The sequence below is a fragment of the Ruegeria sp. HKCCD7251 genome, from assembly GCF_013031165.1.
GTDB lineage: Bacteria > Pseudomonadota > Alphaproteobacteria > Rhodobacterales > Rhodobacteraceae > Ruegeria.
Map to the genome: position 1 here is coordinate 55,880 of NZ_WPZC01000003.1, position 57,030 is coordinate 112,909.

At 58.5% G+C, this 57,030-nt stretch carries 57 protein-coding genes (2 of these 57 only partly in view); 30 read left to right on the top strand and 27 right to left on the bottom strand.

All coding sequences use genetic code 11. From position 1 onward, the window contains the following. Positions 1–1,159: the 3' portion of a 2-isopropylmalate synthase gene (locus tag GOX75_RS09460; RefSeq protein ID WP_171122468.1), read on the top strand. The gene continues 410 nt to the left of window position 1, outside the view; 1,159 of the gene's 1,569 nt are visible here — the last part of the coding sequence; its start codon lies off the left edge, out of view; its stop codon occupies positions 1,157–1,159. A 42-nt stretch (positions 1,160–1,201) separates the two neighbouring features. Here the strand turns inward: GOX75_RS09460 and GOX75_RS09465 are convergent, their stop codons facing one another. Together GOX75_RS09465 and rlmJ are read right to left on the bottom strand one after the other, a co-directional pair. Continuing rightward, a complete protein-coding gene (locus GOX75_RS09465; protein WP_171122470.1) occupies positions 1,202–2,935 on the bottom strand; it encodes an adenylate/guanylate cyclase domain-containing protein in 1,734 nt (577 codons plus the stop codon). Positions 2,936–3,056: 121 nt separating this feature from the next. Further along, on the bottom strand, positions 3,057–3,842 hold the full coding sequence (rlmJ, locus tag GOX75_RS09470) for a 23S rRNA (adenine(2030)-N(6))-methyltransferase RlmJ (RefSeq protein ID WP_171122472.1): 786 nt from the start codon (positions 3,840–3,842) through the stop codon (positions 3,057–3,059). A 155-nt stretch (positions 3,843–3,997) separates the two neighbouring features. Between rlmJ and GOX75_RS09475 the strand changes: the two genes are divergently transcribed. Genes GOX75_RS09475 through GOX75_RS09500 form a run of 6 tightly spaced genes read left to right on the top strand, consistent with a single transcriptional unit; the run spans position 3,998 to position 10,562 of the window. After that, positions 3,998–5,044 (top strand): rod shape-determining protein, encoded by a 1,047-nt coding sequence (locus GOX75_RS09475; protein ID WP_039523195.1) that lies wholly within the window; start codon positions 3,998–4,000, stop codon positions 5,042–5,044. Between the two features lie 56 nt (positions 5,045–5,100). Beyond that, the gene (mreC, locus tag GOX75_RS09480) at positions 5,101–6,003 is read left to right on the top strand and encodes a rod shape-determining protein MreC (protein ID WP_171122474.1); all 903 of its coding nucleotides are present in this window, start codon (positions 5,101–5,103) and stop codon (positions 6,001–6,003) included. Next, positions 5,996–6,532, top strand: a complete 537-nt coding sequence (locus GOX75_RS09485) for a rod shape-determining protein MreD (RefSeq protein WP_171122476.1) — start codon at positions 5,996–5,998, stop codon at positions 6,530–6,532. Before mreC ends, GOX75_RS09485 begins: the two co-directional genes overlap by 8 nt. Then, positions 6,529–8,478, top strand: a complete 1,950-nt coding sequence (mrdA, locus tag GOX75_RS09490; RefSeq protein ID WP_171122478.1) for a penicillin-binding protein 2 — start codon at positions 6,529–6,531, stop codon at positions 8,476–8,478. Before GOX75_RS09485 ends, mrdA begins: the two co-directional genes overlap by 4 nt. Beyond that, a complete protein-coding gene (gene rodA / locus GOX75_RS09495) occupies positions 8,475–9,614 on the top strand; it encodes a rod shape-determining protein RodA (protein ID WP_171122480.1) in 1,140 nt (379 codons plus the stop codon). The genes mrdA and rodA overlap by 4 nt, the downstream gene beginning before the upstream one ends. A 15-nt stretch (positions 9,615–9,629) precedes the next feature. Then, on the top strand, positions 9,630–10,562 hold the full coding sequence (locus tag GOX75_RS09500) for a glyoxylate/hydroxypyruvate reductase A (protein ID WP_171122482.1): 933 nt from the start codon (positions 9,630–9,632) through the stop codon (positions 10,560–10,562). On the opposite strand, the gene GOX75_RS09505 is transcribed toward GOX75_RS09500, so the two are convergent. The 6 genes from GOX75_RS09505 to GOX75_RS09530 form a co-directional block, all read right to left on the bottom strand. Further along, positions 10,563–12,578, bottom strand: a complete 2,016-nt coding sequence (locus GOX75_RS09505; protein ID WP_171122484.1) for a M3 family metallopeptidase — start codon at positions 12,576–12,578, stop codon at positions 10,563–10,565. Between the two features lie 58 nt (positions 12,579–12,636). After that, positions 12,637–13,674: a molybdopterin-synthase adenylyltransferase MoeB gene (locus GOX75_RS09510; RefSeq protein ID WP_171122486.1), complete on the bottom strand. Its 1,038-nt coding sequence runs from the start codon at positions 13,672–13,674 to the stop codon at positions 12,637–12,639. After that, positions 13,674–14,129: a dUTP diphosphatase gene (dut, locus tag GOX75_RS09515; protein ID WP_171122488.1), complete on the bottom strand. Its 456-nt coding sequence runs from the start codon at positions 14,127–14,129 to the stop codon at positions 13,674–13,676. The genes GOX75_RS09510 and dut overlap by 1 nt, the downstream gene beginning before the upstream one ends. A gap of 15 nt (positions 14,130–14,144) precedes the next feature. Continuing rightward, positions 14,145–15,341 (bottom strand): bifunctional phosphopantothenoylcysteine decarboxylase/phosphopantothenate--cysteine ligase CoaBC, encoded by a 1,197-nt coding sequence (gene coaBC / locus GOX75_RS09520; RefSeq protein ID WP_171122490.1) that lies wholly within the window; start codon positions 15,339–15,341, stop codon positions 14,145–14,147. A 63-nt stretch (positions 15,342–15,404) separates the two neighbouring features. Beyond that, positions 15,405–16,220, bottom strand: a complete 816-nt coding sequence (locus GOX75_RS09525; protein ID WP_171122492.1) for a ChaN family lipoprotein — start codon at positions 16,218–16,220, stop codon at positions 15,405–15,407. Beyond that, the gene (locus GOX75_RS09530; RefSeq protein ID WP_171122494.1) at positions 16,217–17,095 is read right to left on the bottom strand and encodes an RNA polymerase factor sigma-32; all 879 of its coding nucleotides are present in this window, start codon (positions 17,093–17,095) and stop codon (positions 16,217–16,219) included. The genes GOX75_RS09525 and GOX75_RS09530 overlap by 4 nt, the downstream gene beginning before the upstream one ends. A 100-nt stretch (positions 17,096–17,195) precedes the next feature. Here GOX75_RS09530 and cobU point away from each other — a divergent pair, with 100 nt between their 5' ends. From cobU to GOX75_RS09550, 4 genes are read left to right on the top strand one after another with little or no spacing between them, the layout of a single operon-like run. Continuing rightward, positions 17,196–17,717, top strand: a complete 522-nt coding sequence (gene cobU, locus GOX75_RS09535; protein ID WP_371808148.1) for a bifunctional adenosylcobinamide kinase/adenosylcobinamide-phosphate guanylyltransferase — start codon at positions 17,196–17,198, stop codon at positions 17,715–17,717. Beyond that, positions 17,714–18,292: a histidine phosphatase family protein gene (locus GOX75_RS09540; RefSeq protein WP_171122496.1), complete on the top strand. Its 579-nt coding sequence runs from the start codon at positions 17,714–17,716 to the stop codon at positions 18,290–18,292. The genes cobU and GOX75_RS09540 overlap by 4 nt, the downstream gene beginning before the upstream one ends. 58 nt (positions 18,293–18,350) lie before the next feature. Further along, the gene (locus tag GOX75_RS09545) at positions 18,351–19,235 is read left to right on the top strand and encodes a glutathione S-transferase (protein WP_171122498.1); all 885 of its coding nucleotides are present in this window, start codon (positions 18,351–18,353) and stop codon (positions 19,233–19,235) included. A gap of 45 nt (positions 19,236–19,280) precedes the next feature. Further along, the gene (locus GOX75_RS09550) at positions 19,281–20,792 is read left to right on the top strand and encodes a YifB family Mg chelatase-like AAA ATPase (RefSeq protein WP_171122501.1); all 1,512 of its coding nucleotides are present in this window, start codon (positions 19,281–19,283) and stop codon (positions 20,790–20,792) included. Here GOX75_RS09550 and gshB read toward each other — a convergent pair. The 3 genes from gshB to rsmI all read right to left on the bottom strand — a co-directional run bounded on the left by gshB (position 20,789) and on the right by rsmI (position 23,013). Further along, on the bottom strand, positions 20,789–21,721 hold the full coding sequence (gene gshB, locus GOX75_RS09555; RefSeq protein WP_171122503.1) for a glutathione synthase: 933 nt from the start codon (positions 21,719–21,721) through the stop codon (positions 20,789–20,791). The genes GOX75_RS09550 and gshB overlap by 4 nt on opposite strands. Before the next feature lie 61 nt (positions 21,722–21,782). Next, positions 21,783–22,154 carry a YraN family protein gene (locus GOX75_RS09560; RefSeq protein WP_171122505.1) on the bottom strand — a complete coding sequence of 124 codons (372 nt, stop codon included), beginning with the start codon at positions 22,152–22,154 and terminating at the stop codon, positions 21,783–21,785. Between the two features lies 1 nt (position 22,155). Further along, on the bottom strand, positions 22,156–23,013 hold the full coding sequence (gene rsmI, locus GOX75_RS09565) for a 16S rRNA (cytidine(1402)-2'-O)-methyltransferase (RefSeq protein WP_171122506.1): 858 nt from the start codon (positions 23,011–23,013) through the stop codon (positions 22,156–22,158). Between the two features lie 88 nt (positions 23,014–23,101). Here rsmI and GOX75_RS09570 point away from each other — a divergent pair, with 88 nt between their 5' ends. The 3 genes from GOX75_RS09570 to murJ are packed head-to-tail and all read left to right on the top strand — an operon-like array spanning position 23,102 to position 28,591. Continuing rightward, complete coding sequence (locus GOX75_RS09570; RefSeq protein ID WP_171122508.1) at positions 23,102–24,274, top strand: penicillin-binding protein activator; 1,173 nt, start codon at positions 23,102–23,104, stop codon at positions 24,272–24,274. Then, positions 24,234–27,053 carry a [protein-PII] uridylyltransferase gene (locus tag GOX75_RS09575; protein WP_171122510.1) on the top strand — a complete coding sequence of 940 codons (2,820 nt, stop codon included), beginning with the start codon at positions 24,234–24,236 and terminating at the stop codon, positions 27,051–27,053. Before GOX75_RS09570 ends, GOX75_RS09575 begins: the two co-directional genes overlap by 41 nt. Further along, on the top strand, positions 27,050–28,591 hold the full coding sequence (murJ, locus tag GOX75_RS09580) for a murein biosynthesis integral membrane protein MurJ (RefSeq protein WP_171122512.1): 1,542 nt from the start codon (positions 27,050–27,052) through the stop codon (positions 28,589–28,591). Before GOX75_RS09575 ends, murJ begins: the two co-directional genes overlap by 4 nt. Here the strand turns inward: murJ and GOX75_RS09585 are convergent, their stop codons facing one another. Then, on the bottom strand, positions 28,592–29,278 hold the full coding sequence (locus GOX75_RS09585) for a rhomboid family intramembrane serine protease (protein ID WP_171122513.1): 687 nt from the start codon (positions 29,276–29,278) through the stop codon (positions 28,592–28,594). Between the two features lie 86 nt (positions 29,279–29,364). Between GOX75_RS09585 and trpS the strand changes: the two genes are divergently transcribed. The 13 genes from trpS (at position 29,365) to GOX75_RS09650 (ending at position 40,923) form a co-directional block, all read left to right on the top strand. Beyond that, positions 29,365–30,393: a tryptophan--tRNA ligase gene (gene trpS / locus GOX75_RS09590; protein ID WP_171122514.1), complete on the top strand. Its 1,029-nt coding sequence runs from the start codon at positions 29,365–29,367 to the stop codon at positions 30,391–30,393. A gap of 59 nt (positions 30,394–30,452) precedes the next feature. Further along, the gene (locus GOX75_RS09595; protein WP_171122515.1) at positions 30,453–31,316 is read left to right on the top strand and encodes a branched-chain amino acid aminotransferase; all 864 of its coding nucleotides are present in this window, start codon (positions 30,453–30,455) and stop codon (positions 31,314–31,316) included. Positions 31,317–31,376: 60 nt separating this feature from the next. Next, the gene (locus GOX75_RS09600) at positions 31,377–31,832 is read left to right on the top strand and encodes a universal stress protein (RefSeq protein WP_171122517.1); all 456 of its coding nucleotides are present in this window, start codon (positions 31,377–31,379) and stop codon (positions 31,830–31,832) included. 9 nt (positions 31,833–31,841) lie between these two features. Beyond that, positions 31,842–32,435 (top strand): 2-hydroxychromene-2-carboxylate isomerase, encoded by a 594-nt coding sequence (locus GOX75_RS09605; RefSeq protein WP_171122519.1) that lies wholly within the window; start codon positions 31,842–31,844, stop codon positions 32,433–32,435. Positions 32,436–32,504: 69 nt separating this feature from the next. Beyond that, positions 32,505–33,068, top strand: coding sequence for a NifU family protein (locus GOX75_RS09610; RefSeq protein ID WP_171122521.1), 564 nt, complete (start codon positions 32,505–32,507; stop codon positions 33,066–33,068). Continuing rightward, positions 33,058–33,645, top strand: a complete 588-nt coding sequence (gene tsaB, locus GOX75_RS09615; protein ID WP_171122523.1) for a tRNA (adenosine(37)-N6)-threonylcarbamoyltransferase complex dimerization subunit type 1 TsaB — start codon at positions 33,058–33,060, stop codon at positions 33,643–33,645. Before GOX75_RS09610 ends, tsaB begins: the two co-directional genes overlap by 11 nt. Then, positions 33,642–34,055: a GNAT family N-acetyltransferase gene (locus tag GOX75_RS09620; RefSeq protein WP_171122525.1), complete on the top strand. Its 414-nt coding sequence runs from the start codon at positions 33,642–33,644 to the stop codon at positions 34,053–34,055. The genes tsaB and GOX75_RS09620 overlap by 4 nt, the downstream gene beginning before the upstream one ends. A gap of 159 nt (positions 34,056–34,214) precedes the next feature. Continuing rightward, positions 34,215–35,213 (top strand): BMP family protein, encoded by a 999-nt coding sequence (locus GOX75_RS09625; RefSeq protein ID WP_171122527.1) that lies wholly within the window; start codon positions 34,215–34,217, stop codon positions 35,211–35,213. An 87-nt stretch (positions 35,214–35,300) separates the two neighbouring features. Next, positions 35,301–36,830, top strand: a complete 1,530-nt coding sequence (locus tag GOX75_RS09630) for an ABC transporter ATP-binding protein (protein ID WP_171122529.1) — start codon at positions 35,301–35,303, stop codon at positions 36,828–36,830. Between the two features lies 1 nt (position 36,831). After that, on the top strand, positions 36,832–37,926 hold the full coding sequence (locus GOX75_RS09635; protein ID WP_171122531.1) for an ABC transporter permease: 1,095 nt from the start codon (positions 36,832–36,834) through the stop codon (positions 37,924–37,926). After that, positions 37,926–38,894: an ABC transporter permease gene (locus GOX75_RS09640; RefSeq protein ID WP_171122533.1), complete on the top strand. Its 969-nt coding sequence runs from the start codon at positions 37,926–37,928 to the stop codon at positions 38,892–38,894. Before GOX75_RS09635 ends, GOX75_RS09640 begins: the two co-directional genes overlap by 1 nt. Positions 38,895–39,232: 338 nt before the next feature. After that, positions 39,233–40,153, top strand: coding sequence for a sulfite exporter TauE/SafE family protein (locus GOX75_RS09645; protein WP_171122534.1), 921 nt, complete (start codon positions 39,233–39,235; stop codon positions 40,151–40,153). A gap of 2 nt (positions 40,154–40,155) precedes the next feature. Further along, positions 40,156–40,923, top strand: a complete 768-nt coding sequence (locus tag GOX75_RS09650) for a TIGR02186 family protein (protein ID WP_171122536.1) — start codon at positions 40,156–40,158, stop codon at positions 40,921–40,923. A 3-nt stretch (positions 40,924–40,926) separates the two neighbouring features. On the opposite strand, the gene GOX75_RS09655 is transcribed toward GOX75_RS09650, so the two are convergent. The 7 genes from GOX75_RS09655 to GOX75_RS09685 all read right to left on the bottom strand — a co-directional run bounded on the left by GOX75_RS09655 (position 40,927) and on the right by GOX75_RS09685 (position 47,838). Then, a complete protein-coding gene (locus GOX75_RS09655) occupies positions 40,927–41,655 on the bottom strand; it encodes an SDR family oxidoreductase (RefSeq protein ID WP_171122538.1) in 729 nt (242 codons plus the stop codon). Next, complete coding sequence (locus GOX75_RS09660) at positions 41,652–43,184, bottom strand: ATP-dependent RecD-like DNA helicase (RefSeq protein ID WP_171122540.1); 1,533 nt, start codon at positions 43,182–43,184, stop codon at positions 41,652–41,654. The genes GOX75_RS09655 and GOX75_RS09660 overlap by 4 nt, the downstream gene beginning before the upstream one ends. Before the next feature lie 61 nt (positions 43,185–43,245). Continuing rightward, complete coding sequence (locus GOX75_RS09665) at positions 43,246–43,884, bottom strand: acyl-homoserine-lactone synthase (RefSeq protein ID WP_171122542.1); 639 nt, start codon at positions 43,882–43,884, stop codon at positions 43,246–43,248. An 83-nt stretch (positions 43,885–43,967) separates the two neighbouring features. Further along, positions 43,968–44,687, bottom strand: a complete 720-nt coding sequence (locus tag GOX75_RS09670) for a LuxR family transcriptional regulator (RefSeq protein ID WP_171122544.1) — start codon at positions 44,685–44,687, stop codon at positions 43,968–43,970. Then, complete coding sequence (locus tag GOX75_RS09675) at positions 44,626–44,844, bottom strand: hypothetical protein (RefSeq protein ID WP_171122368.1); 219 nt, start codon at positions 44,842–44,844, stop codon at positions 44,626–44,628. The genes GOX75_RS09670 and GOX75_RS09675 overlap by 62 nt, the downstream gene beginning before the upstream one ends. 206 nt (positions 44,845–45,050) lie before the next feature. Continuing rightward, positions 45,051–46,337 carry a crotonyl-CoA carboxylase/reductase gene (ccrA, locus tag GOX75_RS09680; protein ID WP_171122546.1) on the bottom strand — a complete coding sequence of 429 codons (1,287 nt, stop codon included), beginning with the start codon at positions 46,335–46,337 and terminating at the stop codon, positions 45,051–45,053. Positions 46,338–46,473: 136 nt separating this feature from the next. Next, positions 46,474–47,838, bottom strand: coding sequence for a 1-acyl-sn-glycerol-3-phosphate acyltransferase (locus GOX75_RS09685; protein WP_171122548.1), 1,365 nt, complete (start codon positions 47,836–47,838; stop codon positions 46,474–46,476). Between the two features lie 143 nt (positions 47,839–47,981). Between GOX75_RS09685 and GOX75_RS09690 the strand changes: the two genes are divergently transcribed. The 3 genes from GOX75_RS09690 (at position 47,982) to deoD (ending at position 51,125) form a co-directional block, all read left to right on the top strand. Next, positions 47,982–49,949 carry a protein meaA gene (locus GOX75_RS09690; protein ID WP_171122550.1) on the top strand — a complete coding sequence of 656 codons (1,968 nt, stop codon included), beginning with the start codon at positions 47,982–47,984 and terminating at the stop codon, positions 49,947–49,949. 128 nt (positions 49,950–50,077) lie between these two features. Continuing rightward, positions 50,078–50,395: an H-NS family nucleoid-associated regulatory protein gene (locus GOX75_RS09695; protein ID WP_171122552.1), complete on the top strand. Its 318-nt coding sequence runs from the start codon at positions 50,078–50,080 to the stop codon at positions 50,393–50,395. Between the two features lie 16 nt (positions 50,396–50,411). After that, a complete protein-coding gene (gene deoD / locus GOX75_RS09700) occupies positions 50,412–51,125 on the top strand; it encodes a purine-nucleoside phosphorylase (protein ID WP_171122554.1) in 714 nt (237 codons plus the stop codon). Positions 51,126–51,374: 249 nt separating this feature from the next. Here the strand turns inward: deoD and GOX75_RS09705 are convergent, their stop codons facing one another. The 8 genes from GOX75_RS09705 to GOX75_RS09740 form a co-directional block, all read right to left on the bottom strand. Next, the gene (locus GOX75_RS09705) at positions 51,375–51,512 is read right to left on the bottom strand and encodes a hypothetical protein (RefSeq protein WP_171122556.1); all 138 of its coding nucleotides are present in this window, start codon (positions 51,510–51,512) and stop codon (positions 51,375–51,377) included. Between the two features lie 137 nt (positions 51,513–51,649). After that, a complete protein-coding gene (locus tag GOX75_RS09710) occupies positions 51,650–52,429 on the bottom strand; it encodes a succinate dehydrogenase iron-sulfur subunit (protein WP_170414955.1) in 780 nt (259 codons plus the stop codon). A 12-nt stretch (positions 52,430–52,441) separates the two neighbouring features. After that, positions 52,442–54,250, bottom strand: coding sequence for a succinate dehydrogenase flavoprotein subunit (sdhA, locus tag GOX75_RS09715; RefSeq protein WP_171122558.1), 1,809 nt, complete (start codon positions 54,248–54,250; stop codon positions 52,442–52,444). Between the two features lie 22 nt (positions 54,251–54,272). Continuing rightward, the gene (gene sdhD / locus GOX75_RS09720; protein ID WP_171122560.1) at positions 54,273–54,644 is read right to left on the bottom strand and encodes a succinate dehydrogenase, hydrophobic membrane anchor protein; all 372 of its coding nucleotides are present in this window, start codon (positions 54,642–54,644) and stop codon (positions 54,273–54,275) included. Between the two features lie 10 nt (positions 54,645–54,654). Further along, complete coding sequence (gene sdhC, locus GOX75_RS09725) at positions 54,655–55,038, bottom strand: succinate dehydrogenase, cytochrome b556 subunit (RefSeq protein ID WP_171122562.1); 384 nt, start codon at positions 55,036–55,038, stop codon at positions 54,655–54,657. 203 nt (positions 55,039–55,241) lie between these two features. Continuing rightward, on the bottom strand, positions 55,242–55,904 hold the full coding sequence (locus tag GOX75_RS09730) for a DUF1194 domain-containing protein (protein WP_171122565.1): 663 nt from the start codon (positions 55,902–55,904) through the stop codon (positions 55,242–55,244). 57 nt (positions 55,905–55,961) lie between these two features. Further along, complete coding sequence (locus GOX75_RS09735) at positions 55,962–56,990, bottom strand: MaoC family dehydratase (RefSeq protein ID WP_171122567.1); 1,029 nt, start codon at positions 56,988–56,990, stop codon at positions 55,962–55,964. Then, positions 56,990–57,030, bottom strand: partial view of a DUF1737 domain-containing protein gene (locus tag GOX75_RS09740; protein ID WP_171122569.1) — the 3' end only. It continues 166 nt past the right edge of the window; only the last 41 of its 207 coding nucleotides appear in the window; its start codon lies off the right edge, out of view; its stop codon occupies positions 56,990–56,992. The genes GOX75_RS09735 and GOX75_RS09740 overlap by 1 nt, the downstream gene beginning before the upstream one ends.

Here is a 57,030-nt window from a genome sequence, read left to right on the forward strand (position 1 = left end):
CGAAAATGTGCAATGGTCGCCGATGGACGCGACGCGGACGGAATGGGATTACCTCTGCCGCGTGATTGAAATTGCGATCAAGGCCGGGGCCACCACGATCAACATCCCTGATACCGTGGGCTATACTGCTCCGGTCGAAAGCGCGGATCTGATCAAGCGCCTGATTGATACGGTTCCGGGCGCGGACGAGGTAGTTTTTGCCACCCACTGCCACAATGACCTTGGCATGGCGACCGCGAACTCGCTGGCCGCTGTCGCAGGCGGGGCGCGTCAGATCGAATGTACCATCAACGGTTTGGGTGAACGCGCGGGCAACACCGCGCTTGAAGAGGTCGTGATGGCCCTGCGGACCCGCAATGACATCATGCCTTGGACCACGGGCATCGACACCACCAAGATCATGCATATCTCGCGCCGGGTGGCGACTGTGGCGGGCTTCCCGGTGCAGTTTAACAAAGCCATCGTCGGCAAGAATGCCTTTGCCCATGAAAGTGGCATCCATCAGGACGGGATGCTGAAGAACCGCGAAAACTTCGAAATCATGCGCCCCGAAGATATCGGCCTGTCCGGAACATCCCTGCCGTTGGGCAAGCATTCAGGCCGCGCCGCATTGCGCGACAAGCTGGAAACGCTGGGCTATGAGGTTGGCGACAACCAGTTGCGCGACATTTTCGTGCGTTTCAAAGACTTGGCCGACCGCAAGAAAGAGGTGTTCGACGACGACCTCATTGCCCTGATGACGCTGGACGATGCCGACGACTACCTCCAACTGGTGTCCATGAAAGTCACATGTGGCACCGGGGGTCAGGCGGAATCGACGGTCGAGCTGGAAATGGACGGCAAGGACATCATCGCGACGGAACATGGGGACGGACCGGTGGACGCGACCTTCAAGGCGATCCGGTCGATCTATCCCAACAAGGCGCATTTGCAACTGTACCAGGTTCACGCGGTAACCGAAGGCACCGACGCGCAGGCCACTGTGTCCGTGCGGCTGGAAGAAGACGGCATGATCGCAACGGGGCAATCGGCGAATACCGACACAGTCGTTGCATCTGCCAAGGCGTATATCCACGCACTGAACCGGTTGATCATGCGACGTGAAAAGGCAGGCCCCGGCGCGGACGCCCGCGAGATCAGCTACAAGGATCTGACATAAACCGGACGGCCCGCACAAGCGGGCCGTTTTTCGTTTGGCGCGTCAGGCCAAACCGGCTTTTTCCAAGCCCCGAACGAAATGGTGCAGATCGTCTTCCTTGGAATAGTGCAGGGTTGCGACGATATCCTCGATGCTGATGTCTGGTTGCGCGGCCTCGACTGCCTCGGCATGTTCGCGCGCTTCGGCATCATTTCCAAGCCAGGCATGACAAGCCGCAACATAGGCGTTTTGGACCATGTCCAAGGACGGCAAACGTCCGAAATCATCTAGCGCCTGATGATAGTTTTTGGCGCAGAACCGCGCCTTTCCCAGATGGCTCCAGAACCGGGCGGGGTGATGCGGGTTCAGGCGCATGGCTTTCTGTATCCATTCCGCCCCCTCGTCGGGTCGGCCTGACCAGGTCAACAACTCTCCCATCTGGACAACGACAAGATCGTAATTGGGATTCAGAGACAACGCTCTTTCCTGATGGTACCGCGCGCGCCCAAGATTGTTTCGCAAGATCTCGACCGCCGCCATCAGGCGATGCACGTCAGCGTCGTTGTCATCCAGCGATGCTGCCTTAAGTATGGCCTCTTCGCATTCGGCCAGCATCGCTTCGCGGTCGTCACACCAGCCGTACCCCCAGGCCTGTCCACGGATACAACCGCTCCAGGCATGGGCATGCGCATAATCCGGATCCAGTTTGATTGCCCGGTCGATCATTTCGGTCGCTTCGACATTCGCTTGGCGCGTGCTGCGATGGTGCAGCACCTTGGCCGCCAAGACGCATTCATACGCTGCGAAACTGGAGGGTGTCTTGCGCGTCAGACCCTCTTGCTGCGATGCTTCGATCCGCCCCGGCAAGGTGGCGACCACAGCGGAAATCACTTCGTCCTGAATCGCAAATATGTCGTCCAGATCGCGGTCGTATTTCTCGGCCCAGACGTGCCCGTCATTATCGCTGTCGATAAGCTGAACGGTGACCCGCACCCGGTTTCCGGCCTTTCGCACACTGCCCTCGACAATGTACTGCGCCCCCAGTTTTTCACCGACCTCCCGCACATTCACGGCCTGTCCCTTATAGACAAAACTGGAATTTCGAGAGATTACGAACAACTCGTGCCTTCGGCTAAGTTCGGTCAGCAGGTCCTCGGTCAGACCATCTGCAAAGAACTCCTGCTCGGTGTCGCCGCTCATGTTGGCGAAAGGCAAAACCGCAATCGAAGGCTTTACGACCTTGGTGTCCGCTTCTTCTATCGGCTCGACGTCGTCAGAAGGTCTATCCAACTCGACGCGATAAGCATGGACGGGTTGAGACAGGTTCTTTAGTTCGAGATTGCCCAAGTCCTGATATTGAAATTCAAGTCGACCAGACACCTGATCATGCACTGTGCCTGAAATCACCACACCTCCGGCATGGGCTGACTGCTCCAACCGGGCGGCAATGTTTACGCCGCTGCCAAAGATATCGCCGTCTTCGAAAATGATCTCATCAAGATTGATGCCAATCCGGAACTGTATGCGTTGATCCCTTGGGACATCTGCATTCCGCCGCAGCATCCGGTTCTGAACCTCGACCGCGCAGGTAACCGCATCGCTGGCGCTGGAAAACTCGACCAGCATCCCGTCGCCGGTGGTCTTGATGATCGTGCCCCTGTTCTTGTCGATGGCCGGATCAATCAGTTCTATTCGGTGCGTGCGCAACCGCGCCAGCGTGCCTTGTTCATCGTTCTCCATCAAACGGCTGTACCCGACCATGTCGGCAGCCAGAACCGTAGCAAGTCGGCGATCCATGGCACCCCTCCTCGCCCGAATTCTAGGGCCGAAAACCCCATTGTCATAAGGAATTTTCAAAAAACACCCTGTGCGTGTATAGGGTGGAGGTCAATGCGACCGACGCATGTATTCAGGCGTCTTAAAGCCCGGCAAAGAGTGAATCCAGCCGACGGGTTTCCTCATTGAACCCAAACGGGGCGCTCACAACGAACATTCCGGAACCGATCATGCGGTGCCCTTCGCGCGCGGCCGGAAACCGGACTTCATGACATTCGGCTTTCGGCAGGTTCTGTTTTACCAGCGCCTCAACCATCGCTTTGTGCCGCCCGTCGGACAGGATCGGATACCACAACGCAATCACCCCAACGTTCCACTTGCGGTGCAGCTTGGAAATGATCCCAGGCAAGCGATCGTACTCCGATTTCACCTCATAGCTTGGGTCGATCAACAGCAGCCCTCGGCGTGGTGTCGGTGGCAGCAACGACTGCGCCAGTTCGTAGCCATCCTGCTGGTAGATCTTTGCCCCGTAGGCAGACATCGTCATAGACAGTGCCGCGTATTCCTGCGGGTGCAACTCGGCAAAGTGCAAACTGTCCTGTTCGCGCAGCAGGCTGGCAGCGATCAGGGGCGAACCGGCATAGCTGTTCTCACCATGACGCGCCCGAACAATACTTAGCGCCATTGACAAGGGATGATCCGCGCTGAACCACCCTTCGCGCCGCGCCCGTTCGATTCCAGCGGCGGCCTCGCCCGTCCGCACGGCCTCGGCTGCATCCAACTGATACAAGCCACGGCCCGAATGCGTCTCGAGATAGGTCAGAGGCTTGTCCTTGCGGGTCAGATATTTCAGCATCCATGCCAACAAAGCGTGCTTTTGCACATCAGCCAGATTTCCAGCGTGGTAAATATGTTGATATGAGAGCATGTTGCCTTCTAAAGTCCCTCTCAATAAGGCGGAAAGGTGCTGATTGACGCGGAATCAGCCCTTTTACCGGGCGAGATGGCACCCTATAAGACATCCGTCCCGGAACCGTCGAGTCGCGGGCAGTAGAAATTCTGACGAACGGGATCAGTGAACACATGGGAATCTTTGGCAATCTGGGCGGCTTGTTCACAGCGGACATGGCCATTGACCTTGGGACAGCGAACACGCTGGTTTATGTCAAAGGGCGCGGTGTGATCCTGTCGGAACCCTCAGTGGTTGCCTATCACGTCAAGGACGGTGTCAAAAAGGTTCTGGCCGTGGGTGAGGACGCCAAGCTGATGCTGGGCCGGACACCGGGGTCCATCGAAGCGATCCGCCCGATGCGCGAAGGTGTCATCGCGGATTTCGACACCGCCGAAGAGATGATCAAGCACTTCATCCGCAAAGTGCACAAACGCTCGACCTTCTCTAAGCCCAAGATCATTGTCTGCGTGCCCCATGGTGCGACACCCGTTGAAAAACGCGCGATCCGACAGTCGGTTCTGTCCGCAGGCGCGCGCCGCGCAGGCCTGATTGCCGAACCGATTGCAGCCGCCATTGGTGCCGGGATGCCGATCACTGATCCAACCGGCAACATGGTCGTCGACATCGGCGGCGGTACTACAGAGGTTGCTGTCCTGTCGCTGGGCGACATCGTCTACGCGCGATCGGTCCGCGTGGGTGGCGACCGCATGGATGAGGCGATCATCTCGTACCTGCGCCGCCAGCAGAACCTGTTGGTCGGTGAATCCACCGCTGAGCGGATCAAGACCACCATCGGCACCGCCCGCATGCCCGACGATGGCCGCGGCCAGTCGATGCATATCCGGGGCCGCGACTTGTTGAACGGCGTGCCGAAAGAAATCGAGATCAGTCAGGCGCAGGTTGCCGAAGCGCTGTCAGAACCCGTCCAGCAGATTTGCGAGGCGGTGATGACCGCGCTGGAAACCACGCCGCCCGATCTGGCCGCGGATATCGTGGACCGGGGTGTCATGCTGACCGGCGGCGGCGCGCTACTGGGCGATCTGGACCTTGCGCTGCGCGAACAGACCGGTTTGGCCGTGTCGATTGCCGATGAAAGCCTGAACTGTGTGGCTTTGGGCACCGGCAAGGCGCTGGAATATGAAAAACAACTGCGCCACGCGATTGACTACGAAAGCTAAGGCGCGCACCCTTTTGGGGTGAAAACTCGGGCAAGAGCAGCACGGGAAGGTAACCTGTGGCAAAGGACCGATCACAGCGCGACGAATACACAACCCCCTTACGCCGCCTGCTGCTGGGGATCGTGGTTCTGTGTCTGCTGGGCATCTTTCTGGTCTGGCGCATTGACAGCCCGCGGGTGGAGCGGTTCCGCGCACAGGTCGTAGACACCGTCGTACCCTCGATGGATTGGGCCATGGTTCCGGTCACGGCCGTCGTAAACCTTGTACGTGATTTTCAAAGCTATCAGCGCCTGAGCGAGCAAAATCAGGAATTGCGCAGCGAACTGCGCCTGATGCGCGCGTGGAAAGAAGCGGCCCTTCAGCTTGAACAGGAAAACGCCCGCCTTCTTGACCTCAACAATGTGCGGCTTGATCCGCGCCTGACCTATATCACGGGCGTCGTAATGGCGGATAGCGGCTCGCCCTTCCGTCAGTCGGTCTTGCTGAATGTGGGCGAGCGTGACGGGATTATGGACGGCTGGGCCACGATGGATGGGATCGGCGTGGTGGGGCGCATCTCGGGCGTTGGCCCGGACACAGCGCGGGTGATCCTGATGACCGATGCCTCCAGCGCGATACCCGCAACGATTCAACCTTCTGGCCAGACCGCACTGATCGCGGGGGATAACACGCCTTCTCCGGCGGTCGAGTTTCTTGAAAACCGCGAACTGGTACGTCCCGGTGACCGGGTTGTCACATCGGGCGATGGCGGCGTTTTCCCGGGTGGTTTGTTGATAGGCCAGATCACGGCTGACCCCGGTGGGCGCCTGCGGGTCCGTTTGTCCGCTGATTTCGAAAGGCTCGAGTTTCTGCGGGTCCTACGGTTCCATTCTGCGCCTCCGATTGAGGATTCCGGCGATATCGTCGGGCCAAGACGACCCGAAGCCGCCAAAGCACCTGCAGAGGCTGGCGATGGATAGGCAGGTCTCGCAGCTTTGGACCAAGCGGGCGCTGTACCTGTTTCTGGCCTTTCTGATCATGTTTCTGCACCTTTTGCCGCTGGACACACAACCGGGGCGCTTGCCGTTTCCCGACCTGCTGATGGCCTTGACCTTCGCTTGGGTCTTACGGCGGCCTGAATACGTTCCAATCCCTTTGATCGCGATCGTGATGCTGCTGGCGGACCTGTTGTTGCAACGTCCTCCGGGATTGCTGGCTGCGCTTGTTGTTCTGGGGTCAGCCTATTTGCGCGGGGCCGCGCCCGGTATGCGCGATGACGGATTTTTTGCCGAATGGACAACCGCAGCCGTCGCGATCACGGCTGTTTTTGTACTGAACCGCATAATTCTTGCTATTCTAACCGTGCAACAAACGGCATTGGGGCCGATGGTGATACAAGTGGTTCTGACAATTGCAGTTTATCCGCTGATCGTTCTGCTCAGCCAAAGCGGATTCGGCGTTCGACGCGCCTCGGCGGTGGATTCTGCTGCAGCGGGGCTTCGGTCATGAAACAGCGCAAGACCAAATCGCAGGGGCTTGCCTATAAACGCCTGCCGCGCCGCGCGGTGGTATTGGGCGGCTTGCAGGCGGCCTTCATCGGCGGGTTGGCGGCCCGAATGCGGTTCATGCAGGTGGATCAGGCTGACGAGTACCGCCTGCTGGCGGAAGAGAACCGCATCAATATCCGACTTATCCCCCCAACACGCGGACGGATCTACGACCGTAACGGACAAATTATTGGACAGAACTCGCCATCCTATCGGATCGTGATGGTCCGAGAGGATGCAGGCGATGTCGATGCCGTCATCTCCAAACTGTCCGATCTGATCCCGTTGACCGAGGACGAGATCGAACGCGCCAAGACTGAAATGCGCCGGTCGGCCCCGTTCCTGCCGGTGACGCTGGCGGATCAGGTGACGTGGGAAGATATCTCAAAAGTCGCCGTCAACGCCCCTGCCCTGCCCGGTGTCACCCCCGAAGTTGGCATGACCCGCCAATACCCAAGATACGAAGACTTTGCGCATGTCGTTGGGTATGTCGGCCCGGTCAGCGACTACGACCTCAGCCAGATCGAGGATCCCGAGCCGGTTCTTCGTATTCCCCGTTTCCAAATCGGCAAGGTCGGTCTGGAAGCCAAACAGGAAGGCACCTTGCGCGGCAAAGCAGGCGCCAAACGGGTCGAGGTCAACGCCACAGGCCGCGTGATGCGCGAATTGGACAGGCAAGTGGGTGAGGCCGGTGCCGATCTTCAGCTATCCGTGGACGCAGACCTGCAGCAATACGCACAGGCACGTTTGGCGGGGGAAAGTGCCGCAGCCGTTGTAATTGATTGCGAAACCGGGGACATACGCGCCATCAGCTCTGCCCCCAGTTTCGACCCAAACCTGTTCGTGCGCGGCATTTCTGTCGCGGATTATCGGACGCTGACTCAGGACAACTACCGCCCGCTGGCCAACAAGACGGTGCAGGGCACTTACCCGCCCGGTTCGACTTTCAAGATGATCACCGCAATGGCCGCGCTTGAGGCCGGGGTAATCGGCCCATCCAACACCGTGTATTGTCCCGGCCACCTGAAAGTCGGCAGCCGCAGGTTCCACTGCTGGAAGCGCGGCGGCCATGGCACCGTCGATCTGGAAACATCGCTCAAACGCAGTTGCGATGTTTACTACTATGACGTGGCTTTGCGCACCGGTATCGACCGGATCTCGGACATGGCGCGCATATTCGGACTGGGCGTGAAACACGACATACCGATGTCCGCTGTTGCCGCAGGGCTTGCACCGAACCAGGAATGGAAACAGCGCGTGCATGGTCAGGACTGGCTGGTGGGCGACACGGCGAATGCCTCGATCGGTCAGGGGTTCATGCTGGCGTCACCGTTGCAACTGGCGGTCATGACGGCGCGGATCGCCACAGGGCGTGCTGTCTCGCCGCGTTTGGTACGGTCAGTGAACGGTGTCGAAGAACCCTCGGGCGCGGGTGAACCTTTGGCGGTGAACCCAAACAACCTTGAACAGATGCGCAAGGCGATGTTCTCGGTCTCGAACGATCGGCGTGGAACGGCCTATCGCAGCCGGATTATCGCTGACGAGTTCCGCATGGCGGGCAAAACCGGAACCAGTCAGGTGCGCAACATCACCAAGGCTGAGCGCGCTGCTGGTGTTATCCGCAACGAAGACTTGCCATGGGAACGCCGTGACCACGCGCTATTCGTCAGCTTTGCGCCGTATGACAACCCAAAATATGCCGTCGCTGTTGTCGTGGAACACGGCGGCGGGGGCTCCAAGGCGGCGGCGCCGGTTGCGCGGGATATCATGCTGCAGGCCCTTTACAACGGCACACCGCCACTGGAAGCCTACCCGGTCGCCGACCGCGACCGCATCAAGGAACAGCAAAAACGGCTTGAGGGCGATCGCCGCCCCAAAGCGCGTCCGTCCGAAAAGGACCGCGCATGAGCTATCTTGAATACGCCGTCAAATCCACTCCGTCAGGGTTTCGCAAGTTTCTGTTTATGAACTGGCCCCTAACCCTGTTGCTGATCAGCACGGCCAGCGCCGGGTTTCTGATGCTGTATTCGGTGGCCGGGGGGTCTTGGACCCCCTGGGCGGAACCTCAGATGGAGCGGTTCGGCCTTGGCCTAGCGGTCATGTTCATCGTGGCGCTTGTGCCGATCTGGTTCTGGCGCAACATGTCAGTGGTGGCTTATCTGGGCTCGATCGCTTTGCTGGTATTCGTAGAGCTGTTCGGAACTGTCGGTATGGGCGCACAGCGTTGGATTGATCTTGGGTTCATGCGGCTGCAACCATCCGAAGTCATGAAAGTGACGTTGGTGATGCTACTGGCGTCGTATTATGACTGGTTGCCATCGCACAAAACATCGCGTCCGATCTGGGTGATCATCCCCGTCATCCTGATCTTGATTCCCACATTCATGGTGCTACGCCAGCCGGATCTTGGCACCTCGATCCTGCTGCTCGCGGCCGGGGGTGGATTGATGTTTCTTGCGGGTGTCCACTGGGCCTATTTCGCTGCAGTGATTGCGGCGGGCGTCGGTCTGATTGCCACCGTGTTCAACAGCCGTGGAACAGAATGGCAGCTTCTGAAAGACTATCAGTTCCGCCGCATCGACACGTTTCTCGACCCGTCTACCGACCCGCTGGGTGCCGGGTACCATATCACGCAGTCGAAAATCGCCTTGGGGTCTGGGGGGTGGAACGGGCGCGGATTCATGCAGGGCACACAATCGCGGCTGAACTTTCTGCCTGAAAAACACACCGACTTCATCTTTACCACGCTGGCCGAAGAGTTCGGCTTTGTTGGCGGCATCACACTGCTGACCCTGTACGGACTGATCCTGATCTTCTGCATGGTCACGGCGCTGTCGACGAAGGACAGGTTTTCTTCGCTGGTGACACTCGGGATTGCGTTGAACTTCTTCCTGTTTTTTGCCGTGAACATGTCGATGGTCATGGGCCTTGCCCCGGTCGTGGGTGTGCCCCTGCCAATGGTCAGCTATGGCGGATCGGCTATGCTGGTTCTGATGGCAGCCTTTGGCATTGTCCAAAGCGCCCATATCCACCGTCCCCGGTGATCGGAAAGGCCCCCAATGTCCGTGAACGTCCTGTTTTCCGCCCGCCCCGAGCTTTGGCCGGTATATCAGCCGCTGTTGTCAAAGTACCTGACCGAAGCCGGATTGAACTTCCGTCTGTCAACTAACATCGAGCCGGATCAGGTGGACTATATCGTCTACGCCCCAGATGGCGGGCTTCTGGACTTCGCGCCATATACACGCCTGAAGGCCGTGCTGAGCCTTTGGGCCGGGGTCGAAAAGATCGCGGGCAACGAAACCCTGACCGTTCCTCTGGCGCGGATGGTAGATCACGGCCTGACGCAGGGCATGACAGAATGGGTGGTGGGGCATGTTCTGCGCTATCACCTTGGGATGGATCAGCACATTTCTGTTCAGGATGGCGTATGGGCACCGGCCGCCCCGCCATTGGCGCCTGAGCGACGGGTTTGCATCCTGGGTCTTGGAGCATTGGGTGATGCCGCCGCGCGCGCCCTGGCCACGCTTGGTTTCGAAGTCACGGGCTGGAGCCGCACCGCCAAGGATATTCCGGGGGTAAGGTGTCTGCATGGTGACGCGGGGCTGCGTACCGCCCTGTCACAAGCTGAAATTGTCGTGCTGCTCTTGCCGGATACGCCTGTGACCGCAAATACACTGAACGCCGAAACGCTGGCCCTGCTGCCGAAAGGCGCATGCGTTATCAATCCCGGCCGGGGGCCATTGATTGACGATGACGCGATGTTGTCAGCCCTGAACTCCGGCCAGATCGGGCACGCGACGCTGGATGTATTTCGGGTGGAACCCCTGCCCGGCGATCATCCCTATTGGGCGCACCCCAAAGTGACGGTCACGCCCCACATCGCATCGGAAACCCGCCCTGCCACGGCCGCGCAGGTCATTTGCGACAACATCGTCCGAGGTGAAACCGGGCAACCCCTGCTGCACGTCGTGAACCGCAATCTGGGATACTGATCAGGCCGAGATCAGGCCACGGCCTTTCAACAACGCCTCTACCCCCGGCAACCGGCCCCGGAAGGCCAGATACAGGTCTTCGGCCTCGCGCGAGCCACCGGTGGACAGGATATTTTCCTCCAGCGCCTTGGCGCGGTCGGGATCGAAGGCTCCTCCGGCTTCTTCAAAGGCGGCGAAGGCGTCGGCATCCATGACCTCGGACCACATATAGCTGTAATAGCCCGCGCTATAGCCATCGCCCGCAAACACATGGGCGAAATGCGGGGTGGCGTGGCGCATCCCGATGGCCGGGGGCATCCCCATACCCTCTAGCACCTGCGCCTGTGTCGCGATCGGATCGGCGGGGGCCGCGCCGTCGTGGAATTCCAGATCGACCAGCGCCGAGGCGACATATTCGACCGTCTGAAACCCCTGATCGAAATTGGCGGCCTTCAGCACCTTGTCCAGCATGTCCTGCGGCATCGGCGCGCCGGTATTAGCATGGGTGGCAAACTCGGCCAAAACCTCGGGGACTTTCAGCCAGTGTTCATAAAGCTGGCTGGGCAGTTCCACGAAATCGCGCGCCACAGATGTACCCGAGATACTTTCATAGGTCACATCCGACAGCATCTGGTGCAGCGCATGACCGAATTCATGAAACAGTGTCCGCGCATCATCATAGGACAGCAACGCCGGATCGCCTTTGGCGAAGCTGCAGACGTTGATCACGACCGGAGCCTGCACCGTGGGGAATTTGGCCTGAGACCGCATCGCGCTGCACCACGCGCCGGATCGCTTGGACCCGCGCGCGAAGTAATCCCCGATGAACACCGCGACATGCTGGCCGTTGCGCGTGACCTCCCACGCGCGGCAATCGGGGTGGTACAAAGGCACATCCAGCGGCGCGAATTCCAACCCGAACAGACGGTTGGCGCAGGCAAAAGCGGCCTCGATCATCCGGTCCAATTGCAGGTAAGGCTTCAACGCGGCCTCATCCAGATCATGCTCGGCCTTGCGACGTTTCTCGGCATAGTAGCGCCAGTCCCACGCGGCCAGAGGGCCATTGACACCATCTGCCTGCATCATCTGCGTCAGAATCTCGGCATCCGCATCCGCGCGGGCCTTGGCCGGTTCCCAGACCTGCATCAACAAATCACGCACCTTGTCTGGTGTGCGGGCCATCTCGGTTTCCAACTTGTAGGCGGCGAAATTGGCATAGCCCAGCAACTTGGCGCGTTCTTCGCGCAGGGCGAGGATTTCGGCGGCGATCTCGCGATTGTCCGTCTCGCCCCCGTTCGCGCCACGCGCGGTCCACGCCTTATACGCCACCTCGCGCAGATCGCGGCGGGGCGAGAATTGCAGGAACGGCACGATGATTGAGCGCGACAGGGTCACAACCGGGCCGTCTGCGCCCTTTTCCTGCCCGGCGGCGCGGGCCGTATCCACGACGAAATCGGGCAGACCTTCCAGATCATCCTCGGACAGAGGCATGAACCACTCACGCTCATCCGCCAGCAGGTTCTGGGTAAAGGATGTACCCAGCGAGGCCAGCCGCGCCTTGATCGCCTGCATCCGCGCGTCGGCATCCCCAGTCAGCGCCGCACCCGCGCGCACGAACCCGCGATGGGTCAGCATCAGCACCCGAGACTGTTCGTCCGTCAGGCTCAAATCGTCCTTCCGCGCCCACAGGTCGGCCAACCGCTGAAACAGCGCCTTGTTTGAGGAAATGCCCGAGAAATGCGCCGCCAGCTTGGGCGAAAAATCCCGCTGCAATTCCTCGCGCGCCGGGTTGCTATCGGCACCGGCCACGGTGAAGAACACCGACAGGACCTTGTCCAACTGCTCACCTGCGGCCTCAAGCGCTTCGACCGTGTTGGCGAAGGTGGGCGCGTCGGGGTTGTCCGCGATGGCATCGATCTGCGCGTTGTGGACCTTTAGGGCGGTGTCCAGCGCGGGGGAAAAATCGCTATCGGCAATCGTGTCAAACGGCGCAATTTCAAACGGTGTGGTCCAGTCGGACAGGATCGGGTTGGTCATGAAACTCTCCTTTGATCGCAACCTAGGAGCGCAGGGCAGGATGATCCAGCGCGCGCGCTCACTTACCGCAAATCGGACAATCGGCACGGCGTGACAGAGTGATCTTGCGGCTTTCCCCATAAAGCGCGTCATAGATCAGCATCTCGCCGCGCAGCGCCTGCCCAGCCCCGGTGATCACCTTGATCGCCTCGACCGCCATCATCGAGCCCACAACGCCGGGCAGAGGGCCGATCACGCCTGCCTCAGCACAAGAAGGGGCCAGACCGGGGGCCGGGGCCTCGGGGAAAATGCACTGATAGCAAGGCGCGCCGTGGGCAGGGTCAAAGACACTCAGTTGTCCTTCCCATTGCGACAACGCGCCCGAGATCAGCGGTTTTCCCAACGCAACGGCGGTGCGGTTGGCCAGATAGCGGGTGTCGAAATTGTCGGTTCCGTCGAGGATCAGATCAAAATCAGCGAACAGGTCTGCTGCGATCTCGTCAGTCAGGCGGCGGTGATAGGGAAGCACGGTCACGTTGGGGTTCTGCGCTTTCATGGCCTGCTGGGCCGAGAACACCTTGGGCATCCCGATATCCGCATCCCGATGGATCACTTGCCGTTGCAGGTTGGCATTTTCGACCTCATCATCGTCGATCACGCCGATGGTCCCCACCCCGGTAGCAGCCAGATATTGCAGCGCGGGCGCGCCCAGACCACCGGCACCAATCACCAGTACCCGCGCCTGTTTCATCTTTTTCTGACCCGGGCCACCCAGTTCCCGCAACACGATATGGCGGGCATAGCGTTCTAGTTCGGTTTCCGTGAATTGGTCGGATTGCATGGCGGGCTCCTTGGCGGCGGGGGTTGCGCGGTTTCGCAACGCTTTCAGCACTCTTCCGTAAACCAGAACCAGAACCGCGAAACCACCCAGTATAAGCCACATGGCAGCGGACCCGCCAGTTGCCGCACGCAGGGGGTGGCCGTCGGGCAGCACCAATTGGGCTGTTATTACGCCCAACAGCAACACCGCGACCGAAGCCAGACGCGCCGTACGGGACACTCCAGCAAGATAGCCGATACCCCACAACCCAGCGGCCAGAATGAGGACCAACAGCATCAGCCGCGCCCTGTTGACCCGAAACCGCCAGCCCCGCGCGCGGTGTCGCTGAGTGTATCGGCGGCCTCAAAAGTGGCCTGCACAACGGGGGCCACGATCAGTTGGGCGATGCGTTCCCCATGCGTGATCTCGAACGCCTCCTGTCCGGCATTGAGAACGATCACCCCCAACGGACCGCGATAGTCGCTGTCGATCGTGCCCGGCGTGTTTGGGAGCGTAATGCCATGTTTCAGCGCAAGCCCGGACCGCGGGCGCACCTGCACTTCGAAACCCTGAGGGATTTCGATCCGCAACCCGGTTGGAATTAGCGCCCGTTCGCCGGGCTGCAAGGTGACTGACGCACCGTCCGGCATATTAGCCCGAACATCCGCACCGGCCGCACCGGCGGTTTCATAAGAGGGCAAGGGCACCGAGGGGTCCGCTCCGTCCTCGCGGATCACACGAATTGCAACCATCTGAGTTCCTTTTGCCTAGCCGTTCAAGGCATCCGCGATTTTGTCGGCCAGCCGCTTGGCCACGGCGTCCTTGCCCATACGGGGCCATTCTTCCGAACCCTGATCCGAGATCAGGACGACCGCATTTTCCGAGCCCCCCATGATCCCCGTCGCCGGGCTGACGTCATTGGCAACGATCCAATCACACCCCTTGCGTTTGCGTTTGGCCGTCGCGTGTTCAACCACGTTGTCCGTTTCGGCGGCAAAACCAACAACCAACGGGGGGCGTCCGTCGTTCATCTGCGCGACCCTTTTCAGAATGTCCGGGTTCTCGGCAAACTCCAGTGCAGGAAGACCGTCACGGGTTTTCTTCAGCTTCCGGTCCGAGGCGCTGGCCACGCGCCAATCCGCCACAGCAGCAGCAAAAACTCCGGCGTCCACAGGCAGCGCGGCGTCCACCGCGTCAGACATCTGCTGGGCAGTCTCCACAGGCACTACGTGCACCCCGTCCGGGGCTGGCACATCGGCGGGTCCGGTCACAAAGATCACCTCTGCACCCAAAGCAGCCAGCGCACGCGCCACCGCAGAGCCCTGCGCACCCGAAGACCGGTTGGCAATATACCGAACCGGATCAATCGGCTCATGCGTTGGGCCAGAAGTTACAAGAATGCGTTTCCCCAAAAGCGGGCCATCACCAAGCTGGGCCTCGATCGCGGCAACGATTTCCAAAGGCTCGGACATACGGCCGGGGCCATATTCACCACACGCCATGTCGCCTTCATTCGGACCGACAAAGCCGACCCCATCAGATTTCAACGTCCGCAGATTGCGCTGCGTCGCGGGGTGATCCCACATGCGCACGTTCATGGCAGGAGCGCTCAAAACCGGTGTGTCTGTCGCCATCAATAGGGTCGAGGCCAGATCATTGGCCAGCCCGCCCGCCATTTTCCCCATCAAATCCGCCGTGGCTGGCGCAACAACAAGCAGATCCGCCGACCGGGACAATTGGATATGCCCCATCTCGGCCTCATCCGTCAGATCAAACAGATCGCGATACACCTTTTCCCCGGCAAGCGCGGAAACAGACAGGGGTGTCACGAATTCTTCAGCCGCGCGCGTCAGAACAGGCGTTACAGACGCGCCGCGTTCCTTCAACCGTCGGATCAGGTCCAACGATTTATAGGCCGCGATCCCTCCGCCGATGATCAGCAGAATGCGTTTCGATGCCAGCATGTCGTGCCCTTCCCATTCCGGTCGGCCCCGACATTAGGCAAGGCCGCCGAACAGTTCCAGCGGTTAATTCTGCGTCTCAAATGCAAGGCAGGGGTCTTCCCGTTCGACCGAAGGGCTGTCAATCACCGCGTCGAATTCACCTTCGATGCTGCCGTCCTCGGACTGTCCCAGAACGAATACTTTCAACCCCGGGCGCAACCGAGACAAAAAGGTCGGGACACCCCAATCCTTGCGCGCATGGCCATTGCCCGTGATCACAGCAACCGGGCCACCCGTTTCATCCGTTGCGCGCAGAATCGACCGTGTAAGAACGGCATCGCGTAGCCGCTGAATGGCAACCATTTGCGGCAATGCGCTTTCGGGAATGGCATCGCAATGCGCGGCAAGCTGATCGGCTTCGCGCGCCATCTGCTCGGCGGTCGACAAGGGGATCGTCAGACCATATCGCGCCGCATCCGCGCCCAATGCGGTCGCGGCCCCCCGCTCCATCGCGGCGCGGGCAGCGGCGCGTGGAACCATCGCGCCATAGACCGGCGCATCTGTTGCCTGAAAAACGGGGTAATACATGCTCAATGGTGGCCAGCCGGACTCGGCCCACCGCAATATTCGCGACAATTCCTCGGGGTTGGAGGCCGCTTTCTGGGCAAGTCGCTGCGCCCCCTCCTCGGTCACCATTTCCCATACCACGGCCGAGGGCGACACGATCTTCAATGCCTCGGTCTGCACCATGTGGTGTTGGGGATTGTCATGGATTTCACCCAGAATAACCACGTCCGCCGACCGCATCGCGGCCGCAACGTCGTCTGGAATATGTTGATCAGCCCGGCCCTGACTGACCGTAACCATCAATGCACACAGCAGAATCGCAATCTGTTTCATGCGATGAAGTGTTGCACCTCGCGGGATTGCGCTTCAAGGTTCTTGCGCATTTTCACGAATGCCGCCGCTTCCAACTGGCGCACGCGTTCCTTGGACAGGCCAAGCTCCTGACCCAGACTTTCAAGCGTCCGCGCAGGTTCGCGCAGCTTGCGTTCGCGAACAATGAACCGCTCTCGCTCGTTGAGCGCCTGCATCGCGGTTACAAGCCATTCCCGCAACCGTTCGGTGTCGTGAGTGTTTTCGACTGTCTCAGCAGCCTGTTCGCGCTCGTCTTCCAACGCATCAATCCACTCGCGCCCGTCTTCATCGGCAGACTGCACGGCGTTCAACGAGAAATCGGAACCGGACAGCCGCCCTTCCATCATCTCGACGTCGCGCAGGGGCACGCCAATCTCGGCGGCAATCATCTGATGCAACTGGTGACGATCCAATTGCATTCCTTCTGTCGCGGCTTCCCGCTCCAGCCGTGCCTGGACACGGCGCATATTGAAGAACAGCGATTTTTGTGAGGAGGTCGAGCCCGTCCGAACCATCGACCAGTTCCGCATCACATAGTCCTGAATGCTGGCCTTGATCCACCATACTGCATAGGTGGAAAAGCGCACGCCGCGATCCGGGTCGAACTTGTCGGCGGCCTTCATAAGACCAAGCCCCGCCTCCTGGATCAGGTCATTCATGGGCGCACCGTATCGTTTAAACTTGGCCGCCATCGAAATCGCCAGCCGCATATAAGCCGTGATCAACCGATGCAGAGCTTGCTCGTCACGTTGGTCGCGCCATGCATACGCAAGTTTCAATTCAGTTGCCGCGTCCAGCAATTCCGCCTTCATTGCCTGTCGCGACATTGAAAAATCGTTTGAATTGTCCAGTGCCATGGAAATCTCCCCTTTTCACAGGCGCAGCACGGCCTTGCTTTGCCGACTTATGGTCGATACGCAGAACAAAACCGGGTGGATCACATGGAAGGTAAGAATAGTGTATCCGGATTTAACCTTTGTGATAGGGGGCGCGGCTTCGGGCAAATCTGATTTTGCCGAACAACTTGTTGTTTCATCAGGTAAAAACCGCAATTACCTTGCCACATCACAAGTGTTTGATGATGAGATGCGCCTAAAGATTGATCGCCATATCGCGCAACGCGGCCCGGATTGGTCAACGATCGAGGCACCGCTGGACCTTGAACCAGCCTTATCAGCTCTGACACCGGACGATGTGTGCCTGATCGACTGCGCGACCATGTGGCTGACCAACCATATGCTGGCTGAAAACGACCTGATGCAAGCCCAGACTGCCCTGTTGAAGGCCCTCGCAGACTGCAAGGCCCCGGTCGTTATTGTTTCTAACGAAGTGGGTCAGGGCATCGTACCCGAAAACGCCCTGTCCCGCCGCTTTCGCGAGGTGCAGGGGCGGTTGAATATTGCGCTGGCGGCTCAGGCAGAACTGGTAGTTCAGGTTCAGGTCGGTCTGCCGCTGGTTCTGAAAGGACAGCTACCATGACTCGCCTGCATCTTGTCCGCCATGGCCCGACTCATGCCAAAACCATGGTCGGTTGGTCCGACTTGCCTGCTGACCTCAGCGATACGGCCGCTGTGGCGCGACTGCATGACCATTTACCGCCCGAGTCACTGGTGATTTCCTCGGACCTGTCCCGCGCGGTCGATACGGCATCGGCCATACAAGGCGCGCGCGCGCGCTTGCCCCATCACCCCGACCTGCGGGAAATCAAATTCGGCACGTGGGAGTTGCGCGGGTTCAAGGATATCGAGGCCGACGACCCCGAACTTGCCTTTGCCTACTGGGACAACCCAGGCGACGTGCGCCCGCCCGAAGGTGAAAGCTGGAATGAGGTCCGGGCGCGCGTGGATACCGTTGTTGACGCGTTGATCACACAGCACACCGGGCAAGACCTGGTCGTTGTTGCGCATTTCGGGGTCATTCTAACCCAGGTACAACGCGCATTGGATGTCACCGCTCGAGAGGCGTTTAGCCACAAGATCGACAACCTGTCGGTCACAGAGCTGACCCATCACGACGACGGATGGTCTGTTGGGCGGATCAATCACCTTCCGTGATCTGCACCCCCACAAATCACTGATTTACGGATAGGTTTTCGCGCGCCATCCTGCGGTCATGACCTATGATCTGTTTGTTGGGGACCGCCTGTTTTCCAGTTGGTCCATGCGTGGCTGGTTGATGCTGGAAAAGTTCGACCTGCCGTATCGAACGCATATGATCGGCCTTTATTCAGGCACAATGGCCGAAGATATGAAGCCACTTGCGCCAGCGCGCCTTGTACCTGCCCTGCGCCTGCCGGAAGGTACTGTTGTGGGAGAAAGCCTCGCCATGGCCGAAACGCTGGCCGAGCGGCACCCCGCGGCCGGACTATGGCCCAAAGACCCGTCAGCCCGTGCAACGGCGCGGTGGTTGTGCGCCGAAATGGTAGCCGGGTTCTCGGCGTTGCGCGGGGAATGCCCGATGCAGCTCAAACAGTGTTGGCAGGGGTACAAGCCGTCGTCAGAAACTCTGAACGATCTGGAACGGATCGAAACGCTCTGGCATCACGCGCGCGACGTGTCCGGTTCGACGAGCGGTCCGTTGTTCGGCACCTATTCTTTGGCGGATGTATTCTATACGCCGGTTGCAGCGCGCATCGTCGGGTACGGGCTGCCCGTGTCCGATGCGAACCGGCAGTATTGTCTGGACCTTCTTTCTGACCGAACCGTCCGGCAATGGCGCGCGATGGGACTGACCGTGAATTATGCGCCATTTCCCTATCCACAGGATCTTTCATCACGGCCTTGGCCTGTTGGTGGGCGCACCGATGCAAGCGCCGTTTCCGGAACCAATTCGGTCAACAGCGCCTGCCCTTACTCTGGCAAACCGGTCACTCATGTTCTTGAGTTGAACGAACGGCTTTGGGGTTTCTGTAATGCGTTCTGCCGCGACAAAACCGTTGCAGACCCTGAAGCTTGGCCAAAATTCACCGCGATGGTAGCCGACGTTAACGATTCCTAAACTGCCCGCGTGCCAGCAACGACCTGTTAACCAAAAAGGTCGTTCATGGTCGCCCGCTCACATACCGTCGCTTTCCAAGGGGCCGAGGCCCGCCCCGTCGAGGTGCAATGCGCTGTCTCGCCGGGCCTGCCCGCTTTTTCCATCGTCGGCCTGCCCGACAAGGCCGTGTCAGAGGCCCGCGACCGCGTCCGTAGCGCGCTCAGTTCCATGGCGATCGCGCTACCGTCGAAACGTATCACCATCAACCTGTCACCTGCCGACCTGCCGAAAGAGGGCAGCCATTTCGACCTGCCCATCGCCGTCGCGCTGCTGTCCGCACTGGAAATCATCCCGCCCGACGCCGCCGAAAGCGCGGTGTCGCTGGGTGAACTGTCGCTGGACGGATCGCTGGTTCCCGTGGTTGGCGCCCTGCCTGCGGCGATGACTGCCGCCGCCGAAGACCGAGCACTGCTCTGCCCCAAAGCCTCCAGCGCCGAGGCCGCATGGGTCGACGCCACGCAGGTCATAGGGGCCGGATCGTTGGGGGATGTGGTGCGACATTTCTCAGGCCAGGCCCCGTTATCCGCCGCCCAACCCGGCGAGGTCAGCCTTGCACCCAGCGCCCGCGACCTGCGGGATGTGAAAGGACAGGAACGAGCCAAACGCGCGCTCGAGATCGCCGCCGCCGGGCGACATCACCTGATCATGATCGGCACGCCGGGGTCGGGGAAATCCATGCTGGCCGCACGTTTGCCCGGAATTCTGCCGCCGCTGACCCCGGCCGAGGCGCTGGAAACCTCGATGATCCAATCGCTTTGCGGCTTGCTGGACGAAGGCGGCATCAGCCGCACCCGTCCGTTTCGGGAACCGCACCACACCGCTTCGATGGCTGCAATCGTTGGCGGTGGAAAAGGCGCGAAACCGGGGGAAATTTCTCTGGCCCACAACGGTGTGCTGTTCATGGACGAATTCCCGGAATTCCCGCGCACAGTTCTGGAAACCCTGCGCCAACCGATCGAGACGGGCGAGGTCATGGTCGCCCGGGCCAATGCGCATGTGAAGTATCCCTGTCGTTTTATGCTGGTGGCCGCCGCCAACCCTTGCAAATGCGGTTATCTGACGGACCCCGCCCGCGCCTGTTCCCGCGCACCGGTCTGTGGCGAGGATTATTTGGGCCGCATTTCGGGCCCACTGATGGACAGGTTTGATCTGCGCCTCGAAGTGCCGCCAGTCGGTTTTACCGATCTTGATCTGCCCCCATCCGGCGACAGTTCGGCCACTGTTGCCGCGCGCGTGGAACAGGCACGTGCTGTTCAGGCGCAGAGGTTCGAGGGCACATCGACCCGACAGAACGCGGATGTGGAAGGTGCCATTCTGGAAGAAATCGCAGCGCCAGACGCCGAAGGCAAAGAATTGCTGTTGAAGGCCGCTGAACGGTTTGGCCTATCCGCGCGCGCCTTTCACCGTATGTTGCGGGTGGCGCGCACGATTGCCGATCTGGACGGAGCGCCGGATGTAAAACGGCCCCATGTGGCTGAGGCGCTGAGCTTTCGCGTCAGCGCACAAGCCGCGTCTTAGACCTTGGCCTCAATTGCCTGCCAGATTTTTTCAGCGATGTTGACGCCGTCAAACCGCTCCAGCTCCTGAATGCCGGTGGGCGAAGTCACGTTGATCTCGGTCAGGTAGTCGCCGATCACGTCGATCCCAACAAAAATCTGGCCCTTTTCCTTCAGTAACGGCCCAATCGCGGCGCAAATTTCAAGATCGCGCTCGGACAGGCCGATCTTTTCAGGACGCCCGCCGACATGCATGTTTGACCGGGTTTCGCCTGCCGCTGGTACACGGTTGATCGCGCCAACCGGTTCTCCATCCACCAAAATGACACGCTTGTCGCCATTGCTGACGTCAGGCAGGAACTTTTGAACGATCAGCGGTTCGCGCGAGAACCCGGTGAACAGTTCATGCAGCGACGTCAGATTGCGATCATTTGCATCCAACCGGAACACGCCCGCGCCACCGTTGCCGTAAAGTGGTTTTAGGATGATATCATCGTGCTTTTCCTTGAACGCCTTAATCGTCTGCAAATCCCGAGCGATGGTTGTGGGCGGGGTCAGTTCCGGGAAATCCAGCACCAGCAGCTTTTCGGGATAGTTTCGCACCCAGAACGGATCGTTGACCACCAGCGTCTGCCCTTTGAGGCGATCCAGCAAATGCGTCGACGTGATGTAATGCATGTCGAACGGAGGGTCTTGCCGCAGCCAGACAACATCAAACTCGGCCAGATCAAGCTCACGCTCGGAGCCCAGCTCGGCCGGGTTCCCGGCAATCCGCTGCACCGTCATGTCCTGACCGCGCGCCGTTATGCGACCTTCCTGATAGGCCAGTTGATCCGGCCCATAGAAAAACAGGGAATGGCCGCGCTTCTGTGCTTCTTCCGCAAGGCGGAAGGAACTGTCGGCATTGATATCCACGGCCCCGATCGGGTCCATCTGAAAGGCGATTTTCATGGCGTGTCCCTCAGTTTCACGCCAGATACATGGCCCAGCGCGCCCAAGGGTTCAATGGGTGTCAGTCCTGACCAATGGCGTTTTCAATAATTTGAACAGCGCCCGAGGCATCCACCAGCGCCGCGTCGAACCGAACATTAGTGAGTTGACCACCCGGTTCATTCTCCAGAAATTGCGCGGCAGAGGCGCAAATGCGGCTCATCTGTCGGCGATTGATCCGAGCGGCAGCCATTTCAAAGCTTTGGCTTTTCTTGACCTCGACAAAAACCAGCCCTTTGGCGTCTCGGGCGATCAGGTCGATTTCCCCGCCCGCGCCACGCCAACGATGATGCAGGATGGTGAATCCGCGACGCTCGTAATCTGTCGCCACTCGCAATTCCGCAGCCTGCCCCGCGTGAAAAGACACAGAGCTTTGCACGGATCGCCTGGACATTTCATCCCTTTCCCAGCTTCAATGCCTTCTGGTAGATCGGTCGGCGCGGCAACTTGTACATTTCAGATACAAGGTCAGCGGCATCGCGCACCGAATGCGTCTCCAAGGCACGTTTCAATGCCTCTTCTACGTCAGATTCGTTAACGGTTTCCGAATGCCCGCGATCCACCAGCAGAACAATTTCGCCTTTGACGGTTTGCCCCGCGATCTCGGTTGCAAGCGTGCCCAGCGTGCCGCGCCGAACCTCTTCGAATTTCTTAGTCAACTCGCGACACATTGCGGCCTGCCTATCCCCTCCCAGAACATGTGCCAGATCCGCCAAAGATGCGGCCACACGTTTTGGCGATTCGTAGAACACCAGCGTTCCGGGCACATCCCTCAGCGCTTCGATCCGTGTTCGGCGTGCACCCGACGCGTTCGGCAGAAACCCAGCGAAAAAGAACGCGTCTGTCGGCAGGCCTGCAAGGGTCAGGGCCATCAACGCAGCAGACGGACCCGGTGCACAAGTCACCATATGGCCGGCCTCAGCCGCCTGTTTTCCCAGATCATAACCCGGATCGGCGATCAGCGGCATCCCGGCCTCGGACGCATAGACCACCGACTGACCGGCCTGCAGCGCGTCCAGTATCTTCCCCCGCGCACCTGCGCCGCTGTGATCGTGGTAGGCCAGTATCCGACGCCCGTCCAACGGAACTCCGTGGATCTCCATCAGCCGCCGCAGACTGCGCGTGTCCTCGGCCGCGATCATGTCTGCCGAAGCCAGCAGATCCAAGGCCCTGAGCGTAATATCGCGCGCCGTTCCGATCGGAGTGGCAACAAAATACAGGCCCGCGCCCAATCTGACTTTTTGGTGATTCAAAGCTGGACCCTCACAGCGTGACGTTTATTATCGCGGCATAACAGACTTGCGGTACTCCAAGCCGCCGGGACAGGGAGTTTTCATTTAGATGTTTATCCATTGCAAGCCCGTTCGCAAACTGGCGAAAACCGCCGCCGTGCTGGCAACTGCCGCATTTCTGGCTGCCTGTGAGACAGGTAATCTGGGTGGTGGACCATCAATCAATACCTCCGCGCCTGTTCCTGTTGCCCTTCTGGTGCCCGCAGGTTCACCCCAGTCTGGTGACGCAGCATTGGCACGCAGCCTTGAAAACGCCGCGCGCCTTGCAATGGCCGACCTGCAAAACGTGACGATTGATCTGCGGGTCTACGATACACAAGGCAGTTCCAACACCGCCGCCGAGGTCGCACAGCGCGCTGTGGCAGACGGGGCGAAAATCATCCTTGGCCCCGTTTACGCGCAGGCGGCAAACTCTGCCGGGCTTGCTGTCCTAAACAATAACGTCAACGTGCTGTCTTTCTCGAACAATACCAGCATCGCGGGTGGAAATGTCTTTGTTCTGGGCCCGACGTTCCAGAATACGGCCAATCGCCTTGTGAACTTCGCCGGTACGCAGGGAAAAACCGGTGCCGTGATCGTCCACAGCAATGACGCCGCAGGTCAGCTTGGCCAGTCGGCGATCGCCAATGCGCTAAGCAGCAGCCGGGTTAACAACGCCGGTACGGTCGCATATGACCGCTCACAGCAAGGTGTCATCAACTCGGTACCCACGATCAAGGCCACGGTCGATGCGTCAGACGCCGATTCCATCTTTTTGACCGCAACCACAGCGGGGGCATTGCCGCTGTATTCGCAATTGCTGCCCGAAGCTGGTGTTTCGCCTGCAACGACGCAGTTTATGGGTCTGACGCGCTGGGACATCCCCGCCCAGACGCTTGAGCTGCCGGGCGTGCAAGGCGGGTGGTTTGCGCTGCCCGATCCATCCAAGGCACAAGCCTATCGCCAGCGCTATAACAATACCTATGGCGAAGCGCCGCATCCGATCAGCGGCCTGGCCTATGACGGCATCGCGGCGATCGCTGCGTTGGTCAGCCAAGGTAAGTCGAATGCGCTGACAGCGTCGGCACTAACACAAAATGCCGGTTTTCAAGGTGTTGGCGGAATTTTCCGCCTACGCTCGGACGGTACGAACGAACGCGGTCTGGCTGTCGCCACGATCCAGAATAAACAGGTAGTAGTGATTGACTCCGCCCCACAAAGCTTCTCTGGCGCTGGCTTCTGATCGGCCCGCGCTGACCCTCGTTCCGCGCGGCGAACTGATATGCCCGGCTGATGACATATTCGACAGTAACTCTGTTATGGCGCAACTGTCGGAAGCCTTCAAAAAGACATCGGAAAACGCCGCACGGCGCAATGAAACCGTGCGAATACTGCGCGATGCCCAAAAAGCCGGACGTCAGGCCATTGCCGACGCATTTGCCAAACGTCCCTTCGATGCGCGTCCGCTCACCCGTTCTTATACCTACCTGACCGACGGTCTGGTCTGCACTGCCATGCAAGTGGCAAGCCTGGACCTGCATCCGCTGGCCACCCCGACGCAGGGTGAAAAGATTGCCGTACTGGCGGTGGGGGGATATGGGCGCGGTGAAATGGCCCCGGCATCAGACGTCGATCTTCTGTTCCTGACCCCCTACAAGATTACCGCCTGGGCCGAGAGCGTGATCGAGTCCATGCTCTATATCCTCTGGGACCTGCGGCTAAAGGTCGGGCACTCCTCACGCACCATCAAAGACTGCCTGCGGCTTGGCGGCGACGATTTCACGATTCGTACCGCGATGCTGGAACAGCGTTATCTGGCAGGTGACGAAACGCTTGCCGGCGATCTGACAAAACGGCTGCGCGAAGATCTATTCAAGGGCACCGAGCGTGCCTTCATCGAAGCCAAACTACAGGAACGTGACGAGCGACACATAAAGCAAGGCCAGCGCTACATGGTCGAGCCCAACGTGAAAGAAGGTAAAGGCGGGCTTCGGGATCTTCAGTCTTTGTATTGGATCGCCAAATACATCTACGGCGTACAGGATGTGGCCGAGTTGGTGCCCCTTGGTCTGTTCACGCCGGACGAATTCGCCACCTTTGTTCAGGCCGAGGATTTTCTGTGGGCAGTGCGTTCCCACCTGCATCTGGTGACGGGACGGGCCACTGAACAACTGACCTTCGATCTGCAGGTCGAAGTGGCCGATCGCATGGGGTACGAAGACAGGGCCGGACGCCGCGGCGTAGAAGTGTTCATGCAGCGCTATTTCCGCGAGGCCACGAAAGTCGGGGAACTGACGCGTATTTTCCTGACCAAACTGGAAGCAAGCCACATGAAAGGTGCGGCTTTGCTTGAACGTATTCTGCGTCGTCGCCCCCGGGTCAAACCCGGCTTTCGCGTCGTTCACGGTCGACTGAACGTCTCCGACCCGGATCAGTTCCTTGTCGACAAGCTGAACATGCTGCGCCTCTTTGAAGAGGGGTTGCGCACCGGAATGTTGATCCATCCCGACGCGATGCGACTGGTTACCGCGAACTTGCAGCTGATCGACGAGGACATGCGCGAAAACAAGGAAGCCCAGCGCATTTTCCTTGATCTGATGCTGAAGCACGGAAACCCTGAACGGGCCTTGCGCCGAATGAACGAACTGGGGGTTCTGTCTGCTTTCCTGCCGGAATTCGAACACATCGTCGCAATGATGCAGTTCAACATGTATCACAGCTATACGGTGGATGAGCACACCATCCAGTGCATCGTAAACCTTGCCCAGATCGAGCGCGGTGAGTTGGTGGAATCCCTACCGTTGGCCTCGTCAATCCTGAAAGAGGGCATTAATCGCAAGGTCCTGTATGTGGCGCTGCTGTTACATGACATTGCCAAGGGGCGGCCCGAAGATCATTCTATCCTTGGCGCGCAGATTGCCCGCAAGGTCGCGCCCCGTTTGGGGCTGAACAAGAAGGATGCGGAAACTGTCGAATGGTTGGTGCGGTATCACCTGTTGATGTCCGACATGGCGCAAAAGCGCGATATTTCGGACCCGCGCACGGTAAGGGATTTTGCCAAGGCGGTGAAAACGGTTAAGCGGCTGGACCTGCTGACGGTTCTTACAGTCTGCGATATCCGCGGTGTGGGGCCGGATACCTGGAACAACTGGAAAGCAACCCTGCTGCGGGCCCTGCACGCCGAAACAAAGCGCGCACTTGAGACAGGAATGGAAGACCTTAACCGTGCCAATCGCGGTGCGGGTGCCAAGAAAGCGTTGCGCGCGAAACTGGCCGAATGGTCAAAGGGTGACCTGAAGACGGAAACTGCTCGGCACTATGACCCCTATTGGCAAGGTCTGCACCTTTCAACGCATGTCGAGTTCGCCGAGATGCTTAGGGACCTTGATCGCAACGGGGATTCAGGTGGGATGGAAATCCGCCTGCACCCGGACGAGGATCGTGATGCAACGCGTGCCTGTTTTGCCATGGGCGACCACCCGGGTATCTTTGCGCGAATTGCGGGGGCGCTGGCCTTGGTCGGGGCAAACGTGGTCGATGCACGCAGCTATACCACCAAGGACGGATATGTGACCGACGCGTTCTGGATTCAGGATGCCGAGGGACGCCCGTTCGAGTCCAGCCGACTGCCACGCCTGACGCAGATGATCCACAAAACGCTTAAGGGTGAAGTGGTCGCGCGCGATGCCCTGAAAACCCGCGACAAGATCAAGAAGCGTGAGCGCGCATTTAACGTGCCCACCCATATCATCTTCGACAATGACGGGTCCGAGATTTACACAATCATCGAAGTGGATACGCGCGACCGCCCCGGCCTACTGTATGATCTGGCCCGCACGCTGGCCGCCGCCAATGTCTATGTGGCAAACGCCGTGATCGCGACCTATGGCGAGCAGGTGGTCGATACCTTCTATGTCAAAGACATGTTCGGGCTGAAATACCACTCGGAAGGCAAACAGCGCACACTGGAGGCCAAGCTGCGCAAAGCCATCACCGAGGGCGCCAAGCGCGCAGCCTCATGAAGCAGATCCGGCTGTTTTCGGGCCTGTTCACGGTCGGGTTCTGGACCCTCACCAGTCGGATATTGGGATTTCTGCGTGAAATTCTGCTTACGGCCTATATCGGGCCGGGGCCAGTGATGGACGCGTTTGTCGCCGCATTTCGCCTGCCAAACATGTTCCGCCGATTTTTCGCCGAAGGTGCATTCAACGCCGCGTTTGTGCCGATGTTCTCGAAACGACTGGAGGGCGAAGAGGACGCGCAGGGCTTTGCACAGGATGCCTTCAACCTGCTTGCGGCGGCGGTGCTGGCACTGGTCGGGCTTGCAATGGTTTTCATGCCCGCTCTGGTCTGGGTAACGGCCGAAGGGTTTTACGGCGATGAACGGTTCGATCTGGCGGTCGACTACGGCTATGTGCTGTTCCCATACATCCTTTTCATGTCATTGGCCGCGTTGTTTTCGGGCGTTTTGAACGCTACAGGCCGGTTTGCGGCTGCTGCGGCCGCGCCGGTTCTTCTAAATGTCTTTGCCTGTGCCGCCCTGATCGCCGGGGCCATGTCCGGCGGGGAAGTGATCCGCTGGCTAATCGCCGTAATCCCGCTGGCCGGTATTGCGCAACTGGCGTTGGTCTGGGTCGCGACCGAGCGTGCCGGATTCCGCATTCGCCCCGGGCTACCAAAACTCAGCCCCGAGATGCGGCGGATGGTGCGCATCGCTGTTCCTGCGGCGCTCGCCATGGGGGTGACGCAGGTCAACCTTGTGGTGGGACAGCTTGTGGCGTCCAAGACGGAAAAGGCCGTTAGTTGGCTATTTGCAGCCGACCGCCTGTACCAGTTGCCCTTGGGCGTCGTCGGCATCGCTGTTGGCATTGTCCTGCTGCCTGACCTGTCACGACGCCTGCGCGCCGATGACAAGGACGGCGCACGCAACGCGTTCTCGCGCGCGGGAGAGTTCACGCTGCTGCTGACGATCCCGTCGACCGTGGCTTTCGTGATCATTCCGAATCCGTTGGTTTCAGTCCTGTTCGAACGCGGTCAATTTAGCGCCGAAGACACGGCGGCGACGGCCCTTGCCGTCGCGATTTACGGAATTGGGCTGCCCGCCTTCATGCTGCAAAAGCTGCTGCAACCTTTGTTCTTTGCGCGCGAGGACACGCGGTCGCCCTTTCACTATGCGGTGGTCGCCATGATCATCAACGCTGGGCTGGCCTTTGGGCTGTATCCGGTGGTGGGATGGATTGCGCCTGCGATCGCGGCCTCGGTCGCAGGCTGGGCCATGGTCGGGCTGCTGATTATCGGGGCACGGCGCATGGGGGAAGAAGCCCGGTTTGACGACCGTTTCAAACATCGTGCGTGGCGCATCATGGCTGCGTCTGCCGGGATGGGCGTTGTGCTTTTCGCCGCCATTCACCTGATTGGCTGGGCGTTTCACGTACCCGGCTGGCGGTATCTTGCATTGATGCTGCTGATCTTGGTTGCCGCCGTCACGTATTTCTTTCTTGGTCACCTAATGGGCGCTTTCAAGGTGTCTGAGTTCAAGACAGCTTTGCGCCGGTCGTGATCAATCCCGCCGTATACGCCCCACGATCCGCGCCCAGCCACCCGGAGCCAGAAAGAACGACAGGCCAAAGCCGGTGGCAAACCCACCCAGATCAGCGACCCAATCCAGCGTTCCGCCAAATAGAAGGCCGAACAGCAACTGAATGCCCATCAACACCGCAATCAGGCTGAAGGCGCGCGACTGGTTCTCTCCGACCAGCGACAGCTTTCGCCACAAAATCCACGTGAACGCTCCAATCAGGCCGTAGACCGGGGGGAATCCTCCGACCAGCGGATATTGCGGATCAAGCGGCACGGCATAGATCAGTGCGCCGCCGATACCGGACAGCACAAAGATTACCAGCATCTGCACGCTGCCAAACACTTCGGCCACCATCTTTCCCATGGCCAACACAAAGACACAGACAAAGACGGCCTGGGTGAAATTGGCCGACACGAACGGATAGGTCACGAAACGGATCAGATGTTCGAAAGGCCACCGGCCATTCTCAACCATCCAGTCAAAGATGTCGGGCGAAAACGAATACTGCTGCAACGCGTCCAGCCGCCAGCCGATAGCAGACGGCCCTCCGACCAGCCCGCGTGAGCCCAGCATAAAGATCAGCTCGATCCCGAAGATGAACAGAACCAACGCCACCACAACGGGCGGCAGGGGGTTCACGGCTGGCGTATAATGCTCACTGCTCATTGGGCTGGCCTTTCGCGGCTGTTGACGTCCCTTGACCTCATGGGTAAGCGACGGGGGCTGATTTTTCCAGACGGGAGTTCCCTTCGATGACCGAAACCCAGTTCACACCGCGTGTGTTTTCCGGCATCCAGCCTTCGGGAAACCTGCACCTTGGTAACTATCTGGGCGCGCTCAAGCGTTTTGTGGATATGCAGGGCGAAGATTACGAGACCATCTATTGCATGGTCGACCTGCACGCGATCACCGTCTGGCAAGACCCCGCCCGTCTGCGTGAAAAAACCCGCGAGGTTTGCGCCGGTTTCATCGCCGCCGGGCTGGACCCCGAGAAATCTATCCTGTTCAACCAAAGTCAAGTGCCCGAGCACACGCAACTGGCGTGGATTTTCAACTGTATCGCTCGCATGGGCTGGATGCAGCGGATGACGCAGTTCAAGGACAAGGCGGGCAAGAACGCACAGAACGCTTCGCTTGGCCTGTTTGCTTATCCGGCGCTGATGGCGGCGGACATTCTGACTTACCACGCAACGCACGTGCCAGTGGGTGAGGATCAAAAGCAGCATCTGGAGCTGACCCGCGACATCGCGATCAAGTTCAACCATGACTATGGTGTCGAGTTCTTCCCAGTGACCGAGCCCGTGATCGGTGGCCCCGCGCCGCGCGTGATGAACCTGCGGGACGGGTCGCGTAAGATGTCGTCATCGGACCCGTCGGACATGACGCGGATCAACATGACTGATGACGCTGACGCCATTGCCAAGAAAATCCGCAAGGCCAAGACGGACCCGGATGCCCTGCCCTCGGAAGTTGACGGCCTGTCGGAACGACCCGAAGCGCGCAATCTGGTGAATATCTACGCGGCCCTCAGCGACCAAACCGCCGAGCAGGTTCTGGCCGAGGTTGGCGGCAAGCAGTTTGGTGAGTTCAAGCCAATGCTGGCGGAATTGGCGGTGTCGAAACTGGCCCCGATCTCGTCCGAGATGGCGCGCCTGATGGGTGAAGAGGCCGAGATTGATCGCATTCTGGCCAATGGCGCGGAAAAAGCACGCGCGATTTCCGCCCCGATCCTGCAGCAGACCTACGACATCGTGGGCATGGTCGGCGCAAAACAGGGCTGATTGCGCTGGACGTTGCCGTTGCGTCTTCCTAGGTTTGCCGCAAAGCTTGGGAGGGCGTCATGGCAGTCGGCAAAAACATCCGTACCTATTTCGAAGGTCAATGGCATGACGGGGACGCGCCGATCATGCGTGCGGCTGATCACGGTGCATGGCTGGGATCGTCAGTCTTTGACGGGGCGCGGTATTTCGATGGGCTGGCACCCGACCTTAAGGCCCATTGCGCCCGCGTGAACCGCTCGGCCGAGGCGCTGATGTTGACACCGACAGTGACGACAGATCAGATGGTCGAGATCGTGGGCGAAGGTCTTGAAAGCTATGCGCCCGACTCTGCCGTCTATATCCGCCCAATGTACTGGGGCATCGACGGGGACGCGACCGCGATTGTCCCGCAGGAAAACAGCACCGGCTTTGCCATCTGTCTGGAAGAAATTCCGATGGCCCCCGAGACCGCCTCAGCAACGCTGGGATACACGCGCTTCCGCCGTCCGGTTCTGGAATCAGCCGTTGTGAACGCCAAGGCGGGCTGCCTTTACCCGAACAATGCGCGGATGCTGCAAGAGGTCCGGTCCAAGGGCTTTGCAAATGCCCTGGTGGCTGACTCTCTTGGGCATGTAGCTGAAACCGCTACTGCCAATATCTTCATGGTTCGTGACGGCGAGGTCTTCACCCCCACCCCCAACGGCACTTTCCTTGCCGGGATCACGCGCACGCGCCACATCGAAAACCTGCGTGCCGATGGTGTGACCGTGCACGAATCCGTCCTGACCTTTGATGATTTCCATAAGGCTGATGAAGTCTTCATGACCGGCAACATGAGCAAGATCACCCCGGTCACGGCGCTGGAGGATACGCAATATCAGGTCGGGCCCATCGCCCGACGTGCGCGCGAGCTGTATTGGGACTGGGCGGCCAGCACGCGTTAGGCATCGGTTGCCAGCGCGCATCAGGTCGGGCATGATCGCCCGAAATGAATGAGGACACCCATGCGTAAGTTCCTGGTCGTATTGGATGACAGCCGCGAATGCCTGAACGCGATGCGGTTTGCAGCGATGCGTGCGGCCCATACGGGCGGCGGTGTGACGATCCTATCGGTCATTCCCCCCGATGAATTCAACCATTGGATCGGTGTGGCCGAAGTGATGCGCGAGGAAGCCCGCGAACGTATCCACGCCCATTACGAGGTATTCGCGAAGTGGATGCGCGACAAACAGGGTGTCGACCCGGAACTGGCCATTCGCGAAGGCGAACCGGTGGCGCAGATCATAGAACATGTACAGTCCGACCCCGAGATCGGCGTGCTGGTGCTGGGCGCTGGTGTCGAAAAGAAAGGCCCCGGGCCATTGGTAACTCAACTCACCAAGAATTCTGGCAGCATGCCCATTCCGATCACGATTGTTCCCGGCGATCTAAGCAAGGAAAAGCTGGAAGAAATCACCTGAGGCCTAACCATGCCGCATAGCATTCAGTTCTGGTTCGAATACGCTTCGACCTATTCTTACCTCAGTGCGATGCGTGTCGAGGACGTCGCGACCAGCCACGGGGTCACTGTCGAATGGCAGCCTTTTCTGCTGGGGCCGATTTTCGCGTCGCAGGGTTGGGATAATTCTCCGTTCAACCTGTACCCGGCCAAGGGCCGCTACATGTGGCGCGACATGGAACGACTGACGGCGCAGCGAAACTTGCCCTTCCAAAAACCCAATCCATTTCCACAAAACGGCTTGAAGGCGGCGCGGCTTACGTTGGCCATCGAAGATCACGCGCAAAGAGCCGCGTTCAGCCGCGCAGTTTATTCGGCAGAGTTTGCAAACGGGCAAAACATCGCGGACGACGCTGTATTGCGCCCATGCCTTGCCGAAGCCGGATTATCGCAGGACCTGCTTGACAAGACGCAGGACCCCGCGGTCAAGGCCGCGCTTATAACACAGACAAAAACAGCGCAGGATAATGGGCTGTTTGGCGCCCCCAGCTTTCTGGTGGGCGGGGAACTGTTTTGGGGGGATGATCGGTTGGAGGATGCGGTCAGGTTTGCCACCACAATTTAGAACGGTTCCAAATCTTGACTTCCTGCGCGCGGACCCGCATATCATGAGCAACGAAAACGGAGCCGCGCCATGTTCATCCAGACCGAATCCACGCCGAACCCTGCAACGCTGAAATTCCTGCCCGGCCAAACCGTGCTGGAGGTTGGCACCGCAGACTTTCCAACAGCGGAAGCGGCAGAAAAATCGCCTCTGGCGAGCCGTATCTTTATCGTTGATGGCGTGACTGGCGTTTTCTTTGGCAACGATTTCGTGACCGTCACCAAATCGGCTGACGTGCAGTGGGACCATATCAAACCGGCCATTCTTGGCGCGGTCATGCAGCACTATCAATCCGGCCAACCGGTCATGGCGTCGGACGCGACCACAGCTTCTGGCCATGCAGAACACACCGGTGAAGATGCTGAGGTTGTGAACCAGATAAAAGACCTTCTGGACAGCCGCGTTCGGCCTGCCGTGGCGCAAGATGGGGGCGACATTACCTTCCACGGATTTGACCGGGGCGTGGTCTATCTGCACATGCAAGGTGCCTGCGCGGGCTGCCCTTCCTCGACCCTGACGTTGAAAATGGGGATCGAGAACCTTCTGCGCCACTACATTCCCGAAGTGACCGAGGTTCGCCCAGTTGCCGTCTGAACCGGTTATTCTGGCTTTCGACACATCGGCCGCGCATTGCGCGGCCGCTTTGTTGCAGGGCGACCACATTGTCACGTCAAAGGTTGAAGCCATGACCCGCGGTCAGGCCGAACGCCTTATGCCATTACTGGAAGAGGTTCTTGCAGAAGCTGGGCGCACATGGGGTGATCTGTCCGCGATTGGCGTCGGGATCGGGCCGGGCAATTTCACTGGTATTCGGATTTCAGTTTCCGCTGCGCGCGGATTGGCCCTTGGTCTTGGGGTTCCTGCAGTTGGTGTGTCGGGCTTCGAGGCACTATGTGCGGATTTTCAGGACAGAATTCCGGCAATCCGCGCGCCGCGAGAACAGGTATATATCTCGACCCCGGAAACCGGTCCCACACTACAAACTCTGGAATCCGCAGAATCACTTGGCCCGCTGGCCTTCAATGATGACGCCGATCAACAGGTCCGGGCCATCGCACGCATCGCGGCGCATCGGTGGCGAACTGTGACTGAACCTCCGGCACCTCTTTACATAAGGTCGGCCGATGCCGCCCCTTCACGGGACGTTCCACCGGCATTGCTGGACGAATGACACCGGAAGAGCTGGCCGAAACTCATGCGGCGGCGTTCACGCAATCCCGCCCGTGGACGGCTGCCGAATTTGCCGACCTGCTGTCAAACCGGTTCACGCATGTCTTTGGAAATTCAAAATCTTTCGCTCTGTTTCAGGTGATCGCGGACGAAGCGGAATTGATCACCATTGCAACGCACCCCACACTTCAGCGTCAGGGGCTGGCAAAACTGCGTATGAACGAATGGCACACCAAAGCCAAAAATTTAGGCGCATCCCGTTCGTTTCTGGAAGTGGCCAAGAACAACTCTCCTGCGATCGCTCTTTATGAGCAGATCGGATACCGCCCCTGCGGGTTGCGCAAAGGGTATTACCAGCAGGAAAACAATAATAAAATTGATGCCGTTGTCATGGAATTCACCCTGACCTGACATCTGGCAGCGAATTAATTCGACCAGATGGTCAAAAATCTGTTGACCACGGCTGTTGCAAACGTCCTTAATTCCCGCCATCACAAGAGTTATGCTCGCTCATAGTGGGTAAACGGGGCTATTTTGGCTCCGACCGACAATAACAAACGGGAGTATGAAATGAGCCTGATGAAATCCTTGATGGGCGCTGCCGCCGCCGTCGCTCTGACTGCGGGTGCCGCATTCGCCGAACCGGCCCTGATCTTTGACCTGGGTGGCAAGTTCGACAAGTCGTTCAACGAAGCCGCACATAACGGCGCACAGCGTTGGGCCAACAAGACCGGCGGCACATACCGCGAGATTGAGCTTCAGTCCGAAGCGCAGCGCGAGCAGGCCCTGCGCCGCTTTGCCGAAGCAGGCGCGAACCCGATCATCACCATGGGCTTTGCGATGGCCGACCCGCTTGCCGCCGTTGCAGGTGACTATCCGGACACCAAGTTCGTCGCTGTTGACGTGAACTGGCTGGATGCACCGAATATTCGTCAGGTCAGCTTTGCCGAGCATGAAGGCTCTTATCTGGTTGGCATGATGGCGGCCATGGCGTCTGAATCCGGGACTGTTGGTTTCATCGGTGGCATGGATATCCCGCTGATCCGTCACTTTGGCTGCGGCTACGCACAAGGTGCCAAGGCAGTGAATCCTGATATCGAAGTGGTTGCCAACATGACCGGCACCACCCCTGCCGCATGGAACGACCCGGTGAAGGGCTCGGAACTGACCAAGGCGCAGATCAGCCAGGGTGCTGACGTGATTTATGCAGCCGCAGGCGGCACCGGCGTGGGTGTTCTGCAAACCGCTGCCGACGAAGGCATCCTGTCGATCGGCGTGGACAGCAACCAGAACCACCTGCACCCGGGCAAGGTTCTGACTTCGATGCTGAAACGTGTGGACGTTGCGGTTTATGACGCAATGACCGCTGGCGAAAACGTCGAAACCGGCGTGTTCACCATGGGTCTTGCCGAAGACGGTGTTGGCGTCGCCATGGACGACAACAACAAGGAACTGGTCTCGGCACAGATGGCCGATGCTGTCGAAGCCGCGCGCAAGGGCATCATTGATGGCGACATCAATGTGGTTGCGTACTACGAGAACGACACCTGCCCGGCACTGCAGTTCTGATATCGCGCGAGGCGGGGGCTGACCTCCGCCTCGCACCCATTTTGCCGCGTTGTGCATCGCGGCCTTTCGGCAACCCAAGGACAAGACATGACCGTCCCCGCCATTGAGCTCAAAGGGATTTCCAAAGCCTTTGGGCCGGTTCAGGCCAATAAAGACATCTCGATCAGCGTTGCCCCCGGTACGATCCATGGGATCATCGGTGAAAACGGTGCGGGCAAATCCACGCTGATGAGCATCCTCTACGGCTTTTACAAAGCCGATAAGGGCGAGATCTGGATCAACGGTACCAAAACCGACATCCCAGACAGTCAGGCAGCGATCGCAGCCGGCATCGGGATGGTGTTCCAGCATTTCAAGCTGGTGGAAAACTTCACCGTTCTGGAAAACATCGTTCTGGGCGCCGAAGACGGCGGGCTGTTGGCCCCGTCGCTGTCAAAGGCGCGTAAGGAACTGAAAGCGCTTGAAGAAGAGTATGAACTGTTCGTGGACCCTGACAAACGCATCGACGAGATCGGTGTGGGGATGCAGCAGCGTGTGGAAATCCTCAAGGCGCTGTATCGTCGGGCTGAAATTCTGATCCTGGATGAGCCTACGGGTGTGTTGACGCCGGCCGAAGCGGATCAATTGTTCCGCATTCTGGACCGCCTGCGTGCCGAGGGTAAAACCATTATCCTGATCACCCACAAGCTGCGCGAGATTATGGAGGCCACAGACACCGTTTCCGTGATGCGGCGCGGCCAGATGACGGCAACCGTCAAAACGGCCGAGACCAACCCACAGGAACTGGCCGAGCTGATGGTGGGCCGCAAGGTCCTGTTGCAGGTCGACAAGGTGCCCGCTCAACCGGGCAAACCCATTCTGGAAATCGAAAACCTGCGGGTCGTCGATGAGGCCGGTGTCGAACGCGTCAAGGGCATTGACCTGACCGTACGCGCAGGCGAGATCGTCGGCGTCGCGGGTGTCGCCGGAAATGGCCAGTCCGAGTTGCTGGAGGTATTGGGCGGAATGCGCCCCGGCCTTGGTTCGATCAAGCTGAATGGCTCTCCTCTGGCGCTGAGTGGTGCTGGATCGGACGGGCAGGCCCGGCGCGCCCAACACATCGCCCATGTGCCCGAGGACCGTCAGCGCGAAGGTCTGATCATGGACTTCCACGCGTGGGAAAACGTGGCGTTCGGCTATCACCGGGACCCGGCGTATAAGCGCGGCATCTTCATGGATAACGCCGCCCTGCGCGCAGACACCGAGCGTAAGATCGAAAAATTTGACGTCCGGCCGCCAGATGGGTGGCTGGCCGCCAAGAATTTTTCGGGTGGTAACCAGCAAAAGATCGTCGTGGCCCGCGAAATCGAGCGCAACCCCGACCTGTTGCTGGTCGGTCAGCCCACGCGCGGCGTGGATATCGGCGCGATCGAGTTCATTCACAAACAGATTGTCGCCCTGCGTGATCAAGGAAAAGCAATCCTGCTGGTTTCTGTCGAACTGGAAGAGATATTCTCGCTGTCCGACCGGATCGCTGTGATGTTCGACGGACATATCATGGGTGAGCGCCTGCCCCATGAAACGGACGAAAAAGAACTGGGCCTGCTGATGGCCGGTGTTGCGGGAGAGGCCGCGTAATATGGATAAAATGCCCAAATGGGCCGACGTCATCCTGATCCCGCTGATCAGTCTGATATTGGCCGCAATCCTGTCGGCGCTGGTCATCCTCGCCATCGGAGAAAACCCTCTCGAGGCTGTAAACCTGATGGTCACCGGCGCGCTGGGGTCCACCTATGGCTGGGGCTACACCCTGTATTACGCGACCAACTTCATGTTCACCGGGTTGGCGGTGGCTGTCGCCTTTCACGCCCGGATGTTCAATATCGGCGGCGAAGGACAGGCCATGTTGGGCGGGCTGGGTGTTGCCATGGTCTGTCTGTATATTGACTGGCCACATTGGAGCATCGCGTTGCTGGCCGCATGTGTCGGCTCGGCGCTGTTTGGCGCGATGTGGGCTGCAATTCCGGCCTATCTGCAGGCAAAGCGTGGCAGCCATATCGTGATCACCACGATCATGTTCAATTTCATAGCTGCTGCGTTTCTGAACTATATGCTGGTCAACGTGATGCGTCCGCAGGGCTCGCAAGACCCCGCGACGGCACGCTTCCCCGAAACTGTGCATCTTCCGACGTTCCAGTCGATGTTCTCGACCGCCGAGAATGCCCTGTTCCGCGGCGCGCCTGCGAATATCTCGTTCTTTGTGGCTTTGCTGGCCTGTGTCGTGGTCTGGGCGCTGATCTGGCGCACTCGGCTGGGATACGAAATCCGCGCCTACGGCCATTCCGAAACCGGTGCTGTTTATGCCGGGATTTCACCCGTGCGTATCACCATCATCGCGATGCTGATTTCGGGCGCGCTGGCCGGCATGATGGCCATCAACAACGTAATGGGCGAGGCTGAGCGGCTGGTTCTGAACTCGACCGAGGGCGCAGGCTTCATCGGGATCGCTGTGGCTCTGATGGGTCGATCTCATCCGTTTGGCGTGTTCCTTGCCGCGCTCCTGTTCGGCTTTCTGTATCAGGGCGGCGCGGAACTGGCGTTGTGGACCTCGATCCCGCGTGAGCTGATTGTGGTCATTCAGGCCCTTGTGATCCTGTTCACCGGAGCACTGGACAACATGGTTCGGATGCCGCTTGAAAAGCTGTTCCTCAGCCTGCGGAAAGGAGCACAGTGATGGAGTTCTTTGTAACGCTCATCCAGGTCCTTGATTCCACCATCCGTCTGGCGACTCCCTTGCTGCTGGCATGTCTGGCAGGGCTTTATTCAGAGCGGGCGGGTATTTTTGACATCGGTCTGGAAGGCAAGATGCTGATGGCGGCCTTCTTCTCGGCTGCGGTGGCTGCTGTGACCGGTTCGGTCTGGCTGGGCCTTCTGGCAGGTATCGGGGCTTCGCTGATCCTGTCGGCGCTGCACGGCGTGGCATCTATCACGTTCCGGGGCAATCAGCTTATTTCGGGGGTCGCCATCAACTTTCTGGCGTCGGGGCTGACTGTCCTAATTGCTCAAAGCTGGTTTCAGCAGGGCGGCCGCACCCCGTCGCTGTTTGGCGGCGGCCGTTTTGAGCCGATCAATTTCCCCTTCGCAGACGCCCTGAGCGGCGTTCCCATTATCGGACCTATCTATTCCGAATTGCTGTCGGGGCACTCCATTCTTGTCTACGTGGCGTTCCTGTTGGTTCCTGCGACATGGTGGATTCTGTATCGCACCCGCTTTGGCCTGCGCCTGCGCGCTGTGGGTGAAAATCCTGCAGCGGTGGATACGGCCGGCGTTTCCGTTGTTGGCCTTCGGTTCGCAGCCGTCGCGATCTGCGGCGTTTTGTGTGGTATTGCCGGAGCGTATCTGGCCACCGCCCTACAGGCCGGGTTCGTCAAAGAGATGACAGCCGGGCGCGGCTTTATCGCACTGGCTGCGTTGATCTTTGCAAAATGGCGCCCGTGGCACGCGATGTGGGCCTGCCTGTTGTTCGGCCTGCTGCAGGCCGTGGCGTTGCGGTTCCAGAATATCGACCTTGGCGGTGTTGTCATTCCGGTTCAGGTCATGGACGCCCTGCCCTATATCCTGACCGTAGTCATTCTGGCCGGGTTTGTGGGCAAAGCAATCCCACCGCGCGCAGGTGGCGAGCCTTATGTGAAAGAGCGCTGATAAGTCCAGATATGGACATGTTTCAGTCCTGTTCGCTGCAGAGCGGCATGCAGAGTTGATTTTGCATGCCGCAAAGGTTCTAAAGAGGTATGCGCGTGTTTCCTGTGATATCCGACCTCGAACAAAGACCCACCGGGGTCCGGGGCGCACTGGAACACAATTGGGAAAAGGCGGTATCGCAATTTCCATTACGTAACACGGGTGTTTTCATCGGACGGATCGCAACCGGGTCGCCAAGCTGTTTCACTGCCTCAGGATGCGTTAATGCGCAACTACGTCACTTTTCGCCGGACCGTATCGCAACGTGCGATGCATCCAGCCTCAACCGTTAAATAGTCATGCAGATTTATTTACCAATCGCCGAAGTCTCTGTGAACGCCTTTCTGTTGCTGGGGCTGGGCGGGATGGTTGGCATCTTGTCGGGCATGTTTGGTGTCGGCGGCGGCTTTCTGATGACGCCGCTGTTGTTCTTTATCGGAATTCCCCCGGCCGTGGCCGTGGCGACCGAAGCCAACCAGATCGTCGCCTCTTCGTTTTCCGGCGTTCTGGCGCATTTCCGACGACGAACTGTCGACTTCAAAATGGGCACGGTCCTTCTGACAGGGGGGTTGATCGGTGCGGCGCTTGGGGTAGTCGTCTTTAACTATCTCAAAAGTCTGGGCCAGGTCGATCTGTTGGTGACGCTGTGCTATGTCGTCTTTCTTGGGGTCGTGGGCAGCCTGATGTTCGTCGAGAGCCTGAACGCATTGCGCAAATCAAAGAAGGGCGGCGGTGCCCCTGCCCCCCGGCGGCAGCGCGGCTGGGTTCACGCGATGCCGCTCAAGATGCGTTTCCGCACCTCGGGCCTGTATATCTCGGTCATCCCGCCTATGCTGGTCGGCCTGTGCGTCGGCGTTCTGTCCGCGATCATGGGAGTTGGCGGCGGATTTATCATGGTTCCTGCAATGATCTATCTGCTGGGGATGCCCACAAAGGTCGTTGTCGGAACTTCGCTATTCCAGATCATCTTTGTGACTGGCTTTACCACAATGCTACATGCGACCACCAACTATACGGTGGATATCGTACTGGCCGTCCTGCTTTTGGTCGGCGGGGTTGTCGGCGCGCAGATCGGAACAGTGATCGGATCACGGATGCCGGCGGAACAGTTGCGCGTACTTCTGGCGGCGTTGGTTTTGGTTGTTTGCGGCAAACTGGCCCTGGACTTGCTGATCGAACCCTCCGAGCTTTACTCGCTTGGCACGGAAGGGGGGCATTGATCATGCTGAAACGCCTGATCCTGCTTTTTGCGTTATGCGTCACCCCTGCCCTTGCCGAGGATGAGCAGGTCGTGCTTGGCCTTAGTCATGACCGCGTGGCCATCACTGCCACATTCGATGGTTCTGAAATCCTGATCTTTGGCGCGGTCAAGCGTGAAACTCCCATCCCCTCGGGCCCACCGCTGGAGGTCATTGTGGCCGTTGCTGGCCCCTCGAGCCCTGTCATGGTTAGACGCAAGGAACGCAAGCTGGGGATTTGGGTAAATACCGACAGCGTCCTGGTGGACCTTGCGCCCAGCTTTTATGCCGTTGCGACCAGTTCACCGCTGGACGACATTCTGTCGGATACCGAGGATCTGCGGTACAGAATTTCAATTGAACGCGCCATCCGTTCCGTTGGTGCAGCGATGCATATCCGAAGCGCACAGGACTTTGCCGATGCCGTCGTCCGCATTCGCGAAGATGAAGGGCTTTACTCGATCCGTGAAGATACAGTGGCCGTGGACGAACAAACCCTGTTTCGAACCTCGATCGCCATGCCCGCCGACTTGACCGAAGGCGACTATACCGCGCGCATTTTCCTTACCCGGGACGGCAGCGTGATTTCACAGTTCGAAACCACGATCGACGTTCGCAAAGTCGGTCTGGAGCGGTTCCTTTACAACATGTCCCGTCAACAACCGGTTTGGTACGGGCTGATGTCTCTGGTAATAGCCATTGCTGCGGGCTGGGGCGCGTCCACCGCTTTCCGTTTACTGCGCGAGAACTAAAGGCTACCCGCGACCGATATAGGGCATGGTTGTCGCCATCACGGTCATGAACTGGACATTGGCCTCAGCCGGCAAGGACGCCATGTGAAGCACGGACTGGGCCGCATCCTCAACCGCCATGGTTGGATCGGGCTGCTCACCCGCCGCAATCGCATTGTCGACCAATCCCTGAACCATCTGCGTCCGCGCGTTGCCGATATCAATCTGGCCGCAGGCAATCCCGAAGTCGCGCCCATCCAAGGACAGACTACGGGTCAAACCGGTGATTGCATGTTTCGTCGCTGAATAGTGGACCGAGTTCGGGCGCGGCACATGCGCTGCAATCGAACCGTTATTGATGATCCGCCCACCCTGCGGGGATTGGTGCCGCATGATCCGAAACGCCTCGCGCGCAGATAGGAACATCCCATTCAGGTTGACGTTGACGCTTTGGTACCAATCCTCCAACGCGATTTCGTCAATCGTGCCGCCGGGTGCAAAAATTCCCGCGTTGTTGAACAGCACATCCAATCGTCCGGCCTTGTCCAGAAAGCGGTTGAACGCGCCCGAGACCGCCTCGGGCTCTGTCACATCCGCCGGCAAGGGAACAGCGTTAGATCGGCCACTGGACATCGCCGCCAAAGTGTCCGCGCTGCGCGCCAAAAGCCCAACGGTCCATCCCTCATCCAGAAAAAGCTCGGCCGTCGCGCGCCCAATGCCCGCGCTGGCCCCAGTGACTATGATCGTCTTCATGTTTCTTCTGCCTCCAACGTCAGCGAGGCCGCCGGATGCGCACGCAGATCATCCACCAGCAGCGGGTGGGTGGGTTTGGCCAAGCGGTTGCGCACCACCCAGATCAACCTCTCTTGAGCGCGGGTGATGGCCACATAGGCCAACCGCTTCCACAACGGCTGCCCGGCCTCTGTCCGGCCCATCCGGGCGGCTGCATAAATGTCCGGGGCAAAGACCTGAACTGTGTCCCACTGCGACCCCTGCGCCTTGTGGATCGTCACGGCGGCCCCATGCAGAAAGGTTGCGCCCATTCGCGCGGCATAGGGGATAAAGGGCTCTTCCTCATCCGGCATCTCAATTTTCACAATCGACGCAGCGCTGACCTGCGGGTCTTCGGCCCCCATGACGTGCAACCGGGAAAACCCCGGTTTACGTCCCGGCCCCAGATAGATGACCTGAGCACCCTTGATCAGCCCGCGCGCCTCAAGGTCCAGACGCTTTTTGCGATGTTTCAAGGGCAGCTCAATCCCATCGCAAATCAACGGCTCACCCTCCAACAACTCGGTGTCGGGGGCGCCGTGGACGTGCCGGAACGCCTGAATCAGACGGATACGCGTCGCATTGCGCCAGACCAGAACGGGGCTGCGAGCCATCAGATCAACTTCGACTCTTTGTCCCCAGACAACACGCTCATCCTTTTGGGCGGTCTGTTCGACCAGCCGTTCGAAATCTTCGAAACCCATCTGCGGGTCTGCCAGCGCATGAGCGAGGTCCAGAATAGGGTTATCCGCAGTCTGTCTGTGTACCCGGTGCAAAATCTGCTTACGTGGCTCGGGCAATGCGTCAAACACCATGCTGCCGGATTGATTGACCGGGGCCAACTGGGCGGGGTCGCCAAAAAGCAACAGCGTTGGGAAAATCTCTTGCAAATCCTCGAACTGGCGATCATCCAGCATCGAGGCCTCGTCCACGAACCCGATATCAAGAGGTTCATCCCGACGTTTCCAACCCGTTATGAAATCGGACCCGCGCAACCCCGCGGCTGCCAAAGCGCCGGGGATGGATTTGTTGTTCTGGTAGAACGCAGCCGCGCGGTCCAGCGCTTCGTCCGTCAGCCCTTCGATCTCGGGCCGCTCATCGTTGCCCGCCAGCCATTCGGCGATGCGTTCGTATTCCGGGTCATATACTGGCGTATAAAGGATACGATGGATCGTTGTCGCGGGCACCCCGCGCAGGCGCAACACACTTGCTGCCTTGTTGGTCGGCGCAAGGATGGCCAAGCTGCGCTTTTCGCGGGCCTTGCGGCTTTCGAAATCGCCCGAGACAACCTGAACGCCCGTTTCTGCAAGGGCCTTGTAAAGCTCGGCCAGCAAAAGGGTCTTCCCGGATCCCGCCTTACCGATAACCGCCATGACACCGGATTTCCCGTTGCCCGGAAGCTTCAGCAGGGCGTCGTCATCCAGATCAACTCCGGCGGATTTGAGCATCTCGGCAATGCTGTCATAGGCGGCGGCCTGATCATCAGAGAAGGTCACGGGGGGCAAAGACATGGCGCGACCCTACAGGGCCACGCCAGCTATCACCAGATACGGAATTACGTTTTCGCGTGCTTCAGGCTGACAAGGAAAATCGGTGTTGCCGCCCGGTCCCGAACGCGGTCTTGAACCACAGCCGAGACAATTCCCGCGGGATACCCGCGCGCTCTGCAACCCGATAGCAGTCTTCAGCCGAATAGGGCCAAAGCCCCACGGAAATCTGGTCACGGCCTTTACCTTCGGAGCCTAAAACGTTCGGCGATGACCCGATAAGGCGATAGATCCGAATCATCCGCGCATCAAAAACACCCGCGATGTGAGTCAGGCCGAACCCTTCCATGATTTCACCCCCACTCAACATGATTGCCCCAGCGGTATGAGGGCTAGCCGTGCGGGACAGGCAAAAGCGAGTCACCTCCCAGATCACGGGGCTGTTGATCAGCTCACCCCCTGTCAGATGTCCGAAAACCTCATTCACCGTGACGCGGCCCGTTGTCGGCAGAACCCGCATGGACCCGCCATGGCTGCCGTCCTCCTCCTCCCAGATCACATAGAGCGGGTTTAGATCATCGTATTGATCCCGCTCCTCTCCGTTTTCATTGACGTAAACATCCCAGCCCAGCCGGGTTTTGAACTGATCCGCGCGATCGCGGAACATTCCGTCGGCCAGCTTCGGAAACTTGTGCAATTCATCTGCGAACAAATAGCGCAACATGACTTTTTCCCCTTGTCGTCCTGTGCAGGAACGAAGGGGGTACAAAGTCGTAGTTAATTTCCCGTTCGAGGAGCGCCCGACCGTTAAACCACTATTAATCCTCGGCTGAGTGCGGTGGCGATGGCGTGGGTAGTGTTCTGCGCCCCAAGCTTGGCACGGGCGCTTTCGATGTAAACACGTAGCGTATGCTCTGAGATTGACAGGGAATGGGCCACCTGCGCCCGGTTATAGCCCAGCGCCAGCAATGTCATGGCATCCACTTCTCTTGGAGACAGCCCGCGGGTCGCGTCCGGCTGCCTGTCACTTTCAAACTCCAGCGCCTTGCGATTGAAAAAATGAGCAATCAGGATCAATTCGCGCCCATGGGTTTCCATGAAGCTTTTCCAGGTGTCATCGTCACAAGAGTGATTTACCGTAAACAGGGCGAATTGCCCGTTCGGGCCACGGATCGGAATCGAATAGCCCTGATTACCTACCCCATGTTCCAGTGCATCTTTATAGAAGTTTTTTGCGACCTTTCTCGACCAATCCAATGTCTTCCAGTCAACAGGATGGAATCTTTGGAAACACCCCAAAATCACAGGGTCAATTCGGTGGTAGTTTTTCTCTCGGTATCTTTCGGCCCACCGATCAGGATACGTAGTATAGCCGTATTGATCACCGGCCCCGTCAACCCAATGGTAAATGATATGTTCGATCTGCAGCCTGTCGCGAAGCCGAACGGCGACATCGCCAAGTTCGTCAAGCGTGCTGGTGTTTTCCAAGTCCTCCAGAACTTGACTCAAATCGAGTTGTATTCCCATCCGCGGGTGCCCGTGCCTCGTTGCTTGCGGACGCAATCTCGGCTGCGGCGATCAGTTTGGTGTCATCCAACTGTTCGGCAAGCGCGGTCAGACCGTTCTCAACCGCAAAGGCGTTGAGGTCCGACAGAACGTCCAGTATCCACTCATTTCTCGCCATCTAGGGTCGCTCCGAAAGGGTTAACGAAGGGTTAACACAACTATAGCATGCGGGATGTTTTTTGCCCTATTCACCGGTTTCTACTCCCCCAAAATAGGGGGCAGCGCTTAGGTAACCTATTGAAACAAAAAGATATGTATGAAATAGAAAACGCCCGCGAACCGAAACAACGATTCGCGGGCGAAACTGTTTAGGATTCAGCCGGTTTAGCTGCGTGCGTCCAGAACCTCTTCCAGTGTACGCATTCCTGTCCGCGGTGCCTGAACCAGAACCGACATGTTGCCTGGCTTGTGCTCGTTCCGCATCATCTTCATGTGCGCTTCGGGCAGTTCATTCCACGAGAACACTTCGGACATGCACGGATCCAGACGACGCTCGACCATCAACTGGTTCGCGGCTGACGCCTGCTTCAGGTGAGCAAAGTGCGAACCTTGCAGACGCTTCTGGTGCATCCACATGTAACGCACATCGAAGGTCAGGTTATAGCCGGTGGTCCCGGCGCAGATCACAACCATGCCGCCCTTTTTCACCACGAAGGTCGACACCGGGAATGTGCTTTCACCGGGGTGTTCGAAGACCATGTCGACGTTCACACCCTTGCCGGTGATGTCCCAGATCGCCTTGCCGAATTTGCGGGCTTCTTTGAACCACTCCGCATATTCCGGTGTGTTCACCGTGGGCAGTTGACCCCAGCAGTTGAAATCCTTGCGGTTCAGAACGCCCTTGGCACCAAGGCCCATCACAAAGTCACGCTTACTTTCGTCCGAGATCACACCGATCGCGTTTGCACCAGCGGTGTTGATCAACTGGATAGCATATGACCCCAGACCGCCCGAAGCACCCCAGACCAGTACGTTCTGGCCGGGCTTCAGGTCATGCGGCTCGTGCCCGAACAGCATCCGGTAAGCAGTTGCCAACGTCAGCGTGTAACAGGCGCTTTCTTCCCAGGTCAGGTGCTTGGGGCGCGGCATCAACTGCTGTGCCTGCACGTTGGTGAACTGAGCAAACGATCCGTCGGGCGTCTCATAGCCCCAAATCCGCTGGCTGTCCGAATACATCGGATCACCACCGTTACACGCTTCGTCGTCACCATCATCCTGGTTACAGTGGATCACGACCTCGTCGCCCACTTTCCAGCGCTTAACCTTGTCACCGACGGCCCACACGATGCCCGATGCATCGGAACCCGCGATATGGAAAGGCTGGCCATGGCCGTCAAACGGGCTGATCGGCTTACCCAGCGACGCCCAGACGCCGTTATAGTTCACACCGGCGGCCATAACCAGAACCAGCACCTCGTGGCTGTCCAGCTTGGGAACATCGACCACTTCAAGCTGCATTGCCGTGTCCGGCTCACCATGGCGTTCTTTGCGGATCGCCCATGCATACATTTTCTTTGGAACAAATCCCATCGGAGGGATTTCGCCCATCTCATAGAGGTCTTTTTCCGGCGCGTCGTAGGACGCGATACCGCTTTCGGTGTCCAGAGCCATGTTGGCCTCCTATTATTTCAACCCTTCGCCGCGATGCAGAATCGCAGCATTAACAGATGAGATATTGGGCATTGAGCAATATTGCAATAGAATTTGCACCTATTTTGTAATTTTATGACCCAGCAGATGCAGAAATTTACTTTGCTGCCGCAGCATTCATGCCTTCGACATCTATGGCCGCGGACGCCGCGTAATAGCTCAACAGGTCAACCCTTTGGCCGGATTGAGATATTTTCCCGTCCACCTGTTTCAGAATCCGCCGCTGCACGAGTTGATCCAAAGCCTGCGTGATTGCTGTGTCCTCGGGGCCTACCAAAGTTCCGTCACGTCGCATGAGTTCAGACACGAAGATACGCACGTCATCTTCCAGCAATTCCCCGCGTTCTTGAATCAGTTTGCAGATGGCAGGCAAGGGAACCAAAGGAATCGCGTCGCGGATTTGGCCCATCAAGGCGCGGGCAAGGTCTGTCATGACATCCCGGTCGTGATCTGATCGGAAGTCCTGCAAAGAAATTGGCTGACCATACCGGACCGAGGCCAAGCCAAATCGCGTGTATCGCCCGATCAGCTTTCGCCCAATCTGTTTCATGATCCAACCGGTGATCACCCCGATCCGGGCGCGAAAGCGCCGATCGCTTCCGAGGGCCGCTTTGGTCAGGATCGTATCCTCCAACACCCGGTCATAATTCAGGGCCACTGGAACAAAGACGACGTCTTTCCCTTCTGGACTGGCGCCATCCAGAATATATTTCAAAAGCCCCAGCTTCGGACGCCCCAATGCTCCGGTCAGGCTTAGCCCCCCCTCTGGGAACATGGCCTGTGTCACCCCGGCTTCGGTTGCATGTCGCACGTAGCAGGCCAGCACCTGACGATAGAGTTCACTGCCCGATCTGCGCCGAATAAAATAAGCCCCCATCGCCCGAATCAACCGGCTAAGAGGCCAGACCCGCGCCCACTCACCGACGGCATATGACAGTGCAGAGTGCTGAGCCGCCAGGTAGGTCACCAGAACATAGTCCATATTGCTTCGGTGATTCATCACGAACACAACGGTCGCTTCTGGATCAATGTTCTTGATGGCCTCTTCGTCCTGATAGCTAAGGCGCACATCATAGAATGCGTTGCTCAGCATCCGCGCCAATCTGATTGCAAAGCTGAAATAGGCAACTGCGGAAAAAGATGGCACGATCTCACGCGCATATTTTCGCGCCTGCTCGAACGCGACCGCCTCGGGGACACCTGTTTCGCGTGAGTGATCCTGCACCGCCTGCCCCACCTGAGGATCGTAGATCAGGCGCTGAATCATGTCATGACGTTCAGCCAGCTTGAACGGTTGGATCGGTCGTTGAAGCCGTTCGTTCAGGCGTTTGACCGCGCGCTCCAGTCGACGTCGAAAGAACCACCTCACGGATGGGAACAGGAAATGCGATGCCAACGTGACCGCGGCAAACACCAGGATCAGCAAAAAAAGCCAAAGCGGAAGCTCAACGGTCTGAGTCATGCGCGCACCCTGCCAGCAAACGTTGCGTCCTACAATCAGAACAAGCCAGAATGCCGCGTCGCAGCGAATTGACATATCCCGAAAATTGCGCTTTAGAACCCATGGACGTAATTTTCTTACCCACCTGAGATACGAGGCACGTTATGACGCAGACGCAGAAAGATCGCCCCTGGCTCATCCGAACCTATGCCGGTCATTCCACCGCCAAGGCATCAAACGCACTGTATCGTGGGAACCTTGCCAAGGGTCAGACCGGGCTTTCTGTGGCCTTCGATCTGCCGACGCAAACTGGTTACGACAGCGACCATACCCTGGCACGCGGCGAGGTTGGCAAGGTGGGTGTGCCGATCAGCCATCTGGGCGACATGCGGGTTCTGTTCGACCAGATTCCGCTGGAACAGATGAACACCTCGATGACCATCAACGCGACCGCTCCTTGGTTGCTGGCGCTGTATATTGCAGTCGCCGAAGAACAGGGCGCGGATGTCTCGAAACTGCAAGGGACCGTTCAGAACGACCTGATCAAGGAATACCTGAGCCGCGGCACTTATGTATGCCCGCCCAAGCCCTCGCTCAAGATGATCGCGGATGTGGCCGAGTATTGCTATTCCAATGTGCCAAAATGGAACCCGATGAATGTGTGTTCCTATCACTTGCAAGAAGCGGGCGCGACACCTGAACAAGAGCTGGCCTATGCGTTGGCAACCGCAATCGCCGTTCTGGACGAATTGCGCCCGCGCGTACCGGCCGAGGATTTCCCGGCGCTCTGTGGTCGGATTTCGTTCTTCGTGAACGCAGGCATCCGGTTTGTGACCGAGATGTGTAAGATGCGCGCCTTTGTCGACCTGTGGGATGAGATTCTGCAGGACCGCTACGGCGTCGAAAATCCAAAGTTCCGCCGCTTCCGGTATGGCGTGCAGGTGAACTCTTTGGGTCTGACGGAGCAGCAGCCTGAAAACAACGTCTATCGTATTCTGATCGAGATGCTGGCTGTGACCCTGTCCAAGAAAGCCCGTGCCCGTGCCGTGCAATTGCCTGCGTGGAACGAGGCATTGGGCCTGCCCCGCCCGTGGGATCAGCAATGGTCCATGCGGATGCAGCAGATTCTGGCCTATGAAACCGACCTGCTGGAGTATGACGACCTGTTCGAAGGCAATCCCGCCGTGGATGCCAAGGTCGAAGAGTTGAAAGAAGGGGCGCGCGCCGAACTGGCCAACCTGGATTCGATGGGCGGCGCGGTCGCGTCGATCGAATACATGAAGTCCCGCCTCGTCGATTCGAACGCCGAACGCCTGAACCGGATTGAGCGGAACGAAACCGTTGTGGTCGGTGTGAACAAATGGACTGACGGCGAAGCTTCGCCCCTTCAGACCGAGGATGGCGGCATCATGGTTGTCGATCCGGCGGTCGAACAGGAGCAGATCGACCGCCTGAACGAATGGCGCACTCAACGTGACGAGGCGGCAGTAACCGCGGCACTGGCTGCACTCCGCAACGCGGCACAGACAGGCGCCAACGTCATGGAGCCGTCGATTGCCGCGGCAAAAGCAGGTGTAACCACAGGTGAGTGGGCGGAAGAAATGCGCAAGGTCTACGGCACCTATCGCGGCCCGACAGGGGTTTCAGGGTCTGTGTCCAACAAGACCGAGGGGCTGGACGACCTGCGTGCCGCCGTTGACGCGGTTAGTGATCAATTGGGGCGCCGCCTGAAGTTCCTAGTTGGTAAACCCGGGCTGGACGGCCATTCCAACGGGGCCGAACAAATCGCCTTCCGGGCACGCGATTGCGGCATGGATATCAGCTATGAAGGTATTCGCCTGACACCCGAGGAAATCGTGGCTGCTGCATCAGAAGACAAGGCACACGTCATTGGATTGTCGATCTTGTCTGGCAGCCACATCCCGTTAGTTCAGGACGTCATGACCCGACTGCAAGAGGCTGGTCTGACGGATATCCCTGTTGTCGTCGGCGGGATCATTCCTGATGAAGATGCAGCAAAACTGAAAACTATGGGCGTCGCGAAAATCTACACGCCAAAGAATTTCGAGCTGAATACGATAATGGGCGACATTATCACTCTGGCTGATCCGCAGAATTTGGCAGCAGAATAGCCGACCCTCTCGTTTCTTTTATCGGTATGCCTATTCCCTTTGGTAAAGGGGATAGGTAAAACCCATGCCTGCACTTAAAGTGAGCCTTAAGGGAGGCTGCCCATTCGGGCATGGCATGGAGAATAATAATGACAATTGATCTCGAGGTTATGTCGCGCAAGGAGCTAATTAAACTGCGTGATAAAATCGAAAAGGCGCTTAAAAAGGCGGAAATACGGGAACGGCAAGAAGCATTGAAAGCCGCTGAACAGGCCGCTGCTCAATACGGGTTCTCTTTGTCTGAATTGGCTGCAGACGGCGCTGGGTCGGGAAAAGGGTTTAAGGCCAAGGCCAAGTACCGCAACCCCGCAGACCCCTCACAAACCTGGTCTGGTCGGGGACGCAAGCCGCAATGGATACACGACGCGCTTAAGTCTGGTGCAAGTATCTCGGATCTGGAAATCTGATTGGAATAAAAAACAAATGACGATTCATATTGGCGCTGAAAAAGGCGAAATCGCAGAAACTGTTTTATTGCCGGGTGATCCCTATCGGGCAAAATGGGCGGCGGAAACATTTTTGGATGACGCGAAACAAGTCAATAATGTGCGCGGCATGCTGGGATTTACCGGAACCTGGAAAGGAAACCCCGTTTCCATTCAAGGTAGCGGAATGGGAATGCCGTCATTGTCGATCTACGCGAACGAATTAATTCGCGACTTTGGCGCAAAAACACTGATCCGGATCGGATCGTGTGGGGGAATGCAAGATAGTGTCAATGTCCGCGATGTCATTCTGGCAATGACTTCGACAACACTAAGCACCCCGTCGCGTGGCATCATGAAGGAACTCAACTTTGCGCCTTGCGCGGATTGGGGTCTGCTGCAAGCAGCAGCTCAAGCGGCCGAGGCCAGCGGCACTCCGACCCACATCGGGGGAATCTACTCCTCGGACGTGTTCTATGATGAACGGCCCGACCTGAACGAACAGATGGTCCGTCACGGAATTCTTGGCGTCGAAATGGAAGCAGCCGAGCTTTACATTCTGGCCGCGCGGCACAAGTGCCGGGCTCTGGCCGTTCTGACCGTATCCGATCACCTGCTAACCGGTGAGGCTCTGCCCGCATCCGAACGGGAAAGCAGCTTTGGCGACATGGTTGAAATCGCTCTGCGTGCGGCGTTCCCAAACGCCGCCTAAACAGGACGGGACGATCAGAGTATCCTTTTGAGATTACTTCCTTAGGCAGGTTTTAGGGCTATCAGCCCCAAACTGTTGCGCCCCGCAATAGGCGCAAATCCAGACACCCTCCTTACGGTGCTGACGCCAGCGGCAGTCACGTGTCAAAGACGATGTTCGTGACCGCCAGATGAAATACGCAAAAACACCAGCGGCCAGCAAAAGCAATAGAATGGGCATGCTTATGCATTACCCATTCCTTTAATGCGTTCAAGCGGCGTTCGCATATTCGAACAAGTCTGGTTCATGGGTGTCAGACGCAACAGGTTCCGGCGTGTAATAGGCCCAAGCCTGCTCCAGTGCCTCAAGCGCTTCGTCTGCTTTGGTTTTTTGGTTTTGATCCCGCATCGGAGCGATCCCTTTTACAGTTGAATCACTCCTCCCTGCGCACAAGATAGTGCCAAGCAGGGAAGGCTGCATCGCATTGTTTTGCAACCTCGCCATGCGCTTGCCGCAATGCGGCAAGCACTGATTTTGCGCGCACCTTAAACTGCGCGTTCGACCATCATCTTCTTGATCTCGGCAATCGCCTTGGCCGGGTTCAGACCTTTAGGGCAGGTCTTGGCGCAGTTCATGATCGTGTGGCAGCGGTACAGCTTGAACGGATCTTCCAGCTCATCCAAACGCTCACCGGTCGCCTCATCACGGCTGTCGATGATCCAGCGATAGGCATGCAGCAATGCTGCGGGGCCAAGGTAACGGTCGCCGTTCCACCAGTAGCTGGGGCATGAGGTCGAGCAACTTGCGCACATCACGCACTCATACAGACCATCCAGCTTTTTGCGGTCTTCGATGGACTGCTTCCATTCTTTCGCGGGCCGGTTGGTCTTGGTTTCCAGCCACGGCATGATGGACGCGTGTTGCGCATAGAAATGGGTCAGATCGGGGATCAGGTCCTTGACAACCGGCATATGCGGCAGCGGATAGATTTTCACGTCGCCCTTGATCTCATCCATGCCATAGATACAGGCCAGCGTGTTGATCCCGTCGATATTCATCGCGCAAGACCCGCAAATCCCTTCGCGGCAGGACCGGCGGAAGGTCAGCGTGGGATCAATCTCGTTCTTGATCTTGATCAGCGCGTCCAGAACCATCGGGCCACAGCTATCCATATCAACGAAATACGTATCGACACGCGGGTTCTGCCCGTCATCCGGGTTCCAGCGATAAATCTGGAACTTGCGCACATTGGTTGCGCCTTCGGGCTTTGGCCATGTCTTACCGGTGGTGATCCGGGAATTCTTGGGGAGGGTCAGTTGTACCATAAGTTCCTCTCCTTAGAACGTCCGCGCCTTGGGCGCGATTTTCTTCAGGCTGATGCCGCCTTCATCCTCGGTGGTCAGAGGATCGACGATAACGGGGCGATAGCTGAGTTCGACCTTATTTCCTTCAACCCGGCTGACCGTGTGAACGCGCCAGTTTTCGTCGTCACGCTCGGTGAAGTCCTCATGCGCGTGGGCACCGCGGGATTCCTTGCGCGCCTCGGCCCCTACGATAGTGGCCAGCGCACTTGGCATCAGGTTGGTGAGTTCCAGCGTTTCCATCAGATCGCTGTTCCAAACCAACGAGCGGTCGGTAACTTTAAGGTCATCCATCTTGGCGGCAATCGCCGTCATCTTCTCGACGCCTTCGGCCATTGTCTTGGCGGTCCGGAACACGGCTGCGTCGGCCTGCATGGTTTTCTGCATCTCAAGCCGCAGGTCAGCCGTTGGGATAGACCCGCTAGCGTTGCGAACGGCATCAAACCGGTCAAATGCCTTATCGACCGAAGCTTGGTTCAGCACCGGGTTCGGCGCGTCGGCATCGACAACCTTACCCGCCCGGATCGCAGCCGCGCGACCAAACACCACGAGGTCGATCAGCGAGTTGGACCCCAGACGGTTCGCACCGTGGACCGAGGCACATCCGGCCTCACCCACCGCCATCAGGCCCGGAACAACTGCGGTCGGATCATCGGCGGTCGGGTTCAGAACTTCGCCCCAATAGTTCGTCGGGATACCGCCCATGTTGTAGTGGACGGTCGGCAGAACCGGGATCGGCTCTTTGGTGACATCAACACCGGCAAAGACGCGCGCGGATTCCGAAATCCCCGGCAGTCGTTCAGCCAACGCTTCGGCGGGAAGGTGGCTGAGGTTCAGGTGAATGTGATCGCCATTGTCGCCATGGCCGCGACCCTCGCGGATCTCCATCGTCATCGAACGGCTGACATAATCGCGTGGCGCAAGGTCTTTGTATTGGGGCGCGTAACGCTCCATGAACCGTTCGCCTTCTGAGTTGGTCAGATAACCACCTTCGCCCCGTGCGCCTTCGGTGATCAAACAGCCCGAGCCGTAGATGCCAGTCGGGTGGAACTGCACGAATTCCATATCCTGCAGGGCCAGGCCCGCACGTGCCACCATACCGCCACCGTCACCGGTGCAGGTATGGGCCGATGTTGCGCTGAAATAGGCGCGGCCATAGCCGCCAGTTGCCAGCACCACCATCTTGGCGTTGAAGACATGCATCGTGCCATCGTCCAGCTTCCAGCAGACGACGCCCTGACATTGCCCGTCATCGGACATCACAAGGTCGATGGCGAAATATTCAATATAGAACTCGGCATTGTTCTTCAGCGACTGACCGTACAGCGTGTGCAGGATCGCGTGACCGGTCCGGTCTGCGGCGGCACAGGTCCGCTGCACGGCGGGGCCTTCGCCGAATTCCGTAGTATGGCCACCGAACGGGCGCTGATAAATCTTGCCCTCTTCGGTGCGGCTGAATGGAACGCCGTAATGTTCCAGTTCGTACACCGCCTTTGGTGCCTCACGCGCCAAATACTCCATCGCGTCGGTGTCACCCAACCAGTCCGAGCCCTTGACGGTGTCATACATGTGCCACTGCCAATGGTCTGGTCCCATGTTCGACAGGGACGCAGCAATACCGCCCTGCGCCGCAACCGTGTGCGAGCGGGTCGGGAAAACCTTGGTGACACAAGCCGTGCGCAGGCCCTGCTCGGCCATGCCCAGAGTGGCGCGCAAACCGGCGCCGCCGGCGCCGACAACAACCACGTCATAGTCGTGTGTTTCGTATTCGTATGCAGCTGTCATTTGTTTTTATCCCTACCGCGCCTTAAAGCGCCAGCTTCACGAGGGCAAAAAGCCCCGCAGCAATCAAAGTGTATCCAAAAGCTGCAACTGCCATCAGGCTCAGCTTTTCTGCGACGCCGTGCACATAGTCCTCAATCGCCACCTGTGCCTCGCGGACCAGGTGAATAATAACGACGACCAGCGTCAGCCCAGTTATGATCGCCGGGAACGGACGGCTGTAATAGGCAAGAACCTCTTCGTAGGTTCCGCCCAGCCCGTTCGCGAAAGTGAACACAAATAGTGGAACAAGGAAAACCAGTGCCGTCGAACTGGCCATCATTTGCCAGTGATGATGTGTCCCCTGCCGGCCTGCACCTGTGCCCTGCGCACGTTTACGGTCTGTCAGATAACTCATGGTGTCCCCCTTAGACCGCAATCGCTGTTATGAACGAAAGAACGGTGGCCAGCACCAACATGCCGATCCCCAGCTTTTCCGAGATGTTGACGTCCACGCAATACCCCAGATCCCAGATCACGTGGCGCAACCGCCCGAGCATGTGATAAAAAATCGCCCAGGTCGCGCCAAACATGACCAGATCGCCCAACCAGCTTCTCATCAAGCTATCAATAAAGTTGAACGCGGACTCTGACGTTGCGGCTGCCAGCAGCCACCACACAACGAAGAATGACATCGCCAAGGCTGCGATTCCGGTGATCCGCACCAGAATAGAGGTCGCTGAGGTCAACTGCGGGCGATAAATCGTAAGATGTGGTGAAAGAGGGCGATTGCCCCGATTTACATCGGCCATGTCGGATTGGCTCCTTTTCGGTTGCTTCCGAAGGTTTTACTGTTTTTTGCAAGTCTGTCACGCGCTGCAACTGCAAAAAAGCTCATATTTGGCGCAAAATGGTGGATATTTTGAAATTGTGATCACACAAAATAATGACGTGATCACAAATGAAATCACAGCTTTCAGATGTTAGCGCCTTCACCTCCGAATCTGACCCAAAGCTATTCCAGCCCGGCGGTTTGCTGTGTCACTTCGCGCAGCAGTTTCTTACGAATTCGTTCGGGGTAATCTTCGAAACCGGCGGCAGAAACGACGAATGCGCCTTCGCCAACAATAACATTCTCAAAGAAATATGCGGTCAGGTCCGGTTCGGTTTCCTCGATGGCAATCGCGTTCACAGTCACGCCCCGGCTGCGCAAAACGCCATGAATTTCCGTCGGTTCAACCCCTTCGTTTGAAATTCCGTCGCCCGAGATGTCAATCAAGTGCCTTTTGCATTCAGAAACCGTATTGAAACTGGTTAGGGTCATTTCCAGTGCTTCGCCTATCGCCGTTGAGAAGTTGCGCCACACACGCGGGTCCGATGCCACTTGTCCAGCAAAGGCGTCCAGCGTTTCGAAACTGTCAATTCGCGTCCATGGTATCGTCACTTTCTGACGCGATGCGCCAGTCCACTGCACCAGCATTAGGCGCGCGTCACCGCGCACCAATGCCTCGGACACAATGGGGTCGCGCAACCCGGCCGCAAGGCCGTCCATCTGGATACGGTACTCGGTGGAATCAACAGACCCCGAAACGTCCACAGCCAAAGCCAAGGCCAGATCACAAGCCAAAGCAGGCGGAGTCAGGCAGACACAAACAGCAATCGAGCGAAACAGGAGCATGACCGCAGCCTAACACGTTTGGACAAGGCTGCGATCACATGAATGTGGGCGGCCCGATCAGACGGGCATCAGGGCCCAATAGTCGAGATCAAGCAGGATGTTTGGCATGTACCGGCCATCTTCGTTCTTAAGCTCAAAAGGCTCCCCACCTTTGGTCGCCACCAATCGCAAACGGATCGCCCCAACTCCGGGAACATCTGTCTCGACCTTGTCCAGAACCTCGGACCACGCCTTGATCGTATCGCCAGCGAAGCACGGGTTGGCGTGTGCACCGCCGTTCAGGCCAACCACCATCTGTGCATTGGCTAAACCGTTGAACGACAGCGTCCGCGCCATCGAGATCACGTGTCCGCCATAGATCAACCGCCCTTCGGGTCGAAAGGTCAGGTCGAAATGCACCTTGGCAGTGTTCTGCCACAGACGCGTGGCCAGCATATGCTCGGCCTCTTCCACGGTCACACCATCCACGTGGTCAATCTTTTCGCCGATCTCATAATCGCCCCAGCGATGCGCCTCACCCGCTAGGGCGAAATCGTAGTTCGAGAAATCCAATCCCTGCGGGATGACCAGATCGCCCGGCTCCAGCGCCTTTTTCAGTTGCGGCACAACGGCTTCGGGCGCTGGGGTGGACAGGTCCGATTTGCGCACCATCACCCAGCGGACATATTCCATGACCGCCTCGTCGCGCTGGTTCAGACCACGGGTGCGCACATAAACCACCCCGGTCTTGCCATTCGAGTTCTGCTTGACCCCGATTACCTCGGATTCCGACCGCAGCGTGTCACCGGGATAGACCGGCTTCAGCCAGCGCCCCTCGGCATAACCCAGATTGGCCACCGCGTTCAGCGAGACATCCGGCACGGTCTTGCCAAACACCACGTGAAACGCCGCCATGTCGTCCAACGGGCTTTGCGGCAGGCCCGAGGCCCGGGCGAACTCATCCGAGGAATACAGCGCATGGCGCGCCGGATACAGCGCGTGATACATCGCACGTTCGCCATCGGTCACGGTGCGCGGTACCGCATGGTGCAGCACCTGCCCGACGGAATAATCCTCGAAAAAGCGGCCCGGATTGGTTTTTGCCATTATTGCTGTCCCAGTTTCATGTCAGAGGAGTAATCTGCCG

Coding starts and splice junctions, on each gene's coding strand:
- GOX75_RS09465 (WP_171122470.1), bottom strand. CDS start 2,935: ATGGATCGCCGACTTGCTACGGTTCTGGCTGCCGACATGGTCGGGTAC.
- rlmJ (WP_171122472.1), bottom strand. CDS start 3,842: ATGCTCTCATATCAACATATTTACCACGCTGGAAATCTGGCTGATGTG.
- GOX75_RS09475 (WP_039523195.1), top strand. CDS start 3,998: ATGGGAATCTTTGGCAATCTGGGCGGCTTGTTCACAGCGGACATGGCC.
- GOX75_RS09485 (WP_171122476.1), top strand. CDS start 5,996: ATGGATAGGCAGGTCTCGCAGCTTTGGACCAAGCGGGCGCTGTACCTG.
- mrdA (WP_171122478.1), top strand. CDS start 6,529: ATGAAACAGCGCAAGACCAAATCGCAGGGGCTTGCCTATAAACGCCTG.
- rodA (WP_171122480.1), top strand. CDS start 8,475: ATGAGCTATCTTGAATACGCCGTCAAATCCACTCCGTCAGGGTTTCGC.
- GOX75_RS09500 (WP_171122482.1), top strand. CDS start 9,630: ATGTCCGTGAACGTCCTGTTTTCCGCCCGCCCCGAGCTTTGGCCGGTA.
- GOX75_RS09505 (WP_171122484.1), bottom strand. CDS start 12,578: ATGACCAACCCGATCCTGTCCGACTGGACCACACCGTTTGAAATTGCG.
- GOX75_RS09510 (WP_171122486.1), bottom strand. CDS start 13,674: ATGCTGTTGGTCCTCATTCTGGCCGCTGGGTTGTGGGGTATCGGCTAT.
- dut (WP_171122488.1), bottom strand. CDS start 14,129: ATGGTTGCAATTCGTGTGATCCGCGAGGACGGAGCGGACCCCTCGGTG.
- coaBC (WP_171122490.1), bottom strand. CDS start 15,341: ATGCTGGCATCGAAACGCATTCTGCTGATCATCGGCGGAGGGATCGCG.
- GOX75_RS09525 (WP_171122492.1), bottom strand. CDS start 16,220: ATGAAACAGATTGCGATTCTGCTGTGTGCATTGATGGTTACGGTCAGT.
- GOX75_RS09530 (WP_171122494.1), bottom strand. CDS start 17,095: ATGGCACTGGACAATTCAAACGATTTTTCAATGTCGCGACAGGCAATG.
- GOX75_RS09540 (WP_171122496.1), top strand. CDS start 17,714: ATGACTCGCCTGCATCTTGTCCGCCATGGCCCGACTCATGCCAAAACC.
- GOX75_RS09545 (WP_171122498.1), top strand. CDS start 18,351: ATGACCTATGATCTGTTTGTTGGGGACCGCCTGTTTTCCAGTTGGTCC.
- GOX75_RS09550 (WP_171122501.1), top strand. CDS start 19,281: ATGGTCGCCCGCTCACATACCGTCGCTTTCCAAGGGGCCGAGGCCCGC.
- gshB (WP_171122503.1), bottom strand. CDS start 21,721: ATGAAAATCGCCTTTCAGATGGACCCGATCGGGGCCGTGGATATCAAT.
- GOX75_RS09560 (WP_171122505.1), bottom strand. CDS start 22,154: ATGTCCAGGCGATCCGTGCAAAGCTCTGTGTCTTTTCACGCGGGGCAG.
- GOX75_RS09570 (WP_171122508.1), top strand. CDS start 23,102: ATGTTTATCCATTGCAAGCCCGTTCGCAAACTGGCGAAAACCGCCGCC.
- murJ (WP_171122512.1), top strand. CDS start 27,050: ATGAAGCAGATCCGGCTGTTTTCGGGCCTGTTCACGGTCGGGTTCTGG.
- GOX75_RS09585 (WP_171122513.1), bottom strand. CDS start 29,278: ATGAGCAGTGAGCATTATACGCCAGCCGTGAACCCCCTGCCGCCCGTT.
- trpS (WP_171122514.1), top strand. CDS start 29,365: ATGACCGAAACCCAGTTCACACCGCGTGTGTTTTCCGGCATCCAGCCT.
- GOX75_RS09595 (WP_171122515.1), top strand. CDS start 30,453: ATGGCAGTCGGCAAAAACATCCGTACCTATTTCGAAGGTCAATGGCAT.
- GOX75_RS09600 (WP_171122517.1), top strand. CDS start 31,377: ATGCGTAAGTTCCTGGTCGTATTGGATGACAGCCGCGAATGCCTGAAC.
- GOX75_RS09605 (WP_171122519.1), top strand. CDS start 31,842: ATGCCGCATAGCATTCAGTTCTGGTTCGAATACGCTTCGACCTATTCT.
- GOX75_RS09610 (WP_171122521.1), top strand. CDS start 32,505: ATGTTCATCCAGACCGAATCCACGCCGAACCCTGCAACGCTGAAATTC.
- GOX75_RS09620 (WP_171122525.1), top strand. CDS start 33,642: ATGACACCGGAAGAGCTGGCCGAAACTCATGCGGCGGCGTTCACGCAA.
- GOX75_RS09625 (WP_171122527.1), top strand. CDS start 34,215: ATGAGCCTGATGAAATCCTTGATGGGCGCTGCCGCCGCCGTCGCTCTG.
- GOX75_RS09630 (WP_171122529.1), top strand. CDS start 35,301: ATGACCGTCCCCGCCATTGAGCTCAAAGGGATTTCCAAAGCCTTTGGG.
- GOX75_RS09635 (WP_171122531.1), top strand. CDS start 36,832: ATGGATAAAATGCCCAAATGGGCCGACGTCATCCTGATCCCGCTGATC.
- GOX75_RS09640 (WP_171122533.1), top strand. CDS start 37,926: ATGGAGTTCTTTGTAACGCTCATCCAGGTCCTTGATTCCACCATCCGT.
- GOX75_RS09645 (WP_171122534.1), top strand. CDS start 39,233: ATGCAGATTTATTTACCAATCGCCGAAGTCTCTGTGAACGCCTTTCTG.
- GOX75_RS09650 (WP_171122536.1), top strand. CDS start 40,156: ATGCTGAAACGCCTGATCCTGCTTTTTGCGTTATGCGTCACCCCTGCC.
- GOX75_RS09655 (WP_171122538.1), bottom strand. CDS start 41,655: ATGAAGACGATCATAGTCACTGGGGCCAGCGCGGGCATTGGGCGCGCG.
- GOX75_RS09660 (WP_171122540.1), bottom strand. CDS start 43,184: ATGTCTTTGCCCCCCGTGACCTTCTCTGATGATCAGGCCGCCGCCTAT.
- GOX75_RS09665 (WP_171122542.1), bottom strand. CDS start 43,884: ATGTTGCGCTATTTGTTCGCAGATGAATTGCACAAGTTTCCGAAGCTG.
- GOX75_RS09670 (WP_171122544.1), bottom strand. CDS start 44,687: ATGGGAATACAACTCGATTTGAGTCAAGTTCTGGAGGACTTGGAAAAC.
- GOX75_RS09675 (WP_171122368.1), bottom strand. CDS start 44,844: ATGGCGAGAAATGAGTGGATACTGGACGTTCTGTCGGACCTCAACGCC.
- ccrA (WP_171122546.1), bottom strand. CDS start 46,337: ATGGCTCTGGACACCGAAAGCGGTATCGCGTCCTACGACGCGCCGGAA.
- GOX75_RS09685 (WP_171122548.1), bottom strand. CDS start 47,838: ATGACTCAGACCGTTGAGCTTCCGCTTTGGCTTTTTTTGCTGATCCTG.
- GOX75_RS09690 (WP_171122550.1), top strand. CDS start 47,982: ATGACGCAGACGCAGAAAGATCGCCCCTGGCTCATCCGAACCTATGCC.
- GOX75_RS09695 (WP_171122552.1), top strand. CDS start 50,078: ATGACAATTGATCTCGAGGTTATGTCGCGCAAGGAGCTAATTAAACTG.
- deoD (WP_171122554.1), top strand. CDS start 50,412: ATGACGATTCATATTGGCGCTGAAAAAGGCGAAATCGCAGAAACTGTT.
- GOX75_RS09705 (WP_171122556.1), bottom strand. CDS start 51,512: ATGCGGGATCAAAACCAAAAAACCAAAGCAGACGAAGCGCTTGAGGCA.
- GOX75_RS09710 (WP_170414955.1), bottom strand. CDS start 52,429: ATGGTACAACTGACCCTCCCCAAGAATTCCCGGATCACCACCGGTAAG.
- sdhA (WP_171122558.1), bottom strand. CDS start 54,250: ATGACAGCTGCATACGAATACGAAACACACGACTATGACGTGGTTGTT.
- sdhD (WP_171122560.1), bottom strand. CDS start 54,644: ATGAGTTATCTGACAGACCGTAAACGTGCGCAGGGCACAGGTGCAGGC.
- sdhC (WP_171122562.1), bottom strand. CDS start 55,038: ATGGCCGATGTAAATCGGGGCAATCGCCCTCTTTCACCACATCTTACG.
- GOX75_RS09730 (WP_171122565.1), bottom strand. CDS start 55,904: ATGCTCCTGTTTCGCTCGATTGCTGTTTGTGTCTGCCTGACTCCGCCT.
- GOX75_RS09735 (WP_171122567.1), bottom strand. CDS start 56,990: ATGGCAAAAACCAATCCGGGCCGCTTTTTCGAGGATTATTCCGTCGGG.